Genomic DNA, 45762 nt, shown 5'->3' on the forward strand with positions numbered 1-45762 from the left:
TACATCATGCCGGGTTATCAGGACTACGGCGCCATCCTTTCCCGTCTTGGCAAGCACAAGCTTGGCAAGAGCTGCCTTTATGTAAACAAGCTCGCCGATATCGACCTGGAGGTCCTGGCCGAACTGATCCGCGCAGGCCTGAAGGATCTGAACGCACTCTGGCCGGTACAGCCTGAGTGACTGCCGGGCTTTCATCTTTCCCCAAATACTCGCGCCGCAGGCACGCGCCGTCAGGCGCGTTAACACTGCCGAAACTGGACAATCCGCCGCCCATGTGACAAGGGGCAAGGCAACAGGAGACTCGTGATGACCACCACCCGTTTTGCCCCGTCGCCGACCGGCTATATCCACGTTGGCAACCTGCGCACCGCGCTGATGAACTATCTGATCGCCCGCAAGGCCGGCGGCACCTTCATCCTGCGCATCGACGACACCGACCCGGAGCGGTCCAAGGAAGAATATGTCGATGCGATCAAGCAGGACCTGGAATGGCTGGGCCTGACCTGGGACAAGGTGGAGCGCCAGTCCGAGCGGCTCGACCGGTACGTCGCCGCCGCCGACAAGCTGCGCGAGATCGGCCGCTTCTACGAGGCCTTCGAAACTCCGACCGAACTGGACCTGAAGCGCAAGAAGCAGCTCAACATGGGCAAGCCGCCGGTCTATGACCGCGCCGCTCTGAACCTGTCCGAGGACGAGAAAGCCGCCCTGCGCGCTGAGCGCGGCGATGGCGTCTGGCGCTTCAAGCTGGACCATCAGCGGATCGAGTGGACCGACGGCATACTCGGCGATATCTCCATCGATGCGGCCTCGGTCTCCGACCCGGTGCTGATCCGCGGCGACGGCCAGTTCCTTTACACGCTTGCCTCGGTGGTCGACGACACCGAGATGGGCGTGACCCACGTGGTGCGCGGCTCTGACCATGTGACCAACACCGCCACCCAGATCCAGATCATCGAGGCGCTGGGCGGCTCCGTGCCCTCTTTTGCGCACCATTCGCTGCTGACCGGCCCGCAGGGCGAGGCGCTGTCCAAACGCCTTGGCACGCTTGCCTTGCGCGATCTGCGCGAAGCCGGCGTGCAGCCGATGGCGCTCCTCAGCCTGATGGCCCGCCTGGGCTCTTCCGATCCGGTGGAGCTGCGCAGCGAACTGGCGGAGCTGGTTGAGGGTTTCGACATCAACCGCTTCGGCGCTGCGCCGACCAAGTTCGATGTCGAGGATCTGTATCCGCTGACCGCCCGCTACCTGCAGTCGCTGCCGCTGGAGGCCGTGCAAGGCCATGTGGACGCGCTGGGCGTCCCGGCTGATAAGCAGGCGGCCTTCTGGGACATGGCCAAGGAAAACATCACCACGCTCAAGGACCTCGGCGGCTGGTGGGAGCTGTGCCGTGACGGCGCCGAGCCGCTGGTGGCTGATGAGGACAAGGATTTCATCGCCGAGGCGATGGCGCTGCTGCCCGAAGGCCCCTATGACAGCGAAAGCTGGGGCAAGTGGACCGCCGCGGTGAAGGAGGCCACCGGCCGCAAGGGCAAGGGGCTTTTCATGCCGCTCCGCAAGGCCGTGACCGGCATGGAACGCGGCCCCGACATGTCGGCGCTTCTGGCACTGATGGAAAAGGTCCGGGCGCGCGGCTGATCCGCTCCCCGGCAAGGCATTCCAGAAGGGCGGAGCCGCGGGTTCCGCCCTTTTTCGTCCCGCTTTGCTGAAAAACAGCAGAAGCGCTCCCGCCCGCCGGAGCTGCATCAAAGATGCAACCCCTGCCGTTGGGCCGGGCGCCGCGCAGACGCGCGGCGCAGCACCGCGCCCCGGCGCGGTGCCATGCCCAACTGAGCATGGTGCAGCTTGCCTGCGCCTGAACAGGCGGGAGGGCGCCGTTTGCAGGAGAGAAAGCCAGTGTAGCCTTAGCCGGCGCTGCCCTTGCCGAGGTCCTTGCGCATCTCCGCAGCTGCCTTGGCCATTTCCGGGTTGGGGTGGTTTTCCAGCTCCTGCAGCGACTTGTGCATCCAGCCCATCACCGAGGGCGAGTCGCTGCCGCAGCGGGCGATCGGCGGGAAAGCGCAGCGCAACAGGTGGCGCGCAGTGACTGGCGGCACTTTCACATTGGGAAACTGAGGCTCCCGGGTGCTGCTGGTTTCATCCGCCGGCATGTTCTCCCACAATAGCCGCCCCAGCCGGCCCATCACCTCCACGGCGGTACCCGGGTCGTTGATGCCCGGCGACAGCGCCCGCTGTGCCGTCTCCGCCAGCAGGGTGAGGCCGAAGGACGGGTCCTGATCGAAGCTGCGCACGTCGCCGATGTCGATCGCCTTGGAGGCTGCCTTGCAGAACGTGTTGTCTCCAGCCGTAGCCCAGGCCACCGGCTGGCCGCGCAGGATGTACTCACCCGGTGCCCGGGTCAGGGTGATCTCGGTGCCGGCCTCCTCCGCAAACTCATTCAGCTGGGCCATCCCGGCAAAGCGCACAAAACCGCTGCGGGCGGCCGGGATTTCCACCGCATCACCCGGAATGCCGCTGCTGTCAGAGCATTGGCCGCCTAGGCAGGGGGTGTTCAAGCGCGCGCGCATGCTGTCGCGGGTCCGGGCTTCGATCAGCCGCAGCGTGTGATCCATGCTGCCAAGCCCTGACAGGTGGTCAATCCAGCGCAGGATTGCGCCGACGATCAGGATCACGACGAAGATGGTGATGCCAAACACCACAAGGGCACCCTCGGGCGTGTAATACCAAGCCCGGAACAGGATCACCCCGCTGAGCGAATAGATGAAACCGCCCACAAATGTCGCCAGCACCCGGTGGGTCACGGTATCCTCCAGCAGCAGCCGGTAGACCCGCGGCGTCGCCATCGAGGCGGCGGTGCGGTAGGCGCTGACCATGACGTTGAGCGAAAAAGTGGTGACGGCCAGCATGCCGGAGGCGAGGATCGTCAGCACCGGCAGCACTGCCTCGCGCCCGAAATCCTCGCTGAGATTGTCGGGCAGCAGCGGCTTGGCCAGCGGCGCCAGCAGCAGCGCCAACAGTGAGAGAACAGAAATCAGAACCACCCTGAACCAGAGCTTGCGGGAAATCCGCCTGAGGTACAGGAGGCTCTGCTCAATCATGCGCCGAGCTTATCCTGCGTGCTCCGGTTCTGTCGATCAGATCGTCGAACAGGGCGCGCTCCGTGCGGCTCAGCCGCTGATGGCGCGGATAACGCGGCGCCGCCCGGTCGTCCAGGACGGGGGCGTCCCAGCCGTCGGTGGTCGCGATGAAGTCCTGCACGCCTTCCTGGCCGAACACCTGCAGATAGCCCTGCAGCACCACGTCCAGATAGCTCAGCAGAATCGGATGCTGCTCGGTGACGCCATTCTGCTTGTCCGCTGCCACCGCATAGACGGAAATCTCCGGCGCCCCGTCCAGCCCGTGCTGCACCTTGTCCGATGCGGGCAGCCGCTCATAGGCGAACTCGCGTTCGTCCAGCGCCGCCCAGTCGGCCCCGGGCACCTCGGCAATCAGCCCGCTGATCGTGCTGGCGTCACAAGGCACCGCCGACAGAAACGCCACCTCGCGCAGGTCCGTATGCACCCAGGCGCGCCGCCAGCCGCGCAGCCGGGCAGGCTGTGCGCCGCCATAGCCATGCGTTGCCGTGTTCACCAGGCTGCCGTAGCCAAAGAAGTATGGAGCCGTCATCCGCTGCACCTTTCTGCCGCAATTCCGGTTATTGATGTATGTCAAACCGCTTTTTGGCGCCGTGTGCAATAAGCGATGCACCATAGCTGCGGGAGCAACCCATGCGGATTACCAAAAGGACCAACATTGCGGTGCGGCTGCTGATGTATTGCGCCGCCCATGAAGACCGCTTGGTGACCAAGGCCGAGATCGCCGAATGCTGCAACATCTCGGAAAACCACCTGGCGCAGGTGATCAACCAGCTGAGCCAGCTTGGCTACCTGGCGACCCAGCGCGGCCGCAACGGCGGCATGAACCTGGGCAAGCCCGCGGCAGAGATCCGGATCGGCGACGTTTTCCGGGATGTCGAAGGCAACCTGCCGATGGTGGAGTGCTTTGCCGACGCGGACAACACCTGCCCGCTGTCCGATGCCTGCCGCCTCAAGGTGGCGCTGGCGGACGCAGCGCAGGCCTTCTATGCCTCGCTGGACGATATCTCGCTCGAATCCCTGGTCTGCGACAACCATGACCTGATGCGCCTGCTGCAGCCGGTTTCCTGCGGCGCCCGCTGAGGCCGCCGCAGTTTTGATCATTCGCGGGCCCGCAGGATGCGGGCCGGTTTTGCTGCCAGCGGCCGCAGGGCAAAGGCCAGCCCGGCCAGCAGCGTTGTCAGCACTCCGCCTGAAATGACCATCAGTGCATTCGGCCAGATCACCGCATAGCTGGTCTCGAACACATAGGCATTGATCGCCCAGGCCCCGGCAATGCCGGCAGCCAAGGCAACCATTCCTGCCGCCGCGCCCAAGAGGGCCGAGCGCAGGGCAAAGCTTGCCAGGATCTGCTTGCGCGGCGCGCCCAGCGTTTTCAGCAGCGCCGCCTCATACCGGCGCGCGGGCTCGCCGGCAGCCGCGGTTCCCAGCAGCACCAGGAAACCGGTCAGCAGCGTTGCCGCGGCGCCATAGGCGGTGGCGGCGGCCAGCTGGCGCAGGATGTCCGACACCCGGTCGATGGCATCGCGCATGCGGATGGCGGTGATATTCGGCATCTCCCGCGCCAGATCGCGCAGGATTGCAGCCTCGGCCTGCTCCTCGGCATAGACGGTGGCGATGAAGCTGTGCGGCGCGCCGGCCAGGGCCGACTCGTTCAGCACCATGACAAACCCCATCCCCGCAGTGGAGAAATCCACATTGCGGAAGCTGGTGATGGTGCCGGTGATATCGCGCCCCAGGATGTTGAGGGTCAGCGTATCGCCCAGGCTGAGCCCCATTTCCTCCGCTTCCTCGGCGGCAAAGCTGATCTGCGGCGCGCCGGTATAGTCCTCCGGCCACCACTTGCCGGCGGTGACCTCGGTGCTCTCCGGCTGGGCCGCCGCATAGGTAATGCCGCGGTCGCCGCGCACCACCCAGTGATCGCCTGCAACCTCGGTGGCGGGCTGGCCGTTGATGCGGGTCAGCACCCCGCGCAGCATCGGCGCGTTTTCCACCCGGGTCACGGCGGGATCGTTGTTCACCCGCTCCAGGAAAGCGGGCATCTGGCTGCGCTGGATGTCGACAAAGAAGTAACTCGGCGCCACATCCGGCAGGTTGCCGGCAATCGCCCGGCGCATGTTGCCGTCGATCTGGCCGATGGCCGCCAGCACGGTAAGGCCCAGCCCCAGCGCCAGCACCGCGGGCACGGCGCCGTCCCGTGCGCTGCCGATCGAGGACAGCGCCCAGCGGAGGGCAGGGCGCCCGCGCGACGCCGCGGTGCTGCGGCGGGCCAGCAAACCGATACCAAGTGCTGCAACCAGCAGCACCAGCAGCGCGCCCATCAGCCCGCCCGCGGTCCACAGCGTCAGCTGCGCCGAGCCGCTGAACCAGGCTGCCAGCCCCACCAGCGCCGCCAGCGCCAGCGCGGTCGCCAGCAAATAGCGCGGCGCGGGCAGCCGGGTGCGGCTGGCAAAGGCATCGCGGAACAGCGAGGCCGCGCGGATGCGTTCGGCCCGCGCCAGCGGCCAGAGGGCAAAGATGAAGGCGGTCAGCACGCCATAGATCGCGGCCTCCGCCAGGGCGGACGGGTAGAGGGAGAACACCGCCGGAAAAGGCAGCTGCGCCGCAATCAGCGGCCCCAGCAGCAGCGGCCCCAGCCCGCCCAGCACCAAGCCGATGCCAACCCCGATCAGCGTCAGCGCGCCGATCTGCAGAAAGTAGGTGAGGAAAATCGTCTGCCGCTCCGCCCCCAACGTGCGCAGGGTGGCAATGGTGGCGGTCTTGGTCGCCAGATAGGCACGCACCGCGGCAGAGACGCCAACACCGCCCACCGCCAGGCCGGACAGGCCCACCAGCACGAGGAACCCGCCCAGCCGCTCGACAAAGGTGGTGATCCCCGGCGCGCCGTTCCGGGCATCCCGCCAGCGCATGCCGGTGGTCTCGAACAGCCCCTCGGCCTCTGCCTGCAGCGAGTTCAGATCACTGCCCGCAGGCAGCTCCATCCGGTATTTGGTGTCAAACAGCGTACCCGGTTCCAGCAGGCCGGACCCGGCCAGATCCTCAGTCCTGACCATGGTGCGCGGCCCCAGCTCAAAACCGGAGGCCGCGGCATCAGGTTCCAGAGCGATCATCGCTGTCAGTGTGAAGTCCTGGGTGCCCAGCCGGAAGCTGTCGCCCGGCTGCAAGCCCAGACGGTCGGCCAGCACCCGGTCCATCACCGCACCGGGCAAGCCCTCCGCGCCCGCCAGTGCCCTTTCCAGCGGCATGTCAGGGGCCAGCTTCATTTCCCCCTTCAAGGGGTAGAGACCGTCCACAGCCTTCACCTGCGTCAGCCCGCGTTCCTCGCCCACCGTGGCCATCGAGCGGAATTCGGCAATCCCGGAATAGCGGGCCGCGGTCCGCTCCACCCAGGCAAGCTCATCCTCATTGGCAAACCGGTAGGTGAAATTCAGCTCCGCATCGCCGCCCAGGATCGTGGCGCCCTCGCGCTCCAGCCCGGTTTCGATGGAGGCGCGGATCGAGCCAATGGCGGCGATCACCCCAACCCCCAGCGCCAGGCACGCCAGGAAAATGCGGAAGCCCTTCAGGCCGCCGCGCAGCTCCCGCAGGGCAAAGCGCCAGGCAAGGCGGAGGGCAGCGGCATTCATTCCGCCGCCTCGCGCGCCGCGTCCCCGTCGATGCGGCCGTCGCGCAGCCGGACTACCCGGTCGCAGCGTGCTGCCAGTTCCGGCGCATGGGTGACCATGACCAGCGTCGCGCCATAGCGGTCGCGCAAGCCAAACAGCAGGTCCATCACCGCTTCGCCATTGGCCTCATCCAGGTTGCCGGTCGGCTCATCCGCCAGCAGGATCGCAGGCCGCGGCGCCAGGGCGCGGGCCAGCGCTACCCGCTGCTGCTCGCCGCCCGACATCTGCGCCGGGAAGTGGCCGGCCCGGTGGCCAAGGCCCACGGCCTCCAATTCTGCCTGGGCGCGGTCAAAGGCATCCTTGACGCCCGCCAGCTCCAACGGCGTCGCCACATTCTCCAGCGCGGTCATGGTGGGGATCAGGTGAAAGCTCTGGAACACCACCCCCATGTTGTTGCGCCGGAACCGCGCCAGCGCGTCCTCATCCATCGCGGTCAGATCCGCGCCCAAGGCAGCCACCTTGCCGCCGGTCGCCTGCTCCAGCCCGCCCATCAGCATCAGCAGCGACGACTTGCCGGATCCGGACGGCCCCACCAGCCCCAAGGTCTCGCCCTGCCGCACGTCCAGCGAGATTGCGTGCAAAATCTCCACCGGGCCGGTATTGCTATTGAGGGTCAAAGACGCATCTAAGAGATGAAGAACGGGGCTGCTTTTCTCGGTCATCGGGCCTGCCTGTTGGATCCACCTTTCGGATATGGAGTGTTTGCGGCGATGCGCAAGATACTGGCACTGTTGAGTTTGCTGCTTTTTACGGGTGCTGCCTGGGCCGCACCGCTGCGGATCACCGCGCTGGGGGACAGCCTGGTGCAGGGCTACGGGCTGCCGCAGGGCCAGGGGCTGGTGCCGCAGCTGGAGCGCTGGCTGAACGAAAACGGCGCCGAAGTTGTCCTGCAAAACGCCGGTGTCTCCGGTGACACCACTGCAGGCGGGGCCGAGCGCGCCGAGTGGACGCTGTCGGACAATCCTGACGGGCTGATCGTGCTTCTGGGCGGCAATGACCTGCTGCGCGGGCTGGATCCGGAGGAGGCGCGCGCCAACCTGACCCGCATCCTGGAGGCGGCAGAAGCCAAGGGCATCGAAACCTTGCTGGTCGGCATGAAGGCGCCGGGAAACTACGGGCCCGAGTACAAGGAGGCATTTGACGCGATCTATCCGGAGCTGGCGTCGCAGTTCGGCGCAGTGCTGCATCCGGATGCCTTTGCGGGCATGGCTGCGGAAGCGGGCGGAGACCCGGCGGCAGCGCAAGCTTTCATGCAGGATGACGGTATCCACCCCAACGCCCGCGGCGTTGCGCTGAATGCTGCGGCCATCGGGCCGGCGGCCCTGCAGCTGATCGAGGCGATCGGCAAGTGAAAACAGCCCCGTCAGTCAGGGCTGTTTGAAACTCTCAAAGCAGATCGGAAGATCCGGATCAGGAGACCAGCGCGATATCCACAGCGGATTCACGGCCGTCGCGGCCTGCGCGCAGCTCGTAGGTCACTTTCTGATTGTCCGCCAGGCCGGTCAGCCCGGAACGTTCAACCGCGGAAATGTGGACAAAAATGTCCTTGCCGCCATCATCGGGTGCAATAAAGCCATAGCCTTTGGTGGTGTTGAACCATTTGACGGTGCCTGTGGCCATCGTCGTGTACTCCTAAGTCGTCTTCAGTTCTCTGCCCGCGTCATGCGGCAGTCCGGCAAGGTTTGCAGATGATCATGACCGCGCCAGGTGAGGTACAGTGATGGCATTCGCGTAACATCGCCGTGACAGAATTGGGGGCGAATCCCCTTTGGTGCAAGAAAAATGAGGTGTGACGCAGGGTTTCGCGGCAATATCCCGCAGGCCGGCGCCTAAAGCACCGTCACAACCGTGCCGAGCGGCACCCGTTCGTACAGGTCCACTACATGCTCGTTCAGCATTCGGATACAGCCGTTTGACACCGAATGGCCGATGGTCTGCGGCTGGTTGGTGCCGTGGATCCGGAAATAGGTGTCGACGCCGTTCTGGAACAGGTACAGCGCCCGGGCGCCCAGCGGATTGTCCGGCCCGCCCGGCTGGATGTATTCGTTGTCGATGAATTTGGCATAGGCCTTGGGGTCGCGCTCGATCATCTCGTCGGTGGGGCGCCAGGTGGGCCAGACCTTCTTGCGTTCGATCACCGCCTGGCCGGTGAACTCCAGCCCGGCCTTGCCGACGCCGACGCCATAGCGGATCGCCTTGCGCTTGTCGGTCACCAAATAGAGATAATAGGACCGCGGCAGCACCAGGATCTGGCCCGGGGCAAAACCCTTTTTGATCCGGACTTCCTGTGGTGCAGGGTCAAAAACCACCGGGTCCTTTTTCCGGGCCAGGGCAGGCAGCGGCAGCAAAGAGGCCGCGGCAGCCGCAGTGCCCGTGCTCAGAATCTTCCGGCGTGAAAACATGGCCATACCCCCGAACGTCTGGTGCATCTCATTTCATCTTCCGGCGGGAACCGCGTCCGGTCAACGGGTTTCCCGCGCAGGCCGCACAAGTGTTGCAGAGACGGGTTACGGCTTTGTGAATGCGGCTGCCGGCGGCCTTGCACAGCGGCTTGGGCTGACTATACGGGGGAAGGACTGCTTGAGGAGCCGATCCCATGGGAGCTAAAACCCTGACCTGCCTGTCCTGTGCCCAGCTGAACCGGGTGCCGGAGGACAAGCTGGGCCGCGGCCCGAAATGCGCAACCTGCGGCGCGGCGCTGCTGCCGGGCAAGCCGGTGGATGTGGATCCCGCGGTCCTGCAGAAAGCCGTCCAGAACGATGATCTGCCGCTGGTGGCGGACTTCTGGGCGCCCTGGTGCGGACCCTGCCGGTCCATGGCGCCGGAGTTTGCCAAGGCGGCCAGGACGCTGGGCGTCCAGGCACGGCTGGTCAAGCTCGATACCCAGGCCCACCCGTCCACAGGCGCCCGCTACCGGATCCGCGGCATTCCCACCCTGGTGGCCTTTGAGCGCGGCAAGGAAAAGAAGCGCCAGGCAGGCGCCATGCGGCAGGGGCAGATTGTGGGCTGGGTCCGCAGCTGAGGCGCGGTGCGCCTGCTTCCCGGTAGGGCCGTAAACGGTCAGAACAGGCGCTGTACCAGCCCGCGCGGTTTATGCGGCGTGCGGCTGGTCTTTGCGCTGTACTCACTGCCGCCGCTTTCCCGGCGGCTGCTGCGCCAATACAGAGCGGCGACCACGGTCACCGCAAGGAGTGCGGCGGCAAAGGGGTAAAGCAGGGCTGCGAGCCAAACGGGCCAGCCGCCAAGGAAGATAGCTGCGAGCATCAGGCCCAAGCCTGCGATCGCACCTATGACTGATCCTACCCATGCCATGCTTTGTCCCCAATGCGTCTTGGTCCCCCGATTAGAGTAGAAATCCAAGCTTCAGGAAACAACTGTGCAAAAGGCTAGGGCAGATGCCTTATAGGTGGAGATTTACGCGTTCAGCTATGCCTTTGGTGGTAAAACTGCGGTTCTGGCGCCTTTTGCCGCCACGCAGTTTCAGGCCGCGGCTGTCTTTGACCTCCGGGACTCCGCCCGGGTGTCAGCCATGGCGGCAGTGCCCCGCCAGGCCAGCGTGACGACCGCCAGAATTGCCACCGCGGTGCCGGCCGCCGGATACATCAGCAGGCTGAGCCAGACCGGCAGCCCCAGCGCTGCATACCCAAGCACCGCGGCGCACAGCCCTGCAATCATTCCAAGGAAAATGCCTGCCCAAGCCATCACGCCTCCTGTTCTGCTGCGCCGGCCGGATCCTCCTGACCCGGTTGCAACCGGTTGCCTCCGGAACATCCTGCAGGGGAATGTGTTCAAAATGCGTAAACATTGCGAAAAGCTTTTGCCGCGCCAGCGCCGGAGACCGGGCCATTTTCGCGGCCATACGCCCCGCGGCGCTGGCAGCGGCCTATTTCGAGGTCAGCGCCTGGCCGTCCTTGGCCTTGGGCATCTTGCCCTTGCCCTGCTGCAGCACATGGGCCAGTTCATGCGCCAGAAACGCCGTGTCCTTGGCAAAGGCGGGCTTCATCACAAAGATGTCGTTGCCCACGGTGAAGGCGCGGGCCTTCAGCTCCTTGCAGACGTCCTTGGCATTGCCGCCGCTGTGCACCCGCACCTTGCCCAGATTGCCGCCGAAATGCGCCTCCAGCCCCTTGCGAAGGTCTCCGGGCAGCTTCTTTTCCGTGGTGCCCTCCGGTGCGGTCTTGAGCTTCTTGCGCTTGGCCTTTTTGCCCTTGGTCGCCTCAACCTCTGCCTTCACCTCTTCCGGTTTCAAAGCCATGCGGGATCCTTTCCAACGCTTTAATCAACCAAGGGCGCGCCGGGCGCCTGAGGTGAGGGTAGCGCAGGTTGGCGGAAAGGCGAAATGGGGAAGGGCGGCTAGCTTTTGCCCCATTGGGGGCGTGTCACGAAGTGGCACGGCCCGCGCCAGACCTTCCCGTCATGCCGGAGGCATGCTTTCAGCATGGCGAAGGCGCATTCGCGCCCTCCCAAGGTCAGGCTCGGGCCTTGTGTTGCGCAGCGTAGTTCGCCAGCAAGGTCGTTCTCGAAACAGGCTAGCGAATTATTCCAGCGGCAGGTACAGGCCGTCAATTCAATCAGCTATGCAGAATTCTTCCGGATGGCTTTCAATATATTTTACCATTTGAAGTGCCAGGCTGTGCACAATGGTTTCAGCTTCCAGGCGTTGCCCCGCTGCGGAGCGGAGCATTGTGTCTTTCATTTCGGTGCTGGCGCGTCTCATTGCTGAACGAAAGGCACTATTGCGCGCGTCCCCCGGGACCGTATCAAGGTGCCTCAGAATAGGGGCAATATCCTTAGCCACGCGCTCCACATCGTCAGCTAGTTCTTTTTGGTTGAGCTTCCTTAAGCAGGAGACAACGTCAGCTGACATGTAACCTGCATTCCCCATGAATTGCAGGAATCCTCCGTTCAAGATCTGGGCGCGGAAGTACTCCAAGCAGAAAAAGATCATTTGCCCTTCGGTCATCAGCCCCTTGGAAACCAGTTCCCTAAGCGTGTCCAGTTTGAAGGCTTCCAGTGCGGCCCAGACTTCTTCTGAGGCAGATTCCCCGAGAAGCCTGTCGTAGTAATCTTCGATCCTCAGGTCGAGGTCAGTTTCGGGAGACAGAAAATCTGCCTCCCGGATTGTTGGCTTCGGCAGGGTCAATTGGTTTCCTGCCAAAAGCCGTTTCAGCCAGTTCACCGCGCAAACTTCTTGTGCTTCAGGCGCTTGGGCTCCAGCGCGTCGGGACCCAGACGGCGCTTCTTGTCCTCTTCGTAGTCTTCGAAGTTGCCCTCGAACCACTCCACATGCGCATCGCCCTCAAAGGCCAGGATGTGGGTACAGATCCGGTCGAGGAAGAAACGGTCGTGCGAGATCACCACGGCGCAGCCGGCGAAATCGACCAGCGCGTCTTCCAATGCCCGCAGGGTTTCCACGTCCAAATCGTTGGTCGGTTCGTCGAGCAGCAGCACGTTGCCGCCCTCTTTCAGCAGCCGCGCCATGTGCACCCGGTTGCGCTCACCACCTGAGAGCAGCGACAGTTTCTTCTGCTGGTCGCCGCCCTTGAAGTTGAAGGAGGAGCAATAGGCGCGGGAATTGACCTGCGCGTCGCCCAGCTCGATGATCTCGGCGCCGCCGGAGATTGCTTCCCACACGGTGTCGTTGTCGTTCAGATCGTCGCGCGACTGGTCGACATAGGACAGCTTCACGGTGTCGCCGTACTCAACAGAGCCCTCGTCGGGCTGCTCCTGGCCGGTCAGCATCTTGAACAGGGTCGATTTACCGGCGCCGTTGGGGCCGATCACGCCGACAATGCCGCCCGGCGGCAGCGAGAAGTTCAGGCCTTCGATCAGCTGCTTGTCGCCATAGTGCTTGGCGAGGCCGTTGACCTCGATCACCTTGGAACCAAGGCGCGGGCCGCTGGGGATGACGATCTGGGCGCGGCCGACCTTCTCGCGTTCGGACTGCGACGCCATCTCGTTATAGGCGGCAATACGCGCCTTGGACTTGGCCTGGCGGGCTTTCTGGCCCTGGCGCATCCACTCCAGCTCGCGCTCCAGCGTCTTCTGCTTGGCCTTGTCCTCGCGGGCTTCCTGCTCCAGCCGCTTGGCCTTCTGCTCCAGCCAGGCGGAATAATTGCCCTCGTAGGGAATGCCGCGGCCGCGGTCGAGTTCCAGGATCCAGCCGGTGATGTCATCCAGGAAGTAGCGGTCGTGGGTGACACACAGGATGGTGCCCTTGTAGTCGATCAGGTGCTGCTGCAGCCAGGCGATGGTCTCGGCGTCGAGGTGGTTGGTCGGTTCGTCGAGCAGCAGCATGTCGGGCGCTTCCAGCAGCAGCTTGCACAGCGCCACGCGGCGGCGCTCACCACCCGAGAGGTTGGCGGGCATCGCATCGTCCGGCGGGCAGCGCAGCGCCTCCATCGACACGTCCACCTGGCTGTCCAGGTCCCACAGGTTCTGGGCGTCGATCTCGTCCTGCAGCTTGGCCATCTCCTCGGCGGTCTCGTCCGAGTAGTTCATCGCCAGCTCGTTGTAGCGGTCCAGGATGTCCTTCTTGGCCTGCACGCCCAGCATGACGTTTTCGCGCACGGTCAGGTTTTCGTCCAGCTGCGGTTCCTGCGGCAGGTAGCCGACCTTGGCGCCTTCTGCAGCCCAGGCCTCGCCGGTGAAATCCTTGTCGAGGCCGGCCATGATCTTCATCAGGGTGGACTTACCGGCGCCGTTGACGCCGACCACACCGATCTTCACACCGGGCAGGAAGGAGAGGTGGATATTTTCAAAACATTTCTTGCCACCCGGGTAGGTCTTGGAGACACCCTGCATGTGGTAGACGTACTGGTAGGAGGCCATCTGATTGCTCCGTTAAGGGGGAAATTTGCTGGCTGGTGTGATAGCCGAAGGGCGCAGGCGGGGCAATGAGGGATGCAGTGCTTCGCGGAGCGTGTCCGGACCGCAGAAAGGGGGGGGGCGCAGCCCGCCCTTGCCCGACTCACCCCTTCGGGCGCAGACTGAAAGGCACCAGAAACACGAGGGCGCCCCGGATTGCCGTTTGCCGCGCCCAGACCTGAAGATGCCGCCGGAAAACGGGCCGCACCGGCCTTATGGCGGCGCAGACCTGAGCCAGAGCGGCCGGGGGGCCTTCACAGCACAGGAGGACCCCACGATGATCGCCTCACGCCTGAAACATCATCTCGAGGCACAGGGCCTGCCGTTCGGCACCGTCCGCCACCCCTATACCGCAACTGCGGCAGAATGCGCGGAATCGGCGCATGTGCCGGGGGATCACCTGGCCAAGTCAGTGCTCATCCACATGGAAGAAGGCCCGGTTCTGGCCGTGGTGCCGTCCAACCAGACGGTTGACCTGCACGCGCTGCAAACGATGATGGACCGCCGCCTCGGTCTGGCGCCGGAACATGAACTGAACCAGGTCTTTGACGACTGCGACCCGGGCGCGGCGCCTTGCGTTGGCGCGGCTTATCATGTGCCCACCGTGATCGACGACAGCCTGACCGGGCTCGACAAGGTCTGGTTCGAGGCCGGCGACCACAAGACGCTGATCGAAATGAAGGGTGACGATTTCGACACCCTGATGAAGGACGCCAAGCACGGCTCCTTCTGCACGGTCCACTGACGCGCGCGTCAGCGGCCCGTACTTCTGAGCAATCGGCCAGCTGCCCCGATCACCGGGGCGGCGCCTGCCGGTGCGTCAGAAATCGAACAGATCTTCCAGGAAGTTCTTCTTGCTCTTTTTCTTGTACGGCTTGCTGTAGCGCGGGTCGTGATGGCCGCCGCGGTCCTCATGGCGCTGCGGCGGCGGTGCGGCCTGCGCGGGCTGGACGGAGCGCTCGATGATCTTGTCCAATTCGCCCCGGTCCAGCCAGACGCCCCGGCACTGCGGGCAATAATCGATCTCCACCCCGGCGCGGTCGGCCATGACCAGAGTGGTTCCGTCAATCGGGCACTGCATCTGCTTCTCCTTGCTCAACTCCTGCACTTCACGTGGGCAGTGCAGCTGCGCTGCGCAAGACAAAGCCAGCGCAAAAAACACGGATTTTGCGGGTTTCCGCCCATTTCAGGAAAGCTGACGCGTGGTAAGCTGCCTTCAAATCAAGGAGGCAAAGATGAGCAGCAAAACCATTCAGGCGGGGCTCCTGACCCTGATCCTTGCGGCGGCCCCGGCCTATGCCAGGGGCGGTGAAGGCGGCGGCGGCGGCGGTGATAGCGGCGGCGGCCAGAGCAGCGGGCTGAGCTCGCGGGCCACGCGGGCGGTTGTCACCACGTTGACCCGCGGCTTCGACCGCTGCAGCGAGCTGCCGCAAGTCTACAAATTCGACTGTTTCCGCCACACCTACAAGCTGGCCGCGCAGAAGCTGGACAGCAACCAGGCCTATGCGGAAGCAGCCAAGGCGCTGGTGCTGGTTGAGGAAACCCTGACGCAGGCCGTGAAACAGAACCTCGACCCGGCGCAAAAACCTGTGCGCAAGGGGCTGAATTTCTACCGGGCGGTGAAGCCTGCCGCGGTGCCGCAGATCAAGCGGCAGACGGAACGGGCGATGCAGCAGGCCGAAACGATCCTGCTGCGGTCGCCTGCGAACAAACAGGTTCATTACGCCCGCATTGCCGAAGCGGTGAACTCCAACAAGGTGCTGCTGCGCTCCGCGATGCTGCCCGGCGCCGCGATCCGGCTGGCCTGGCAGTTCCTGAAAAAGGCGGTTCCGGCCTGATCCCCGGGTCCCGCCTCAGCGCACCACGTGCACCGCGCAGGACGCGTGGCGCACGACATGGCCCGACGTCGACCCCCACAGCAGGTCCTGCATCGACGGACGGTGCGAGGCGAGGATGATCAGATCAGGCTTGTTCTGCTCCGCCCAGTCCAGGATGGTGCGGCCGGAATGGCCCTCCACCAGCACACCTTCGGCATTGGGCAGGGTCTGCGCCAGCCCGTCCAGTTCCGCCTGCAGTGCCTTGCGGGTGTCATCCAGGAAATCCGCCGGGATATAGGAGATCGCATAGGCCGGAACCTGTTCGATCACATGCAGCAGCGTGACCTTGGCCCCCGGTGCTGACAGCAGCCGCGCCACTTTCAGCGGTCCGGTCACATCCCGTTCCGGATCAAAGGAAATCGGCACCAGAACATTATGATACATAGGTTGCCTCCATTGTTTGAAACCTGCTCCAGAGTAGCCGCGCCCGCGGCTGCCTGCCTTGACCCGGGTCAAGGCGGGCACTGACCTGCGCAATGGGGCCGGGGGTCAGGAGCCAAAGACCTCCGCCACGTCGTACATCACCGGCTCAAAGCTGCGGCACAGCTCATTGATCTTTCGGTTGCGCTCGCGCATTTCCGGGCTGCGCAGCATCGCCATGAAATCCTCGCGGCGGCGCCATTGCGAATAATTGGCGATGCGGGTCTGGGCGTCATTCACATGCAAGCCGGCCGAAATGAAGCCGGGCTGTTTGGAGATGAACTCGGAATAGGCGTCCTCCAGCGCCTCCAGCAGGTCCTGGCAGGTCCCTGGCGTCATCTCGAAGGTGGTGATAACGGTCTGGATATCAGCGGTTTTTGCTATTTTTGGCATTGGCTCCTCCGTTCACTCCCCCCAGCCTACGCCTGTTCGCGCTGAAAGCGCACGCGTTTTTTGGTGTATGCACTTATATGGATCTTTCACACCAGTTAACACAACTTTAACCATAAGTCGAAACCGTTTGCGCACGCCAACCTGAGGCCTTGGGATGAAACCTGCCTTTGCCGCTGCTCTTGCCCTGGCGCTGGCCCAGCCGGCGGCTGGCGGGGCGTGGCTGGAACACCCCGGGCAGGGCTTTGCATCGGCCAGCGCCACCTACCGGCACACTGGCAGCACCACAGAGCACGAACTGGGCTATTACGGCGCTTACGGGATAAGCCCCAAGCTCACCCTCGGTGTCGATCTGAGCCAGACCGCGGATGTGTCCGGCCACGCGCTGGTCTTTGCGCGGCTGCCGCTGCGCAAGGGCGACCGCTACCGGCTTGCTGTTGAGGCTGGGGCAGGCGGCAATCATGTCCGCGGTCTCTGGCAGCTGATGCAGAAAACCACCCTATCCTACGGGCGCAGTATCAAAACCGGCCGCGGCAGCGGCTGGCTGGCGATTGACGCCGCTTATGAACTGCGCAACAGCGGCCAGGAAGCGATCTGGAAGCTGGACACCACAATCGGCCTGAACCGCCCCGGCAAGGCGGCGCCGATGCTGCAGGCCGAGGCCTCCAAGCCGGACGGCGGCCAGTTTTCCTATACGGTTACACCTGCGCTGCGCTACCCGCTGAAGCATCGGCGGGAGCTGTTGATCGGGCTGGAATACCGCCAGGCGGGCCAGCGCAGCCTTGGCCTGAAACTGGGCCTGTGGCAGAAGTTCTGAACCCTGCTCCGGAACCTGGAAGGTGCCCATGGCCAGCCCGATCCGCCCCACCGATGACGACGCCCGGAAACTGGCGCAAGGCCTGATGGCGCAGGCGCGCTTTGCCGCGCTGGGCGTGCTGCTGGAGGAGGGCGCACCGCTGGTCACCCGGGTTGCCTTTGCCCTGGACCCGCAGGGCGGCCCGGTCAGCCTGATCTCGGAACTGGCCCAGCACACCCAGGCGCTGCACCGGAACCCTGCCTGCTCGCTGCTGGTGGGGGAGCCGGGCGGCAAGGGCGACCCGCTCACCCATCCCCGGCTCAGCCTGATCTGCCAGGCGGAGTTTCTCAGCCGCCGGAGCCCGGAGCATGAGCCGCTGGCCGCGCATTACCTGCGCAGCCAGCCCAAGGCAAAGCTGTACCTGCAATTTGCCGACTTCGCCTTTGTCCGGTTCCGGGTGACGGCAGCGCATCTGAATGGCGGTTTCGGCAAGGCCTTTCATCTGGGCGCCGCCGATCTGCAGCCGCCGGGCCGGCCCTAGCCGTCCATTCTCAGCAGCACCTGCACCTCGCCCTTGACCGCCTCCTGCCAGCGCAGATGGATCTCGTCCTGGTTCGCGCCCTGCTGGGTATTGCAATAAGGCATGCTGTAGCGGTTGCTGTTGCCGCTTGTCCGGACCGGCCCCAGCGGCACCACGCTGTCGGCAAAACGCGCGTAGCCTTGAAACGGCAGCTTTCCATTTGCCCTGACGGCCCAGGACGAGGACGCCGACGACTGGTTGTGCCGTATCCGCAAGGGGTTGGCGGAATGGGTGCTGACGTTGTGGTACATGTTGCCCTCAAAGACCACGTTGAAGGAGCGGGTGAAATCCAGATCCGAAAAGCTGGTGTCGACCCGCTCGACCCGGTCGATACTGCCATTGAGCGAGCGGAACTTGTTGCCGGTCACGGACAGCCCGTTCAGGTAATGGCCGCTGCCGTAGGGTTTGACCACGATATAGCTGAACCAGGGCGCCACGTTGCCGGACAGGAACACATTGGCGGTCACCGACAGCGCACTGAAGGAAAAGCCGCTGGTGAAGTCCGGCGTCGGGTCCCGCTCGTTGGTCCACTCGATGAAGCAATTGTCGATGTAATTGTCCGACACGGTTGAGGTGCAGTTGTTGGACGTCAGCACCAGCCCCGCCGTGCGCACGCCATTCGCCACGCTGTCGCCCTGGAAGAAGTGGTTGCCGGTCACCGTGTTGTAGCTGCCCGACAGAATGGCAAAATGGCGGAACCTGGTGGCCCGGTTGCCGCGCAGCTTGGCGTCGTTGGCGTTCACGTTCAGGCCGATGCTGACCCGGTCTTCCACGTCCAGTGCATCCTCATCCGACAGGAACTGGCAATTGTCGACCAGCATGCCCTGGCAGCCGGTTCCGATCGAGGTGATGCCGCGGTCCTTGGGGCGGGAGATGAAGCAGCTGTCGATAGCAAACACCGAGCCGGAGGGCGCCAGGCGCAGGGCGCTGCAGCGGCCGTTGCACTGCAATTCGATGTCCTGCACCCCGATTTTGCTGAGCGAGCTGAAGCCGCTGAAGTCCACCAGGTACTTGAAATCGCGGAAGGTGAAAGTCTGGGTACCCTCGGCATCATAAAGCGCGGCGCTGAGGGTCAGCTCGCCGGCGCCGGTGTTCTTGGATCTCACATAGACCTCGCGGCCGGCCCCGGCGCCCTCGACCAATGAGCCGACCTTGATGTTGGCGATATTGGCGACATTGGTCAGCTTCTTGGACTCCGAAGCGCTGTAGGTCGCCTGCGAGGTTACCACACCGGTGTCCCAGGCGGCGCTGCTGGCGGCTTCCAGCTGGCCGTTGCGGATGATCCGGCGGGTGGCGTAGGAGGTCTTGTTCGGCACTGCCGCCTGCATGTCGATTGGCGCGGTGACGGTGATCTTGCGGCCCATCAGGTCCAGCGATTCATGATCCGCATTGTTGAGCAGCGCCTGAAACGCCTTCTTGAAGCCCAGTTCCTCATCGCCAAAGGCCGCCGCATAGGAGGGAAAATCGAAGTTCTTTGTCAGCAGCAGCATCTGATTGGCGGGCATCGACACGGTGCCTTCGAAAACCGCTTCATTATTCAGCGAGACGGTGCTGCCAAGGTAGAACTCACCTGCGGGCACCAGCACCCGCCGCCCGTCCGCCGCCGCATCGGCGGCCTCGAAAGCCGTGGTGCAATCAGTGCTGCCATCGCCGACCGCGCCATAATCGGTCACGTCCACCAGGCTCAGCATATCGCGCAGGAAGGCGCTGGTGATGTCGGTGATCTCGATGTCGTCGATCCGCACGACACCGCCATTGACCCCGGTCAGATCCAGTCCGAAGTGGCCATAAGCCGCGGTGCGGCCCCAGGGCATGTCCACCCCGCCGCGGCTGCCGCTGCCGACAATGCCGGTGACCTCGACCACCTCGCCATAGGTGGTCAGCGCAACCTGCGGGGCGGCTTCGGTGACCCCGTTGATATGGCTGCCGCCGCTTGCCGCGGCCCAGCCCGCTATCCGCACTGACGGCAGCGCACCGCTGACCGCCTTGATGCGCGCCTTGATCTGCAAATAGCAGCCCGGCTCCAGCGGCGTCTGGCCCATGAAGCGCAGTTTCTGGGTGTTTTCGGTTTTCTGCAGCTCCAGGCAGCCGCCGAAATCCGCATCCGCGGCCACAAAAACGGCGTTGGCAGCACCGTCATAGGTGTCGGACCCGGGGGTGCCGTCGCCGCTGGACCAGACGTTCAGCCCGTCTGCAAATGCAGGCGGCATCAGCGCCAGCCCTTCGGTGATTACCTTGTTCATGGGAGTACCCTTTCCTGCTGCGCATGTCGCGTTCGGGGAACAGGGTGTAGTCTTGCGGCGTTAACATTGCCCGAGAGGGGCGTACGCTGCCACCGGCTCAGCTGCTTTCCGCCTCGCCTGTCAGAAGGTGCACTGCATTGATTTTCCAGTCACTTCCGGCTTTAACCATTTGGTAATCCAGCAAGTGCACGCGGCCTTGCGCGTCGGTGATCATCACCCGCTGCCACAGGCTGCCCGCCACCTCGCGCAGGTCCAGATAGCGCACTTCGGCCGGGCGCCAGACCATCGGGTAGCCCTGCCGCACCATCTGGCCGAACCGTTCCGGCGTGCCGAAAATTCTGCGGATCGAAGGGGAGGCATAGGTGAAGGCGGTTTCCGCATCCTCGCGGAGGAAGGCCGAGATCTGATCGCCGATCACCTTGGTGACCGGCGCCTTCTGAGCTGCGGCCGGGAGGGCCAGAAGAAAAACACTTACCCCCGCAAAAAGAACACCGCGCATCTGTTCCCCCCGGCTCGCCAGACTCCAGTTAGGGTGAAGTGACGTTGCGTCAAAAACTTTTTTTGCCGGGCGGGGCGCCTGACCCGAAGGGTCCGGGGCAGGGCATGAAAAAGGGGCGCGGAACCCGCACCCCTTCAGTGTCCTTTTTGCGGCGGCTTATGCCAGCTCGCCTGCCAGTGCCTTTTCGATCAGGGCGATGGTGTCCTCGACGCCGTACAGCGCAATGAAGCCGCCGAAACGCGGGCCTTGCGAGGCACCCAGCAGCACCTCGTAGATGGCCGAGAACCAGGCGCGCAGCGGCTCAAACCCGTGGATCTTGCCGATGGCAAAGACCACCGACTGCAGGAATTCCTCATCCGCGAAATCCGCCTCGGGCAGCGGATCGTCGTTGCCGGCGAACTCGTTCTTCTTGGCGATCGCGGCCAGTGCCGCTTCCGGCGACTTCAGCGCGTCCGCCAGATCCTGCAGCGCCGCGCGCTCCTGATCGGTGGGCAGGCGGAATTCCTTGGCCGGTTTCACGAAGTCGTTGAAGTAACGCACCGCAAAGCCCGCGGCCTGATCCATGCCCGGATGGGTCTCCGGCGTTGCGTTGGGGGCGTATTTGTTGATGAAGCCCCACATGGTTTCCTTGTCCTCGGCGCTGGAAGCGGAGGCGAGGTTCAAGAGCATCGAGAACGGCACCACCATGTCCGACTGCGGCACGTCACCGCCGTGGATGTGCCACACCGGGTTGTTCAGCTGCGCCTTCAGGTCCTGCCCGTGGTAGGCGCGCAGCTGCTGGTGGTATTCATCCACCGCCTTGGGGATCACATCGAAATGCATCCGCTTGGCGGTCTTGGGCTTCTGGTACATGAAGTAGGCCAGCGACTCTGTCGAGGCATAGGTCAGCCATTCGTCGATCGAGACGCCGTTGCCGGAGGATTTGGAGATCTTCTGGCCGTTTTCATCGAGGAAAAGTTCATAGGTGAAATGCTCCGGCGCACGCTGGCCCAGCACCCGGCAGATGCCGTCATAGATCGGCGTGTTGGTGGAGTGGTCCTTGCCGTACATCTCGAAATCGACTTCCAGCGCCGCCCAGCGGGCGCCGAAATCGGGCTTCCACTGCAGCTTCACGTTGCCGCCGGTCACCGGCAGGGTCCATTCCTTGCCGTCCTCGTCGTCGAAGGTGACCGTGTAGGTTTCGGCGCAGACCTTCTTCATCGGCACGTACAGAACGCGGCCGGTTTCCGGGTGGATCGGCAGGAAGATCGAATAGGTCTGGCGGCGCTCCTCGCGCAGGGACTTCAGCATGATTGCCATGATGTCGTCGTATTTCTCGACGGCGCGCTTCAGGATCTCGTCGAACTGGCCGGACTGGTAGAATTCGGTGGCAGAGTAGAACTCATACTCGAACCCGAAGGTGTCCAGGAACCGGCGCAGCATGGCGTTGTTGTGGTGGCCAAAGCTCTCGTGCGTGCCAAACGGGTCCGGCACCGAGGTCAGCGGCTTCTGCAGGTGTTCCGCCAGCGCCTCCTGGTTGGGGACGTTGCCGGGGACCTTGCGCATCCCGTCGAGGTCGTCGGAGAAGCAGATCAGCCGCGTCGGGATGTCCGAGATGGTCTCGAACGCCTTCTTGATCATGGTGGTGCGGGCGACCTCGCCGAAAGTGCCGATGTGCGGCAGGCCCGACGGGCCATAGCCGGTTTCAAAGAGGACATAGCCCTTTTCCGGCGCGCCCTTGGCATAACGTTTGAGAACCCGGCGGGCTTCTTCAAACGGCCAGGCTTTGCTCTTCAGAGCTTCTTCGCGCACATCAGACATCATGTTCTCCATCGGCGGCGGTTGCGTCAGTTTTCGGGGTGCCGCGTGATCTGTCCGGATACCCTATGCATCCGGCCATTCCCTCTATTGTGCCGATGCAGCATGAGTCAATAATGCCAGCCCTGCCGGAGCCGGGATTTGCGGCGTTGCGCCGCGCAAAAAACAGCGTCCGGGCACAGCCTGTTGTTGAACCTCCCCGCGGGCGTACCTATCCTGTGCAGGTCAGTATTGCGCAAATAAGGATTTCGTCCATGAGTGAGCAAACCCCGCATCCGATGACCCCGCAGGACTGCCTTGTGGCCCTGATGGTGGCGGTCTCGGCCTCGGACGAAAACATCCGCACCGCGGAGCTGGTCAAGATCCAGTCGGCGGTGAACATGCTGCCGGTGTTTGCCGATTACGACATCGACCGGGTGAGCCGGGTGTCCCGCACCGTGTTCGACCTGTTCGAGCAGGAGGACGGTCTGGAGGCGCTGTTCGGCCTGATCCGCGGCGACCTGCCGGAGCGGCTGTTTGAAACCGCCTATGCGCTGGCTTGCGATGTGGCCGCCGCCGATGGCATCCTGGGCGAGACCGAGCTCGAGTTCCTGGCAGAGGTCCGGTACGAGCTGAACATCGACCGGCTGCACGCCGCCGCGATCGAACGCGGCGCGCGCGCCCGTCACATGGTCTGACCGCCGGCCGCGGCCTGAAAAAGAACGGCTTTGCCCGGGGCAGGGGCCCGGGCAACACTATCGCTCAGCTGTAGGCGCCGGCTGAATAGGTGAGCTCATAGCTGTGGCTGTAGAGCTCGAAGATGATCCCGAACGGGTCCTCCACATAGACCATGCGGTAAGGCTTCTCGCCGGGGAAATACTCCCGCACCGGCATCCGCTGCTTACCGCCGGCCGCGACGATCTTTTCCAGAAGCCCTTCGACGTCCGGGTCCTGAACGGCAAAGTGAAAGGTGCCGTGCTTGCGGTACTGAAAGTTGTCCTCTGGCGCTTCGTTGCCGTCAAACTCGAACAGTTCGATGCCGATGCCATCCGCGGTGGACAGATGCGCAATGCGCAAGCGGTTCCATCCGGGGCCGAACACATCGGTGCACATCTGCCCGATGGCGCTGCCGTCCTCGATAACTTCGCTGGGCTGCATCAGCACGTAGAACCCCATGACGTCCGCATAGAACTTCACGGCCGCCTCAAGGTCCGGCACCGACAGGCCGATGTGGGAGAAAGTTCTGGGTGTGGTGGGCATTTCTGGTCTCCTCATGCTTGGGATGGATGATAGGTAGACACGCACCCGCCCCTTGTGAAATTATCATTTTGTATGGAAATGATAATGAAACGGCATGATTGATGCTGAACGCCACCTGGCTCGAAACCTTCACGACACTGGCTGAAACCGGGCACTTCACGCGCGCGGCTCAGCGTCTGAACATGACCCAGCCGGGCGTCTCGCAGCACCTGCGCAAGCTTGAGGCCCAGCTGGGCCAGAAGCTGATCGCGCAGGACGGCAAGAGTTTTTCGCTGACCCCGGCGGGGGAGGCGGTGCGGGCGCTGGGGCAGGCCCGGCGGGACGAGGAGCGGCGCTTGAGGGAGGCCATCGCCACCGACAGCCCGGATGCCGGAGAGGTGCGGATTGCATGCTCCGGCAGCTTTGCGACGCTGCTCTACCCCCGCATTCTGGTGGTGCTGGAGGCCGCGCCGGACCTCACGGTGCATCTGGAGGCGGCCCCGCAAGCCGCCATCAAACGCGGCCTCCTGGGCGGCGATTTCGACCTCGGCATTCTGGACCACGACCCGGGCCACCCCCGGCTCGAGGCGGAGCACTTGGGGGAGGAGGAGCTCTGCCTTGTGCTGCCAAGCCGCGATGCGGGCGCAGAGGTGACGTTCGAGGCTCTGGAAGCACGCGGCCTTGTCGCCCATCCGGACGGCTTCGCCTACGCGGATGAGCTGCTGTCACTGAATTTCCCGGATGCGTATCAGGGCGCTGACCGGCTGCGCGTGCGGACCTATGTCAACCAGATCGGGCAGATCCTGAACCCGGTCGCGCGCGGCATCGGCTATACGCTGCTGCCGCGCAGCGGGGTCGAGGCCTATGCCCGGCGCGACATGCTGGCGGTGATCCCGCTGCCCAAGCCGCGGCGTCACGGGCTGTGGCTCACCTTCCGCAAGGGCCGCCCGCTGAGCGCCAGGCTCCGGCGCATCCGCCGCCTGGCGCAAGAGGTTGCGGCGGAGGTGGCGGGCTTCTCCCGCACCGGCTAAAGCTTTCCGGAGCCCTCACGCTCCGGCATGCGCCGCCCTGAGCTGGGACAGACTCCGCTTTTGCAGTCCCTGGTCATCGAAATTTCCGGGGTCGAGCCATTCGGCATAGGCCGCCTCCAGCCGCGGCCAGTCACCGTCCAGCACCGCATACCAAGCGGTGTCGCGGTTGCGGCCCTTGTAGACGACGGCCTGGCGGAACAGCCCCTCATAGGTGAAGCCCAGCCGCTCTGCCGCCCGGCAGGAGGGGGCGTTCAGGGCGTCGCATTTCCATTCGTAGCGGCGGTAGCCCAGATTGTTGAACACCCGCGCCATCATCAGGAACATCGCCTCTGTCGCGGCAGGCGTCTGCTGCAGCGACGGAGCATAGGTGATGCCGCCGACCTCAATCACCCCGTGCTCCGGCTTGATCCGCATGTAGCTGGCGATGCCTTCGGCCCTGCCGCTGGCGCCGTTGACGATTGCGAAATACGGCTGCGCGTCGACGCCGCTGGCACCCTGGACCCAGGTGCGAAGCTCCTGTTCCGTGCCGAAGGGGGCCCAGGGGATGTAGGTCCAGATTGCGCCGCTCTTGTCCTGGCTGAAGGCGGCAAACAGATCCGCAGTGTGGCGCGCGTCGTCCAGCGGCTCCACCCGGCAGTAGCGGCCCGTCATGCCGGTGTGGCCGGGAAGGCGCGCGCCCTGCCAATCCGGCAGCGGGGCGCCGATGGGCTGGCCGTGTTCATTGATGAGATCCGTCATAAGGGCCTCCTTTGCAAAGCCGTTCCGCGGTGTCCCTGCACCGCGGCCTTGCCCGGATCTGCCATGCCGCTGGTCTGGGCGGAACGTCCAGTCCCGGACAATTGACCCAGACCAATCCGGCGGGCCCGCAGCGGCGTTCAGCTGCCGTAAACGGCGCCCCAGCGCTCGATCAGCTGCTGCTGCAGCTGCTTGGCACGCCGGTTCCAGCCGCGGGCGCCCTTGGGCCGTTCGCGGTGCGCGCGGGGAATGCGGGCGCGCGTCTTCAGGTCCGCGGTGAAGATGGTGAAGGCCAGCTCGGTCCCGTCCGCAGCGGTCATGAAGCCGCCGAGGCCCGAAACAAAGTTCAGCGTGCCGGTCTTGGCAGCGACCTTGATCGGGTGGCCCTTGACCGGGCGGCCCTTGGCGTCGCGCATCTGGAACGCTTTCAGAAGCGGTTTCAGCTGGCCGCCCTTATAGGCCGCCACCAGCGCGCCGGTGAGATCCGCCGGGGTCATCCGGGAGTCTTCGCCCAGACCGGAGTGATCCACCAGCCGGGTGCCGGACATGCCGTATTTCTCCGCCGCCCAGCGGCTCATCTCGGCGGCAGAGGCCAGGAGCGAGGCCGGCCGCCCGGCGCGTGCGGCGGTGGCGGCCATGCCGATCATCTCGGCCATCAGGTTGTTGGAGTATTTCAGCGTCGCCTTCAGCATCACCTCCATCGGCGGGCTGTGATGCTGTGCCAGCAGCTGGGCCTGCGGCAGCGATTTGGCGGCTATTGCCTTGGGCAGGACAATGCCGTTGGACCGCGCCAGGGTGCGGAACACATCGCCCGCATAGGCGCCCGGGTTGCGCACCGGCAGCCAGCGGGCGCCGCCCTTGCCCAAGGCCTTGCTGGCAACGGTCCACTGGTCGGTTCCGGCCTTCTCGGCATAGGTGTAGACCGGCACCGCGCGGGAGGCGATCGTCATCTTCGAGGTGGCGACCTCGGGGCGGTATTTCTCGGTGCGGGCATCCATGGTGACGGCCCAGCCGCTGGAGGCACGCTTCCACTCGAAATGCACCCGGTTGAAATTCAGCGCAATGCCGGACACCGCAGGCGAATAGCCCACATGGTCAGGCTGCTCCGGGTCGATGCTGCGCACCTCGGGCAGCGCGCCGTCCCAGACCAGGAACTTGCCCCGCACCTCGCGCACGCCGGCGTTTTTCATCGCCTTGGCCAGCAGCGCCAGGTGATCGGTGTTCAGCATAGGATCGCCGCCGCCGGCCAGGATCAGGTCGCCATTGACCACGCCGCCCGCGACGCCGCCGGTGGCAAGGACGCGGGTTTCGAACCGGTGATCCGCCCCCAGCACATCCAGCGCGTAAAGCGCTGTCAGCGCCTTGGCGACGCTGGCGGGCGGCAGCGCCTCGCCGCCGCCGGAGGCTTCCAGCAGCTCGCCGGATTTCACATCCGCCACCGCGCAGACCGCATGGCCCGGCAGCTTGGCCCGCAACAGCAGCGCCCTGAGCCCGTCGGACCCGGACGCCAGAGAGCTGACCTGACGCGCAACAGGGCGCAGGGAAACCGCAGGCGCATTGGCCAGTGCAGAAGAGCCCGCCAATGCGGCAAGCCCGGAAAGAAGGAATGTCCGGCGTGAAGTCATCTTGATCTTTTTTAAGGTGAGGACCCGTTCTTCTTCAATCCCCGATGCCGGCTGATCCGCCGCAAGGTCCGGGGTTTTGCCCGCTGGCAAGTCCTGCTACCGCTGGCAGCCATGTTTCAGGCAGTCATCCTCATGTTTGCGGCCATGTCAATGATCCCCGCAGGCGACTTGTGCGGGAAGCTGCTGACCGGCAGCGGGCTGGCGACGCCGGCCTTTGTCGCCTGGTCTCGGTTTTCGATCGGCACCGCGCTGATCCTGCCCTTTGTGCCGCGCCGGGCGTTTACGCTGCTGGGCGATTGGCGGCTGTGGCTGCGGGCCGGGCTGCTGACCGGCGGCATCTTCTCGATCCAGCTGGCGCTGATGACCGAGCCGCTGGCCAATGTCTTTGCCGCTTTCTTCATCGGCCCGGTGGTCAGCTACGTGCTGTCGGTGCTGCTGTTGCGCGAGCAGGCGACGGTGCTGCGCAGCCTGCTGATGGCCGTGGGCTTCATCGGCGTGCTGATGGTGGTGCGGCCGGGCCTTGGCGGCTCGGTCAACTTGCTGTGGGCGGTGCTGGCGGGCTGTTTCTATGGCGGGTTCCTGACCAGCTCGCGCTGGCTGGCGCATGTCGGCACGCCGCTGGAGCTGAGCCTGACCCAGCTGCTGCTGTCGGCCCTCCTGATGCTGCCTCTGGGCGTTGCCAGCCTGCCGGAGTTCTCGCCCTCCACTGCGGCGCTGACGGTGGGGAGTGCTGCGTTTTCGATGACGGGCAATCTCTTGCTGCTGTTCGCCTATGGCCGGGTGCAGGCGGTGAAGCTGGCGCCGATGGTCTATTTCCAGCTGGTGGCCGCGGTCGGCCTGGGCTGGGCGGTGTTCAGCCAGCTGCCGGATACCTGGACCTGGGCAGGGCTTGCGGTGGTCCTGAGCGCCGGGCTGGCCTCAGCCATGCTCCGCCGCTGACCATTCGCCGCGGGCGCGGATTTCGGTGGAGCTGACATCCACCATCGGCACATTGACAAAGCACCAGGCGGGGGCGGTGGCCCGCGCCAGCAGGTGGCTTTCGCAGCCCTTCAGCATGGCGTGGCGGTAGATCCGTGCGGCAGGCGAAAACCGCGCCGAGATCCGGTCATTCGGCCGCGCCAGCACCCCCACCGGTACGGTGTCCAGGATCTGCTGCCAGTCCTTCCAGCGATGGAAATGGGTGAGGTTGTCCGCCCCCATCAGCCAGACAAAGCGCACGCCCGGATGACGGCGGCGCAGGTGGCGCAGGGTCTGGGCGGTATAGCGGGTGCCGAGGTCCGCCTCGATGCCGCTGACATGGATCCGCGGGTGCTGGATCAGGCCGCGGCTGGCGCTGATCCGCCGCTCCAGCGCTGCGGGCTGGCGCGCTTTCAGCGGGTTGCCTGGGGAGACCAGCCAGAACAGGTGATCCAGCCCGAAGCGTTTCAGCGCCGCATGGGAAATCGCCGCATGGCCGCGGTGCGGCGGGTCAAAGGACCCTCCCAGCAGCCCGACGCTCTGGCCCGGGCGGATATGCGGCAGCTTGCAAACCATGAAGAGCTTGATGCGCATAGTTTTCCGGGGAGTTCAATTGCCGGTCTGCCGCCAGGCGTGTTCCGCGCGAGGCTGATTGCCTGAATCCGCCCGGCGTAGTAAAATTTTCTTGCGCGGGCGGTTTGGCCAGCGCGCTGTATTTGATTGCGAGTTTACCATGGTTACCAAACTTTCCGCCTCGGTCGGGCGCAAGGGCAAGAACCTGCCCGAAGATGTCAAAGCCGTGCAGCAGCTGCTGAATGCCTTTGCGGCAAACGCCGGTTTCAAGAAACTCAAGGTCGATGGCACCCCGACGCCGGTGCTGGAAAAGACGATCGGCCAGTTCCAGCAGGAGATCTGCGGCTTCAAGCCAGATTTCCGCATCGATCCCGGCAAGAACACGATCAAGAAGCTGAACGCGGGCCCGGCCAAGGCCAAGGCGGAGCAGAAGGCCAAGGAAAAGCAGGACGAAAAGGCCAAGGAGGAGGCCAAGGCCCAGGCGGTGAAGGCCGCCAAGGATGCGGTGATGAAGGAGGCCAAGTCCAAATCGCTCGACCAGAGCGGCTGGGCCGCGCTGCTGAGCGAGATCGAGGATTATGCCACCTCGCTTTATGACAGCTATTTTGCCAAGGGCGAGAAGAAGGGCGAGGACCCGGCAAAAGCCGCCAAGCAGGCCGCGGAGAAGGTCGCTAAGGACGCCAAGAAGAAGGCGGCAGAGAATGTCATCAAGACCATCGACACCGGCGGGTTGTGCAAGCCGGGGCGGCTGACCGGCAAGACCCAAGGGGTGCAGAAGAAGATCCTGGATGTGCTGTTCGAGGTGTCCTCATACTATGGCGAGACCATCCATGTGGTTTCCGGCCTGCGCGACAAGAAAGGCCAGGCCAGCGCCATGTACAACGGCTGGAACAGCCACCTGAAGCGCGGCAAGATTTATTCCTACCTGCGCAGCCACGAGGATTTCCGGGTCGAGCTGGACGGGTTTGTCCAGTCGGGGGACAAGAAGGGGTTCATCGCCTGCATGTTCAAGAAGGCCGAGTGGAAATACATCTCGCGCCATTTGTCGGGACAGGCGGTGGATGTGACCACGCGGACGGATCAGAAGATCATCGATGCGCTGGCCACCTGCCTGCGCTACCTGGCGGAGCGCAACAGCGAAGGCATCAAGTGCCACCATTTCGACAACCGCAAACTGATCTACCCGGTGCCGGACAGCGTGAAGAAGAAGTGGAAGCTGTGAGGGGTTGGCGGATGCGGCTGTGTGGTTGGCCGGGTTTGGATGCGGGGTGTAAATGAAAAGGGGTTTCGCTGCGAAACCTATTTGTTTAACAGTGCGTTAATCTTTGTTTTTGAGCTTCTTTTGTGAAGTAGTTGCTCTGATGGCGGCGATTTCTGTTCTCAGGATCAGAGTTGCCTTTGATTGCTTGATGTTTGACTGCTTCATGCTTTAGTTGTGAGGTTGAAATGGATGTATTTGCTGAAACAGGTTTGAATTTGAATGTCTGAAAGAATAAAGACACTTGTTGCTAAGCGCGCTATCTTCTCGTCGGAGTTTGGCGCGACCCTACAAGACTTGCTAACGGCAATCTTCCAGAAAGAACCGACAGCGCTAAAACGAGTAGCAAAGGTCGATCTTCTGAAGTCGCTAGTATTCGCTAAAATTGAGGATTGTGGTGAAGAGGTCGGTGTACTGGTTCATGTTTTTGAGTTCGAAAACGGGACAACGGGGTCAATCAACTTTGCGAGCACTCGTACGACAGCGGGTATCGAAGAGGTCGACCCACCTGCTGAGCAAGAGTTTCTCATCAGCGACATGGCCTTGCTCGTGAAAGGTAATTCCATTATAGCTAGCGGCATGGCGAACAAAAACAGAACATTCGCGCGTTGCTTGTCGGAGGTATGTGAACGTCTCGGATTGATAGACAGCGGGGTAGCGCTGAACGTTGCCGATGTGCCGAACAAAGTTACGCTGGAAGAACTTCGCGATGTCGGGGTGTCTAAGATCGAGTTTGGCGTAACTGGGTATTTGAACTCGCTTCCTGAGTTCAAGTCGAAAACTGCCAAGGTAATCAAAACAATTCTCACTCAGCCCAAGCGCGAAGATCAGCTTAGAAAAAGAGCGAACACAGTTGGCAGAATGACATTGAGTAGAGGGCGCTTCAAAAAAGATGAAATTCACAAGGATGAGTGGCTGACATTGGTCGGCGCGCAGCTTGTGGAATCAGATGCAGAAGAGAGTTATTCAATATTCTTAGAGAACGGGAAGCAGCTTACCAATTCTAACCTAAAGTTGCAGAAAAAGGTTAAGGTTCGTCGCTATGCCAACACAGTACACTTTGGACAACTTGATCGGGAGCTAAAGAGCTTTCAACGCGAACTTGTTGCGGACGGCTTCATTCTATGAGGTGGGAAAACCAGTGTTGCGTCTAGCTTGGATAGTAATTTCAGTCGTTCTATCTGCGTTATGTGCTTGGCAAGTTTGGCTGCACCCAAAGAGCATTTGGGCTATTGTCGATATTTCAGCAAGCGTATTGGCGATTTTTGTCGGCGTTTCGGTCGCACTTTTCACCGTTTTGGCGTCACGACCAGCCTTAAGTGGTGTGAACCTGGTGGATGAAGAAGAGAGAGAACGGATTCGTTGTCTTGTAGATGAGGATGACGGTTACCTAATTGGCCAGCAGTATTTTCTGTTTGTGATTTATTTGATCACTATTGGCTTGGCTTTGTTGATTAAGTTCCTTTCATATGGCGTAACAAAGCCTGAGGAAATTGATCTTTTTCTGAAGGTTGCTTCTTCAGCTTTTGGTTTATTTGTTTGCTTGTCTTTCATGCTTTCCGTATTTCTCCCTTCGGTCGCGACACGTTTGGTGAAGCAGCGGCGTGCGCTCGGTTAGTCTCACGAAAACTTCTTCTGCGACTTGCCCCGATACGCCCGTGTCCCGGCCTTGCCCGCCGTTGACCGGCCCCGCGACTTGACCGCCGCTTCCGACGCCGCCTCCACCGCCGATTGCCGCGCAAGCGGGTCGTCGGAGATGGCGAGGTCCACCGCTTCCAGCCGCTTGATCTCGTCGCGCAGGCGGGCGGCTTCTTCGAACTCCAGGTTCTCCGCCGCCTTGCGCATGTCGTCGCGCAGGCCGTTCAGATGCGCCTCCAGGTTGGCGCCGTGCATCGGTTTGCCGATCTGGGCGGTGACGCGGTTCATGTCGACATCGCCCTCGTAGAGGCCGGCCAGAACGTCCTCGACGTTTTTCTTGACCGTCTCAGGCGTGATGCCGTGCTCCTCGTTATAGGCGATCTGCTTTTCGCGGCGGCGGTTGGTCTCGCCGATCGCGCGCTCCATCGAGCCTGTGATCTTGTCGGCGTACATGATGACGCGGCCGTCGGCGTTGCGGGCGGCGCGGCCGATGGTCTGGATGAGGGAGGTCTCGGAGCGCAGGAAGCCCTCCTTGTCGGCGTCCAGAATGGCGACGAGGCCGCATTCGGGGATGTCGAGCCCCTCGCGCAGGAGGTTGATGCCGATCAGCACGTCGAAAGCGCCAAGGCGCAGGTCGCGCAGGATCTCGATCCGCTCCAGCGTGTCGATGTCGGAGTGCATGTAGCGGACCTTGATGCCCTGTTCGTGCAGGTATTCCGTCAGGTCCTCGGCCATGCGTTTGGTCAGCGTGGTGACCAGGGTACGGAAGCCGTTGGCGGTGACTTTGCGGATTTCGTCCAGCAGGTCGTCGACCTGCATATCGACCGGGCGGATTTCGACCTCCGGGTCCAAAAGGCCGGTAGGGCGGATGACCTGTTCGGCAAAGACGCCGCCGGATTGTTCGATCTCCCAGGCTGCGGGGGTGGCGGAGACAAAGACCGACTGCGGGCGCATGGCGTCCCATTCCTCGAACTTCAGCGGGCGGTTGTCCATGCAGGACGGCAGGCGGAAGCCGTGTTCGGCCAGGGTGAACTTGCGCCGGTGGTCGCCCTTGTACATGCCGCCGATCTGCGGCACGGAGACGTGGGATTCATCGGCAAACACGATGGCGTTGTCGGGGATGAATTCGAACAGGGTCGGGGGCGGCTCGCCCGGGGCGCGGCCCGTCAGGTAGCGGGAGTAGTTTTCAATGCCGTTGCAGTGGCCGGTTGCCTCCAGCATTTCCAAGTCGAAGTTGGTGCGCTGCTCCAGCCGCTGCGCTTCCAGCAGTTTGCCGTCGTTCACCAGCTGGTCGAGGCGCTGTTTCAGCTCCGCCTTGATTGAGACCACGGCCTGGTTGAGGGTCGGTTTCGGCGTCACGTAGTGGGAGTTCGCATAGACGCGGATCTGGTCAAACGTGCCGGTCTTTTCGCCGGTAAGCGGGTCGAATTCGGTGATCGCCTCCAGCTCCTCGCCGAAGAAGGAGAGTTTCCAGGCGCGGTCCTCCAGGTGGGCCGGGAAGATTTCCAGTGTGTCGCCGCGGACCCGGAAGGAGCCGCGCTGGAAGGCCTGGTCGTTGCGCTTGTACTGCTGGGCGACCAGATCGGCCATGATCTGGCGCTGGTCGTACATTTCCCCGGCTTTCAGGTCCTGGGTCATCGCCGAGTAGGTCTCGACCGAGCCGATGCCGTAGATGCAGCTGACGGAGGCGATGATGATCACGTCGTCGCGTTCGAGCAGGGCCCGGGTGGCCGAGTGGCGCATCCGGTCGATCTGCTCGTTGATCTGGCTTTCCTTCTCAATATACGTGTCCGAGCGCGGCACATAGGCCTCTGGCTGGTAGTAGTCGTAGAAGGAGACGAAGTATTCGACCGAGTTCTCCGGGAAGAAGCCCTTGAATTCGCCGTATAATTGCGCCGCCAGCGTCTTGTTGGGGGCGAGGATGATGGCCGGGCGCTGGGTTTCCTCGATCACCTTGGCCATGGTGAAGGTCTTGCCGGTGCCGGTGGCGCCCAGAAGCACCTGGTTGCGCTCGCCCTCCAAGACGCCCTGCGACAGTTCCCTGATCGCGGTGGGCTGGTCGCCGGCCGGATCGAAGGTGGTGTTCATGACAAACCGTTTGCCGCCCTCCAGCTTGGGCCGCTGCTGCGGCGCCCGCTGCGTCATCATCGGCATGGACTTGTCGGAATGGGCGTAGGGCATTGGGCGACTCCGTTGGTGGGCGGCGCTGATTTTGGTCTGTTTTTGTTCTTGTTCAAGGGGGCGGGCGGGTATTCGCCGGATTGATGCCGGTTTTTGTCAGTTGCGGGCGGGGCGGAGGAGCTTGCCGAGCAGCTCCGCCAGCCGCCGTGCCTCGCCCGGGCTGAGGCGGTCGCCGATGGCCTTCTGCATGGCGTCCGAGTAGACCTCCCAGATGCGGGCCCGCACCGCGGCGCCTTCGGGTGTGAGCACCAGCACCTGGCCGCGGCCGTCTCCGTCGCAGGTTTGGCGCTGCAGGTATCCGGCCTTGGCCAGACGGTCTGCCAGGCGTGAGACGCCGTATTGCGGCAGCAGCAGTTTTTCCCGCAGCTCAAACGGTCTGAGCCCGGCCTCGCCCGCGCGCTCCAGTTCCAGCAGCAGGTCGTACCAGTCCAGCCCCGGCAGGCCGGCCTGTTTCAGTGCGGTTTCCACGCTGTCCAGAATGGTCTTGTGGGTGCGCGCCAGCGGCAGCCAGACGTCAAAAGGGTCGGGGGAGGGTTTCTGCATGGGGCGAATTTAGATGCAGGTGCATTGACATGCAAGGGTGGGCTGCGCATCTTATGAAGATGCAACTGCATCTATATGAGGTTCCCATGAGCGACTTGCATCTGATCAGCCACCACCTGTGCCCCTATGTGCAGCGCGCGGTGATCGTGCTGAGCGAGAAAGGCATCCCCCATCGCCGCACCTATGTCGACCTGGCGGACAAGCCGGACTGGTTCCGGGCGCTGTCGCCCCTGGGCCGGGTACCGGTGCTGGAGACCGGCGGGCGGGTCTTGTTCGAAAGCCAGGTGATTGCGGAATACCTGGATGAGAGCACACCCGGCTCCCTGCACCCCGCCAATCCGCTGGAACGGGCGCGGCACCGGGCCTGGATCGAATTCGGCTCGGAGACGCTGGCGGTCATTGGCACACTGTACAATGCGCCGGATGAGGCGGCGTTTGCCGCGGCTGCGGACACCCTGCGCCTGCGGCTGAACCGGATCGAGCCGGAAGTGGCGGGGCCGTTCTTTGGCGGAGACAGCTTCCATATGGTGGACGGGGTTTGGGGCACTATCTTCCGTTATTTCGATACGTTCGATGCCATAGGGGACTTTGGACTGATGCCGGACACTGGGCCTATAACCAAGTGGCGCGCGGCGGTTGCGGCCCGCCCGTCGGTGCGGCAGGCGCCGCCGGAGGGGTATCCGGCGCGGCTGATGGCCTTTCTAGCAGCGCGGCCATCGCATCTGGGGAGCCTGGCGCGGGCGGCCTGTGGCGGCGCTGCAAAACCCGGATAACCCTGTTCGAAATGCCACCTTGCCGCAGAACCGCATCCGGCGCATAAAAGCGCTGGATTTGAGACTCAAGCGGGAGACAGCCCATGCAAGCGCGGATTTACCGGCCAGCACGCAATGCCATGACCTCGGGCATGGCGAAGACGCGGAGGTGGGTCCTGGAGTTTGCGCCGGCCAGCGCCCGCGAGGTGGATCCGCTGATGGGCTGGACCTCCTCCAGCGATACCCAGAGCCAGGTCAAGCTGCGCTTTGACAGCAAGGAAGCGGCGCTGGAATACGCCAAGGATCATGGCATCGAGGCGCAGGTGGTCGAGCCCAAACAGCGCAAGGCCAACATCCGCCCGGGCGGCTATGGCGACAATTTCGCCACCAACCGCCGCGGTCCCTGGACCCACTAAGCCTTTACTGCGAATCCGGTTTGGGCGGTGCTGCAGGCCAAAGCCTGCGCTAAGGTGCTGCCTTCGAACCCGGTCCCTGGCGAAGCCCCTCCCGGCTGTTGCGCAGGGTGACGTTAATTTGCATAGCCTGCAGCGGACTTGGGGTGGCCCGTCAGAAGACCGGCATGGCAGCGGCGCGCGGGTTCCTTGCTTGCCTGGCTGAAAGGTGAGGCCGCAACCCGTTGCAGTCCCAGGCCGCGGCATCAGCTGCCGACTGCCATTCAGGGCCTGCCGTTTGTGTCTTAATGCGGCGGCGGCGTGCAAACGCGGCGCCTCTCAGGCCGCCGGCTGCCCCTTCACTTTTTCATTCAAGCCGTTAGCGTGCTAGCCATGGTCAGACAGCTCCTCCCCGTTTCCGCGTTGCTCCTTGGCTCAGGCCTTCTGCTGTTTGCGGGCGGCATCCACGGCCTGATCCTGCCCTTGCGCGGCGGTGCCGAGGGTTTTTCCGCCAATGCGCTCGGCCTGCTGGGCACCGGCTGGGCGTTTGGCTATGTGGCGGGCTGCCTGATCGCGCCGCGGCTGGTGGGGGCGGTGGGGCACATCCGCACCTTCGGGGTGATGTGCGCGCTTGCGGCGGTGTCCATTCTTTTGCAGGCCCTGATTGTGCAGGCCTGGGCCTGGATTCCGGTCCGGGCGATCTCGGGCTTCTGTTTCGCGGGCGCGGCGATGATCGTCGAATCCTGGCTGAACGAACGGGCGCAGCCCAGCACGCGCGGCACGATCTTCGGTGTCTATTCCATGGTGAACCTCATCGCGGTCACCGCCGGCCAGATGGTGATCCCGCTGGGCGATGAAACGGGGTTCATGTTCTTTGCCATTGGCGCAATTGTGTACTGCCTGGCGCTGATCCCCACCGGGCTGTCGACCTCGGCCTCGCCAGCGCCGCTGACTTCGGTGAAGCTTGATCTTCCGGCCTTGTGGCGCAACTCGCCTGTTGCCGTTGCTGCGGTGTTCCTGGTCGGCATCTCCAACGCGTCCTTTGCCACGCTGTCCGCGGTTTACGCCGACCGGGTCGGGCTTTCGCTCACCACGATTGCGCTGTTTGCCAGCCTGCCGGTGCTTGCGGGCGCGCTTGCGCAGGTGCCGATCGGCTTTGCCAGCGACCGCATGGACCGCCGCAAAGTGCTGATCGGGATTGCGGTCGTGGCCCTAGCAGCGGACCTGGCCTTTTTGCTGCTGATGCCGCAGGAGCGGCTTTTGAACCTGGCCCTGGCGGGCGTGTTCGGGGCTGCGATTTTTGCGATGTATCCGGTGATTGTTGCGCACGCGAATGACCATGCTCCGCCGGGTACCTCGATTCAGGTCTCGGGCGGTCTGCTGATGGTCTTCGGGCTGGGCTCGATTGCTGGGCCGCTGATCGCCGGCCTCGCGATGGCGGAACTGGGGCCGCGCGGCCTGTTCCTGACGACGGTTGTGGCGCATCTTTTGATGATTGGCTTCACAGTCTGGCGGATCCTGGTCAAGGCGGCGGTGCCGGAAGCAGAGAAAACGGCGTTCCGGATCAATGTTTCGGCCCGTGTGGCAACCCCGGAGACGGCTGCCCTTGCCGCGGGCCGGAAGGAGGCAAAGCCATTCGACTTGCCGGAGGACGGCGGGGCGGCGGCTGGCGGGGCAAGTACTGCTACGCAACGCCGGCCGGAATGACCCTGACACCGCCGCTTGCCGGAGCATCCGGTCCTGTTCTAGGGATAAGAGGGCATTCCGGGGGAAAACGTCTTGTCTGAAATCGCGTTTCTGCTGAACGGTGACGAACCGGGCCGCGCTACCCTTCTCCTTGCGCACGGTGCGGGGGCGGCGATGGACACGCCCTTCATGACCACCATAGCGGAGGCCCTTGCCGCCCGGGGACTGCGGGTTGCCCGGTTCGAATTCGCCTATATGGCCGGCCGCCGCAGCGGCGGGCCGAAACGGCCGCCTCCGAAGGTTGAGCTGCTGCAGGACGAATTCCGCAGTGCTGTCGAGGCGCTCGCATGCAGCGGCCCGCTGTTCCTTGGCGGCAAGTCCATGGGCGGCCGGGTTGCCAGCATGATTGCCGATGATCTCTGGGGGCAGAAGCGGATCCGCGGGTTGGTCTGCCTCGGGTACCCGTTCCACCCGGCCGGCAAACCCGAAAAGCTCCGGACCGGGCATCTGGCCGGGCTGAAAACCCCGGCGCTAATCTGCCAAGGCACCCGCGACCCGTTCGGCACCCGGGAGGAGGCCGCGTCCTATGCCCTGTCTGATACGGTCGCATTCTGCTGGCTGGACGACGGCGACCATGATCTGAAACCGCGCAAGAAAGTGACCGGGCTGACGCAAGAGCAGCACTTGCAGTCTGCAGCAGACGAGATTGCCCGCTGGATCAAGGCAGCGGTTTGAGCCCCTTGCACTGACACGCTGGTAAGCGCCCTGTCACAGCCCGCCAAACAGCGCGGCCTGCTGTTTGCGCATCGCCGAGATCTCTGCCTGGACCCAGTCCCGCAGGGCCTGGTACCCCTCGGTCGCGGCATTGGCCGGCGTGGTGACCAGCCAATAGCGGGCCCGCGATTTCACCGGCGGGCCGGCGGCCTCCAGAAAGCCGGCTTCCAGGTCGTGCTCCACCAGCAGGCTGCGCCCCAGCGCAATACCCATGCCGCTGATGGCAGCCTGGATGGCCAGGTCGGCACGGGCAAAGGCATTGATGGACCGCTCAAACCCGATGTCCCAGCCGCGGCCGGCAAAATAGGCCTGCCAGCTGAACCCGGTGCCGTCGCTTTCGCCGAAGCGGTCGACCAGCAGGCGCGCTCCGGGCCGCTGGCAATAGTCCTGCAAGGATTGCCGCCCCAGATACCCCGGGCGGCAGACCGGCAGCAGCACGGCCTGCAGCAACGGCTCCGAATGCAGGCCCGGATAGGGCCCCAAGCCATAGCGGATCGCGGCCTTGGCCTCGCCCGCGTGCAGGTCGGCCAGCCGGTCATCGACGTCCACCAGCAGATCCAGCCCGCTGTCCTGCGCGCGCTGCAGGGCGGGCACGATCCATTTCATTGCCACGGACGACGATACCGACAGCCGCAGGCTGCGGCTGGTCTTGAGGTCCTGCAGCCGGGTGAGCGCGGCTTTCCAGACCCCGCCGCTTTGCTGCGCCGCCTCACAGACGATGCGCCCGGCCTCCGTCGGTGTGATCCGGCGGGTGGTGCGGTCGAACAGCGGTACCCCAAGGGCCTCCTCCAGTGCCTTGATCCGGTGGCTGACCGCGGATTGCTCAACCCCCAGCCGCTCTGCGGCCCGGGTGAAGTTCTGTTCTTCTGCAATGGCCTCCAGCAAGGGGGCGCTCTGCAGCAGTTTTGGGAGAAGGCTGTCAGCATGTTTCATGAACATGGATCATAGTTATATCAGTATATCTGCAGCAAGCCTCGCGTCATGCTGACTATAGTTCATGAAAAGGAGTTCGCAGCATGACCCGGAGCACCACATCTGTCACCGCCCGCATCGTCAACGGGTTTGTCACCCTTCGCGACACCGGCGACCCGGAACTGCTGGACGCCGGCCGCGACGGGCTGAGCGATGCGGACCTGTCGCGGGTCAGTCATGGAGGTGGCGGGCATGTGCAGGCAACCGGCGGCAATCCGGCCGGTGTTGTGCTGGATGCCGATGGCCTCAGCGACGTGCAGATGCTTGAGATTGCTCGAAAGGTTGGCCTGTCGGAGACAGCCTTTGTCTCTCGTTCCAAGACCGAAGGGTTCAAGCTGGACTTCTTCACTCCAACCCGGCGCATCGCCCATTGCGGCCACGCGACCATCGCAACCTTCAGCTATCTTGCCGAACTCGGCCGGGTGGGGGAGGGTGAAACCTCCAAGGAAACCGTCGATGGGCCGCGCAAGATCATCATCCGGGACGGTGCGGCCTTTATGGAGCAGCTGGCGCCGCGCTATGAGGCGGCCTCCGATTGGGCGGACCGCGGTGTCCGGCACGAGGACGTGCTGGCCGCGCTTGGCCTGGACGAGGACAGCCTGGATCCGCGGTTTGCGCCGGTGCTTGCAAATACCGGCAACAGTTTTGTTCTGGTTGCGGTCAGGGACGCTGCAGCGCTGGCGGCCATCCAGCCCCGGCAGCTGCAGATAGAGGCCATCAGCGAGGCGCTGGACCTTATCGGGTTCTATGTCTTTACAATTGATCCCGCCGCAACTTCCGCCGATGCCACGGCGCGCATGTTCGCGCCGCGCTATGGCATTGCTGAGGAGTCGGCAACCGGCATGGCCGCCGGGCCGCTGGCCTGCGCTCTTTATGACCTTCTTGGCCTCCGCAAACCCAGGCTGCTGATCGAACAGGGCCACTGCATGGTGCCGGCGTCGCCCAGTGAAATCACCGTTGAGCTGGATCTGGAGGCAGGACGGATCACCGGCCTGATGGCAGGAGGGTTTGGCGCTGTGATGAAGGAAATGGAGATCGGTCTGCAGGACCGGGGTTGAGGCCCCAGGGGATGCCCCTCAGCTATGACGCGCTGGTTTCTCGGGACCGTTGCCCCGCGCAGCGGTCCGGTTCCAAAGCGGCTAAGCGGTGAGGAATTTTCTTTCCCTGATAGTGACTGCGCAGTAGGGTTCGTGCCAGGCTGGTGCGGACTGCGCCGGATGCCCCCGATGATCTCTGGCAAAATGTTGAGGCAAAATGGCGAATGTAGAGCACCGCAGCAGCCCGGCCGGCGCCGGCACACCTGCCTCCGGTTTCGAAATCTGCCCGGCAAGCCCGGCAGAGCCGGAGGCCGCCGCGATGATCCGGCGGCATCTTTCGCAAATGGCGGCGCAGTCGCCCGAGGAGAGCTGTCATGCGCTGGACGGCAGCGGACTGGAAGGGCCGGAAGTGCAGTTCTTCCTGTTGCGCCAGGGCGGCAGGGCCATTGCCATGGGAGCGCTGAAAACATTGGGCGGTGGCGCGCGCGAGCTGAAATCGATGCATACCTTGGCAGAAGCCCGCGGCAGCGGGGCAGGGCGGGCGATGCTGGATTTCCTGCTGGCGCTGGCCCGCCGCGAAAACGCCTCTGGCATTTATCTGGAAACCGGGTCCACGGATGATTTCCTGCCGTCGCGCAATCTGTATGAATCCTTGGGCTTTGTGCAATGCGGGCCGTTTGCGGACTACGGCGAGGACCCCTGGTCCGTCTTTATGCACCTGGACCTGCGCGCCGCGGCTTGACCCCCGGCCCGAGCCTGTCATAACTGGCGCCACGCGGTCCCTTAGCTCAACTGGATAGAGCAGCTGACTTCTAATCAGCAGGTTGAGGGTTCGAGTCCTTCAGGGATCGCCATTTCTTGTCATATATCTTCAGCCTCTTGCGCTTTGTTTGCGGGGGCACGGCAAAGAGTTGCGCGAAGTTCGTCGCCTCTGGCCTGAGTGCGTCTAACTGGCGCTTTGTGGTCCTGAAGGTTCGGCATGGCAGTGCGGTTGTTCCCAGCCGGGCAAAATGCCTGCCTCTAGCAGCAGCCTTGACCGACCATTTAGCCAGTATTGGGCGCGTCTGGTATGTGTCCCAAAATTTCACATTTTGAACAACGGAGGCAGAAATAGCCGGCGCGTGAAGGCCCGGCAGTGCTGTCTGGCAGTGTCGAAAGGCTGATTGGCGAAGTTTTCAGTTTCAGTTTCTTAAATTATTTTCAACATTCGCTTTTCAGGATGAGAAGCCGGTTCTAGTCTGCGGGTGACGGCCTCAAGGACATGCCAAAATAACAAAAAACACGGACGCCATATGACAGAGCAGCGTGTCACTCGAAGATATCTCCGGCTGCGCAGCGGCATCGCCCTGGCGATCCTGCTGTTGGCCGCAGTGGCCGCCTTTTGCGTTACCCTCACAGGGCACAGCAGTGTGGAACGGCGGGCGGAAAACACCAGGGTGCTGGACAAGATCCTGGTCTCTCTGGCTGAGCTGTCGCTGGCGTTTGATGAATTGAAGGACGATCCGGACAGCCAGAAGGCGCTGATTGCGCGCGGGCGCATCCGGCGCAGCGCCGGGCCCGCAGCTGACTCGCTTGCCGCACTCACCGGCCCTGGTGCGCTGGCGGCATTTTCCCCGCAAGCGCAGGAGGTCCTGTCCCAGCCAACGCTGAACCCGGTTTCCGAACTCGAGGACATCATTTTTTTGGCCGGAGTTCTGACAGCCCCCGAGGGTAACCGGCCAGCCGCTGCCGATGCCAAGGCCGCGGCCCTGGCATCCAATCTGTCCCGGCGGCTGCTGCCGGTGCTGATGGAGGCGAAGGAGGACGAGGTCCGGACCGGCCGGATCGCTGCGGAAACGCAGCTGATCTATGCGCTGGCGGCTGTGCTGATCGGGGCCATAGGCGTCTTTGTCGCCGCACGGTTTGTGCATATGCCGATGGAGCGCTTCATCATCAGCGCGCAGTCGGAAATCGAGGCGAGCCGCCGCAAGGCGGAGGCCGCGTCAGAGGCGAAGTCAGTGTTTCTGGCGACGATGAGCCACGAGATCCGCACCCCGCTGAACGGCGTGCTGGGCTTGGCGGAACTGCTGAACGATAGCGAGCTTGATGACAAGCAGCGCCACATGGTCCGCATGATGATCATCAGCGGCAATTCCCTGCTGAGCATCATCAACGACGTTCTGGACCTGTCCAAGGCCGAGGCCGGCAAGCTGGAAATGGAGGCCGAGGCCTTCAATGTCCGGGCGCTGTGCCTGGAGGTCATTGACTTGTTCTCCGCACGGGCCCAGAGCGCGAATATAGACCTGCAACTGCGGGAAAGCACCGGGGTGAGCAATTGGCATGTGCTGGGATACGGCACCGCGGTGCGTCAGATTGTTGTCAACCTCATCAGCAACGCGTTGAAATTCACCGAGAACGGTTCGGTCGACGTCAATCTGCAGGAATTGCCGTCAGCGCACGACGGCACACGGGTGATCCGGATTTCCGTCAAAGACACCGGAATCGGGGTTCCGCCGGAAGCCCAGCAGCGGATCTTTGAGCAATTCGCGCAAGCCGATGCGACCACGACCACGCGGTTCGGCGGAACCGGGCTGGGCCTTGCCATTGTCAATAACCTCACCGAGGCGATCAGCGGCACCATTTCACTGCAAAGCGCGGAGGGGGAAGGGTCCGAATTCACCGTGGAGTTCCCGGTCGAAGACGTTCCGCCCCCCGCGGAGGTGCCTCAGCCCGGACCGGTCGCGGCCATCTTCAGCAAAAAGGTCCTTGTCGCTGACGACAACCGGGTCAACCAGATGGTCGCGGGCAAGATGCTGGAGCGGTTGGGGTGTACCGTCATGACCGCAGGCGACGGTGTTGAAGCTGTCGGGCTGGCGCGCAGCTGGGGCCCCGATCTGGTGCTGATGGATGTGCGGATGCCTGAAATGGACGGGCTCGATGCCACCCGGGCGATCCGGGCGAAGGAGCGGGAGCTGGGCCTGCCGCCGGTGCCGGTCATCGGCTTGTCAGCCAATGCGATGAGCGAGCAGCGTTCCGAAGGCCTGGCTGCGGGGATGAATGATTACCTCGCGAAGCCGGTCAACAAAGCGGCGCTTGCCGCCGCCTTGACCCGTCTGTGGCCAGAAGAGGCCGGCAAAACAATTGAAGGAAGTTCGAAATGCGCCTGACGACGATGACCGCCGCAGCTCTGTCCGCTGTGTCTGCGATGGCTGTCCCGGCCGCGGCGGATCCCGGACGGGTCTCGCTATACAACTGGAGCGGCTACATCGCCCCGGAAACCGTCGAGCGTTTCCAGGACACGACTGGCACCAGTCTTCTCCTGGATACCTATGGCGAAGCCGATGAGGCCGAAGCGCGGCTGCTTGCCCGCGGCACCGGTTACGACGTGGCAGTGGTGGCCTCGGAAACCGTCGCCCGCCTGGCGGAGGCAGGCGCCATCCAGCAGATCAGCCTCTCCGGCATTCCGAACGGGGCTGCCATCGATCAGCAGCTGATGCAGCTGTACCTGGACTCCATGCCGCAAGCGGAAGGCTACGCCTTGCCGTATCTCTGGGGCACCACCGGCATCGCCTATGACCGCAGCGCAGTACTGGAGCGCCTGCCGGACGCACCGCTTGACAGCTGGGCGCTGGTGTTCGACCCCGCCAATGCCAGCAAGCTCGCAGACTGCGGCATAACGGTCGTCGATTCCGTTGAGGAGGTTGTGGCTGCCGCGCTTGCCTATCTTGGCCTGGACCCGCAATCGCGGTCGGAGCAGGATCTGGAGGCCGCATTCGGCGTTCTTGCCGCTATCGCGCCCTATGTCCGCTCGTTTGATGTGGATCAGTATGACGCCCTGCTGGGCGGCGAGGTCTGCCTGGCGGTCACCTGGAGCACGGACGGGCTGGCGCCGTTGCTGGAGCAGGGAACGGAGCGCTATCACTACGTGATGCCCCGGGAGGGCACCAATCTGTGGGCTGATCTTTTTGTCATTCCAAGCGATGCCGGCGATCTTGAAGCGGCAAACCGGCTGGTGGATTTCATGCTCCAGCCCGAGTCAATGGCACAGGCGACGCTGTTCACCAATGCCACCAACAGCGTTCCGGCCTCGCGCGCTGAGATCGACGACCCAAATTACGAGATTCCTGCGCTTACGCTGCCGCCGGAAGCCCGCAGCGGGCTCTATCTCGTCACCCCCCGCAGCGGCGAGGAGAAACGTTACCTGGATCGCCGCTGGAGACTGCTTCAGATCGGGCTGTAGAATCTCACCGGGTGGCGTCACTTTGAAAGGCAGTCTTGGCTGTCAGGGGGTGAAAATCCGCACTGCTTTCTCCTCTTTGCCGTGACTGTCTTGCCACGGGCTTGGAGTGACTGCGGCTGTGGGCGAAGGCCTGCATCGGGTCGTTCGGCAATCCGCCAATGCCGGCCGGCCATGTCGGCAAGCTGCAGAAAATCGCGTCCGGCTGTCTCCTGCAAGGTCTCCGGAGCCTCGGCACCGCGGACCGCCCGGGTGCCCGGGTGATCTCATAGGCGATCCTGACTTGCCGGAAGACCCGCAGGGCGGCCTTGGCATCGCCATTGCCGCCTTCGGCCAGCAGAATCTTCAGGTCCCCGCGGCGGGGCGATGCGTTACCGCCATTCTCCAGCTTATCCACCTTCCTTCTGAACTTCCGGCGGCTTGGGCCAAGTGAGGCGGAACTCGCAGCCTGCGCCGGGAGGCGACACAACCGAGATCGTGCCGCCGGCCTGCTCCACATGTTTCTTGACGATTGAGAGGCCGATGCCGCTGCCTTCGACCTCATCGCGCGACTTCAGAGTCTGGAACATCTTGAAAACCTGCTCGTGAAATTCAGGATTTATGCCGGGGCCGTCATCGGCCACTGAAAACACGTAGTGATCCCCGGCGTCCTCCACCGTCACATCGACCACGCCGGCGCCGCGATCGTTGTGCTTGATCGCATTGGACACCAGGTTCGCGAAAATCTGCTTGAGCGGCATGTTCGGCAACTGGATGCTGCCGAAGCCGGGGCCGATGTTTATGGTGAAGCCCTCTGGCTGATCGACCAGCATCAGAACCTCCTGCATCAGCTTGTTGCCTGGCATGTACTGCTGGTATCTGCTGTCAGTTTTACGCCCTGCCCGCGAGTATTCGTGAAGATCGTCCAGCAGCCGTTCCATCCGCGAAACCCGGGTGCGGAGCAGTTGCAAATTTTCCCGGCTGTCATCATCCAAGCTGTCCGCCAGATCTTCCTCCAGCCAGCGGGAGGCGTTCCCAATCACCCGCAGCGGCGCCCGCAAATCGTGGGAGGCGACATAGGCGAAATTGTCCAGATCCCGGTTTGAGCGGGCGAGCTCCTTCATGAAGCGCTCCCGTTCCGCCTCAGCCCGCTTCTCTTCGGAAATGTCGCGGAGGATACCGCTGAACAGACGGTTGCGGCCGACCCGGACTTCACTGACCGACAGTTCAAGCGGAAAGGCATGGCCGTCTTTGTGCCGCCCTTGAACTTCCCGGCGGCCGCCAGTGAAGTCCATCTGCCCGGTCCCGGGAGTATCGCCGCTGTTGCTGTCATTTGCAGAGCGGCCGGCGCCTGGGATGAGGAGCCTGATGCTTTTGCCGATGGCCTCTCTGGCGGAATAGCCGAATATTTTACAGCATGTGCGATTGTAGCTGAGAATAATGCCTTGGGTATCTATGGTAATCAAACCTTCGATGCTGTTGTCCTGAATGGCAGCCAGCTCATTCTGTTTCCGCTCGAGCGAAATCTGGATGGATTTCTGACGGTGGACAACGAATGCAAAGGCCCACAGGGCGATCACTGTCAGAATCCTGTTGGTCAGCACAATCCATTCATCGACCCCGGCACGGGGAAACAGCAGGTATCCAAGAACAGTCAGCACGGATCCGGCCGCGGCATATGTGTAGGCTTTGACCGGCTTGTCCTCCCAGATGCTGCAAAGAACAACGGCGGTGTAAATCAGGCCGGCCGCCACCCCGAGCGGGGTCAGATAGTCGAACACAAAGCCTGCGCCGACAAGCAGGGCTGCGGCGGGATGCGCCTGGGACTTGAGGCGGTTCCGCCAGAGCGGGGGCTGTTTTGCTTCGAAGTGCCTGGCAAGTGTCATGACCGGTGCCTCCCGTTTTCCCGGGTGTGGGGCCAGCGGTCAAACCG

The 45762-nt window shown here is 63.5% G+C and carries 48 protein-coding genes and 1 tRNA gene (1 of these 49 only partly in view); 24 read left to right on the forward strand and 25 right to left on the reverse strand.

Going from position 1 to position 45762, the window contains the following annotated elements:
* Both ACFMBG_RS08360 and gltX read left to right on the forward strand, forming a co-directional pair.
* Positions 1-180 carry the end of a DUF1801 domain-containing protein gene (locus tag ACFMBG_RS08360; RefSeq protein WP_421054252.1) on the forward strand. It extends 249 nt beyond the left edge of the window, so only the last 180 of its 429 coding nucleotides appear in the window; its start codon lies beyond the left edge, outside the window; its stop codon occupies positions 178-180.
* Positions 181-306: 126 nt separating this feature from the next.
* Complete coding sequence (gene gltX / locus ACFMBG_RS08365) at positions 307-1632, forward strand: glutamate--tRNA ligase (protein ID WP_421054253.1); 1326 nt, start codon at positions 307-309, stop codon at positions 1630-1632.
* A 266-nt stretch (positions 1633-1898) separates the two neighbouring features.
* On the opposite strand, the gene ACFMBG_RS08370 is transcribed toward gltX, so the two are convergent.
* Positions 1899-3092 carry a DUF2254 domain-containing protein gene (locus tag ACFMBG_RS08370; RefSeq protein ID WP_421054254.1) on the reverse strand — a complete coding sequence of 398 codons (1194 nt, stop codon included), beginning with the start codon at positions 3090-3092 and terminating at the stop codon, positions 1899-1901.
* Complete coding sequence (locus ACFMBG_RS08375) at positions 3085-3660, reverse strand: gamma-glutamylcyclotransferase family protein (protein ID WP_421054255.1); 576 nt, start codon at positions 3658-3660, stop codon at positions 3085-3087. The genes ACFMBG_RS08370 and ACFMBG_RS08375 overlap by 8 nt, the downstream gene beginning before the upstream one ends.
* 101 nt (positions 3661-3761) lie before the next feature.
* Here ACFMBG_RS08375 and ACFMBG_RS08380 point away from each other — a divergent pair, with 101 nt between their 5' ends.
* Positions 3762-4211, forward strand: coding sequence for an RrF2 family transcriptional regulator (locus ACFMBG_RS08380; RefSeq protein WP_174147302.1), 450 nt, complete (start codon positions 3762-3764; stop codon positions 4209-4211).
* 17 nt (positions 4212-4228) lie between these two features.
* Here the strand turns inward: ACFMBG_RS08380 and ACFMBG_RS08385 are convergent, their stop codons facing one another.
* A complete protein-coding gene (locus tag ACFMBG_RS08385) occupies positions 4229-6754 on the reverse strand; it encodes an ABC transporter permease (RefSeq protein ID WP_421054256.1) in 2526 nt (841 codons plus the stop codon).
* Complete coding sequence (locus ACFMBG_RS08390) at positions 6751-7455, reverse strand: ABC transporter ATP-binding protein (protein ID WP_421054257.1); 705 nt, start codon at positions 7453-7455, stop codon at positions 6751-6753. The genes ACFMBG_RS08385 and ACFMBG_RS08390 overlap by 4 nt, the downstream gene beginning before the upstream one ends.
* Before the next feature lie 48 nt (positions 7456-7503).
* On the opposite strand from ACFMBG_RS08390, the gene ACFMBG_RS08395 reads away from it, so the two are divergent.
* Positions 7504-8145: an arylesterase gene (locus ACFMBG_RS08395; protein ID WP_421054258.1), complete on the forward strand. Its 642-nt coding sequence runs from the start codon at positions 7504-7506 to the stop codon at positions 8143-8145.
* Between the two features lie 58 nt (positions 8146-8203).
* Here the strand turns inward: ACFMBG_RS08395 and ACFMBG_RS08400 are convergent, their stop codons facing one another.
* On the reverse strand, positions 8204-8413 hold the full coding sequence (locus tag ACFMBG_RS08400; protein WP_264212472.1) for a cold-shock protein: 210 nt from the start codon (positions 8411-8413) through the stop codon (positions 8204-8206).
* Between the two features lie 209 nt (positions 8414-8622).
* Positions 8623-9195 (reverse strand): L,D-transpeptidase, encoded by a 573-nt coding sequence (locus ACFMBG_RS08405; RefSeq protein ID WP_421054259.1) that lies wholly within the window; start codon positions 9193-9195, stop codon positions 8623-8625.
* A gap of 194 nt (positions 9196-9389) precedes the next feature.
* Here ACFMBG_RS08405 and trxC point away from each other — a divergent pair, with 194 nt between their 5' ends.
* Positions 9390-9815 carry a thioredoxin TrxC gene (gene trxC, locus ACFMBG_RS08410; RefSeq protein ID WP_421054260.1) on the forward strand — a complete coding sequence of 142 codons (426 nt, stop codon included), beginning with the start codon at positions 9390-9392 and terminating at the stop codon, positions 9813-9815.
* 38 nt (positions 9816-9853) lie between these two features.
* On the opposite strand, the gene ACFMBG_RS08415 is transcribed toward trxC, so the two are convergent.
* The 5 genes from ACFMBG_RS08415 to ettA all read right to left on the reverse strand — a co-directional run bounded on the left by ACFMBG_RS08415 (position 9854) and on the right by ettA (position 13624).
* Positions 9854-10057, reverse strand: coding sequence for a hypothetical protein (locus tag ACFMBG_RS08415; protein WP_421054261.1), 204 nt, complete (start codon positions 10055-10057; stop codon positions 9854-9856).
* A 216-nt stretch (positions 10058-10273) separates the two neighbouring features.
* Positions 10274-10495, reverse strand: coding sequence for a hypothetical protein (locus tag ACFMBG_RS08420; protein WP_421054262.1), 222 nt, complete (start codon positions 10493-10495; stop codon positions 10274-10276).
* Positions 10496-10676: 181 nt separating this feature from the next.
* Positions 10677-11048, reverse strand: coding sequence for an eCIS core domain-containing protein (locus tag ACFMBG_RS08425; RefSeq protein WP_421054263.1), 372 nt, complete (start codon positions 11046-11048; stop codon positions 10677-10679).
* Between the two features lie 312 nt (positions 11049-11360).
* Entirely contained in the window at positions 11361-11972 is a 612-nt protein-coding gene (locus ACFMBG_RS08430; RefSeq protein ID WP_421054264.1) for a DMP19 family protein, read from the reverse strand.
* A complete protein-coding gene (gene ettA / locus ACFMBG_RS08435; RefSeq protein ID WP_421054265.1) occupies positions 11969-13624 on the reverse strand; it encodes an energy-dependent translational throttle protein EttA in 1656 nt (551 codons plus the stop codon). Before ettA ends, ACFMBG_RS08430 begins: the two co-directional genes overlap by 4 nt.
* Positions 13625-13937: 313 nt before the next feature.
* On the opposite strand from ettA, the gene ACFMBG_RS08440 reads away from it, so the two are divergent.
* Positions 13938-14405 carry an aminoacyl-tRNA deacylase gene (locus tag ACFMBG_RS08440; RefSeq protein WP_421054266.1) on the forward strand — a complete coding sequence of 156 codons (468 nt, stop codon included), beginning with the start codon at positions 13938-13940 and terminating at the stop codon, positions 14403-14405.
* A 75-nt stretch (positions 14406-14480) separates the two neighbouring features.
* Here the strand turns inward: ACFMBG_RS08440 and ACFMBG_RS08445 are convergent, their stop codons facing one another.
* On the reverse strand, positions 14481-14741 hold the full coding sequence (locus tag ACFMBG_RS08445) for a TFIIB-type zinc ribbon-containing protein (RefSeq protein WP_421054267.1): 261 nt from the start codon (positions 14739-14741) through the stop codon (positions 14481-14483).
* A gap of 154 nt (positions 14742-14895) precedes the next feature.
* Here ACFMBG_RS08445 and ACFMBG_RS08450 point away from each other — a divergent pair, with 154 nt between their 5' ends.
* Complete coding sequence (locus ACFMBG_RS08450; RefSeq protein WP_421054268.1) at positions 14896-15498, forward strand: hypothetical protein; 603 nt, start codon at positions 14896-14898, stop codon at positions 15496-15498.
* Positions 15499-15513: 15 nt separating this feature from the next.
* Here ACFMBG_RS08450 and ACFMBG_RS08455 read toward each other — a convergent pair whose 3' ends face one another.
* Positions 15514-15921: a universal stress protein gene (locus ACFMBG_RS08455; protein ID WP_421054269.1), complete on the reverse strand. Its 408-nt coding sequence runs from the start codon at positions 15919-15921 to the stop codon at positions 15514-15516.
* A 105-nt stretch (positions 15922-16026) separates the two neighbouring features.
* Positions 16027-16350, reverse strand: coding sequence for an antibiotic biosynthesis monooxygenase family protein (locus ACFMBG_RS08460; protein WP_421054270.1), 324 nt, complete (start codon positions 16348-16350; stop codon positions 16027-16029).
* A 154-nt stretch (positions 16351-16504) separates the two neighbouring features.
* Here ACFMBG_RS08460 and ACFMBG_RS08465 point away from each other — a divergent pair, with 154 nt between their 5' ends.
* Both ACFMBG_RS08465 and ACFMBG_RS08470 read left to right on the forward strand, forming a co-directional pair.
* Positions 16505-17164: a hypothetical protein gene (locus ACFMBG_RS08465; protein ID WP_421054271.1), complete on the forward strand. Its 660-nt coding sequence runs from the start codon at positions 16505-16507 to the stop codon at positions 17162-17164.
* A 28-nt stretch (positions 17165-17192) separates the two neighbouring features.
* Positions 17193-17684, forward strand: a complete 492-nt coding sequence (locus ACFMBG_RS08470; RefSeq protein WP_421054272.1) for a HugZ family pyridoxamine 5'-phosphate oxidase — start codon at positions 17193-17195, stop codon at positions 17682-17684.
* Here ACFMBG_RS08470 and ACFMBG_RS08475 read toward each other — a convergent pair.
* The 3 genes from ACFMBG_RS08475 to ACFMBG_RS08485 all read right to left on the reverse strand — a co-directional run bounded on the left by ACFMBG_RS08475 (position 17681) and on the right by ACFMBG_RS08485 (position 22265).
* A complete protein-coding gene (locus ACFMBG_RS08475) occupies positions 17681-19966 on the reverse strand; it encodes a right-handed parallel beta-helix repeat-containing protein (RefSeq protein WP_421054273.1) in 2286 nt (761 codons plus the stop codon). The genes ACFMBG_RS08470 and ACFMBG_RS08475 overlap by 4 nt on opposite strands.
* Positions 19967-20063: 97 nt before the next feature.
* A complete protein-coding gene (locus ACFMBG_RS08480; protein WP_421054274.1) occupies positions 20064-20465 on the reverse strand; it encodes a DUF4864 domain-containing protein in 402 nt (133 codons plus the stop codon).
* A gap of 156 nt (positions 20466-20621) precedes the next feature.
* Positions 20622-22265 carry a lysine--tRNA ligase gene (locus ACFMBG_RS08485; protein WP_421054275.1) on the reverse strand — a complete coding sequence of 548 codons (1644 nt, stop codon included), beginning with the start codon at positions 22263-22265 and terminating at the stop codon, positions 20622-20624.
* Between the two features lie 251 nt (positions 22266-22516).
* Between ACFMBG_RS08485 and ACFMBG_RS08490 the strand changes: the two genes are divergently transcribed.
* Complete coding sequence (locus tag ACFMBG_RS08490) at positions 22517-22939, forward strand: tellurite resistance TerB family protein (protein ID WP_264212485.1); 423 nt, start codon at positions 22517-22519, stop codon at positions 22937-22939.
* 64 nt (positions 22940-23003) lie between these two features.
* On the opposite strand, the gene ACFMBG_RS08495 is transcribed toward ACFMBG_RS08490, so the two are convergent.
* Positions 23004-23501: a lactoylglutathione lyase family protein gene (locus tag ACFMBG_RS08495; RefSeq protein WP_421054276.1), complete on the reverse strand. Its 498-nt coding sequence runs from the start codon at positions 23499-23501 to the stop codon at positions 23004-23006.
* 101 nt (positions 23502-23602) lie between these two features.
* Between ACFMBG_RS08495 and ACFMBG_RS08500 the strand changes: the two genes are divergently transcribed.
* The gene (locus ACFMBG_RS08500; protein WP_421054277.1) at positions 23603-24511 is read left to right on the forward strand and encodes a LysR family transcriptional regulator; all 909 of its coding nucleotides are present in this window, start codon (positions 23603-23605) and stop codon (positions 24509-24511) included.
* Positions 24512-24526: 15 nt separating this feature from the next.
* Here the strand turns inward: ACFMBG_RS08500 and ACFMBG_RS08505 are convergent, their stop codons facing one another.
* Positions 24527-25249, reverse strand: a complete 723-nt coding sequence (locus ACFMBG_RS08505; protein ID WP_421054278.1) for a GNAT family N-acetyltransferase — start codon at positions 25247-25249, stop codon at positions 24527-24529.
* 137 nt (positions 25250-25386) lie between these two features.
* Positions 25387-26871: a D-alanyl-D-alanine carboxypeptidase/D-alanyl-D-alanine endopeptidase gene (dacB, locus tag ACFMBG_RS08510; protein WP_421054279.1), complete on the reverse strand. Its 1485-nt coding sequence runs from the start codon at positions 26869-26871 to the stop codon at positions 25387-25389.
* Between the two features lie 111 nt (positions 26872-26982).
* On the opposite strand from dacB, the gene ACFMBG_RS08515 reads away from it, so the two are divergent.
* Complete coding sequence (locus ACFMBG_RS08515) at positions 26983-27810, forward strand: DMT family transporter (protein WP_421054280.1); 828 nt, start codon at positions 26983-26985, stop codon at positions 27808-27810.
* Here the strand turns inward: ACFMBG_RS08515 and ACFMBG_RS08520 are convergent.
* Positions 27790-28422 carry a nicotinate-nucleotide adenylyltransferase gene (locus ACFMBG_RS08520; RefSeq protein WP_421054281.1) on the reverse strand — a complete coding sequence of 211 codons (633 nt, stop codon included), beginning with the start codon at positions 28420-28422 and terminating at the stop codon, positions 27790-27792. The genes ACFMBG_RS08515 and ACFMBG_RS08520 overlap by 21 nt on opposite strands.
* 139 nt (positions 28423-28561) lie before the next feature.
* Here ACFMBG_RS08520 and ACFMBG_RS08525 point away from each other — a divergent pair, with 139 nt between their 5' ends.
* The 3 genes from ACFMBG_RS08525 (at position 28562) to ACFMBG_RS08535 (ending at position 31277) form a co-directional block, all read left to right on the forward strand.
* On the forward strand, positions 28562-29623 hold the full coding sequence (locus tag ACFMBG_RS08525) for a peptidoglycan-binding domain-containing protein (protein WP_421054282.1): 1062 nt from the start codon (positions 28562-28564) through the stop codon (positions 29621-29623).
* 258 nt (positions 29624-29881) lie between these two features.
* A complete protein-coding gene (locus tag ACFMBG_RS08530; RefSeq protein WP_421054283.1) occupies positions 29882-30787 on the forward strand; it encodes a hypothetical protein in 906 nt (301 codons plus the stop codon).
* Positions 30788-30914: 127 nt separating this feature from the next.
* Positions 30915-31277, forward strand: a complete 363-nt coding sequence (locus tag ACFMBG_RS08535) for a hypothetical protein (RefSeq protein ID WP_421054284.1) — start codon at positions 30915-30917, stop codon at positions 31275-31277.
* 2 nt (positions 31278-31279) lie between these two features.
* On the opposite strand, the gene uvrB is transcribed toward ACFMBG_RS08535, so the two are convergent.
* Positions 31280-33478, reverse strand: a complete 2199-nt coding sequence (gene uvrB / locus ACFMBG_RS08540; RefSeq protein WP_421054285.1) for an excinuclease ABC subunit UvrB — start codon at positions 33476-33478, stop codon at positions 31280-31282.
* A gap of 96 nt (positions 33479-33574) precedes the next feature.
* Positions 33575-34021 (reverse strand): MarR family winged helix-turn-helix transcriptional regulator, encoded by a 447-nt coding sequence (locus ACFMBG_RS08545; protein WP_421054286.1) that lies wholly within the window; start codon positions 34019-34021, stop codon positions 33575-33577.
* A gap of 86 nt (positions 34022-34107) precedes the next feature.
* Here ACFMBG_RS08545 and ACFMBG_RS08550 point away from each other — a divergent pair, with 86 nt between their 5' ends.
* From ACFMBG_RS08550 to ACFMBG_RS08565, 4 genes are all read left to right on the forward strand, one after another.
* Positions 34108-34794, forward strand: coding sequence for a glutathione S-transferase family protein (locus tag ACFMBG_RS08550; RefSeq protein ID WP_421054287.1), 687 nt, complete (start codon positions 34108-34110; stop codon positions 34792-34794).
* Positions 34795-34877: 83 nt separating this feature from the next.
* Positions 34878-35189 carry an ETC complex I subunit gene (locus ACFMBG_RS08555; RefSeq protein WP_421054288.1) on the forward strand — a complete coding sequence of 104 codons (312 nt, stop codon included), beginning with the start codon at positions 34878-34880 and terminating at the stop codon, positions 35187-35189.
* A gap of 399 nt (positions 35190-35588) precedes the next feature.
* On the forward strand, positions 35589-36872 hold the full coding sequence (locus tag ACFMBG_RS08560) for an MFS transporter (protein WP_421054289.1): 1284 nt from the start codon (positions 35589-35591) through the stop codon (positions 36870-36872).
* A gap of 72 nt (positions 36873-36944) precedes the next feature.
* Positions 36945-37586 (forward strand): alpha/beta family hydrolase, encoded by a 642-nt coding sequence (locus ACFMBG_RS08565; protein WP_421054290.1) that lies wholly within the window; start codon positions 36945-36947, stop codon positions 37584-37586.
* A gap of 33 nt (positions 37587-37619) precedes the next feature.
* On the opposite strand, the gene ACFMBG_RS08570 is transcribed toward ACFMBG_RS08565, so the two are convergent.
* Positions 37620-38558 (reverse strand): LysR family transcriptional regulator, encoded by a 939-nt coding sequence (locus ACFMBG_RS08570; protein WP_421054291.1) that lies wholly within the window; start codon positions 38556-38558, stop codon positions 37620-37622.
* Positions 38559-38641: 83 nt separating this feature from the next.
* On the opposite strand from ACFMBG_RS08570, the gene ACFMBG_RS08575 reads away from it, so the two are divergent.
* The 5 genes from ACFMBG_RS08575 to ACFMBG_RS08595 all read left to right on the forward strand — a co-directional run bounded on the left by ACFMBG_RS08575 (position 38642) and on the right by ACFMBG_RS08595 (position 43853).
* Entirely contained in the window at positions 38642-39655 is a 1014-nt protein-coding gene (locus ACFMBG_RS08575) for a PhzF family phenazine biosynthesis protein (RefSeq protein WP_421054292.1), read from the forward strand.
* A gap of 196 nt (positions 39656-39851) precedes the next feature.
* On the forward strand, positions 39852-40376 hold the full coding sequence (locus ACFMBG_RS08580; protein ID WP_421054293.1) for a GNAT family N-acetyltransferase: 525 nt from the start codon (positions 39852-39854) through the stop codon (positions 40374-40376).
* A gap of 35 nt (positions 40377-40411) precedes the next feature.
* Positions 40412-40488: transfer RNA gene (locus ACFMBG_RS08585), tRNA-Arg, on the forward strand.
* Between the two features lie 438 nt (positions 40489-40926).
* On the forward strand, positions 40927-42780 hold the full coding sequence (locus tag ACFMBG_RS08590) for an ATP-binding protein (RefSeq protein ID WP_421054294.1): 1854 nt from the start codon (positions 40927-40929) through the stop codon (positions 42778-42780).
* Complete coding sequence (locus ACFMBG_RS08595) at positions 42771-43853, forward strand: extracellular solute-binding protein (RefSeq protein WP_421054295.1); 1083 nt, start codon at positions 42771-42773, stop codon at positions 43851-43853. The genes ACFMBG_RS08590 and ACFMBG_RS08595 overlap by 10 nt, the downstream gene beginning before the upstream one ends.
* A 386-nt stretch (positions 43854-44239) precedes the next feature.
* Here the strand turns inward: ACFMBG_RS08595 and ACFMBG_RS08600 are convergent, their stop codons facing one another.
* Complete coding sequence (locus ACFMBG_RS08600; protein WP_421054296.1) at positions 44240-45610, reverse strand: sensor histidine kinase; 1371 nt, start codon at positions 45608-45610, stop codon at positions 44240-44242.
* Positions 45611-45762: the final 152 nt, after the last annotated feature.

This window comes from Leisingera coralii (genome assembly GCF_049056525.1).
GTDB classification, from domain to species: domain Bacteria; phylum Pseudomonadota; class Alphaproteobacteria; order Rhodobacterales; family Rhodobacteraceae; genus Leisingera; species Leisingera coralii.

What these genes read in the sequence shown, in the direction of transcription:
- gltX (WP_421054253.1), top strand. Translation starts at nt 307, where the DNA reads ATGACCACCACCCGTTTTGCCCCGTCGCCGACCGGCTATATCCACGTT.
- ACFMBG_RS08370 (WP_421054254.1), bottom strand. Translation starts at nt 3,092, where the DNA reads ATGATTGAGCAGAGCCTCCTGTACCTCAGGCGGATTTCCCGCAAGCTC.
- ACFMBG_RS08375 (WP_421054255.1), bottom strand. Translation starts at nt 3,660, where the DNA reads ATGACGGCTCCATACTTCTTTGGCTACGGCAGCCTGGTGAACACGGCA.
- ACFMBG_RS08380 (WP_174147302.1), top strand. Translation starts at nt 3,762, where the DNA reads ATGCGGATTACCAAAAGGACCAACATTGCGGTGCGGCTGCTGATGTAT.
- ACFMBG_RS08385 (WP_421054256.1), bottom strand. Translation starts at nt 6,754, where the DNA reads ATGAATGCCGCTGCCCTCCGCCTTGCCTGGCGCTTTGCCCTGCGGGAG.
- ACFMBG_RS08390 (WP_421054257.1), bottom strand. Translation starts at nt 7,455, where the DNA reads ATGACCGAGAAAAGCAGCCCCGTTCTTCATCTCTTAGATGCGTCTTTG.
- ACFMBG_RS08395 (WP_421054258.1), top strand. Translation starts at nt 7,504, where the DNA reads ATGCGCAAGATACTGGCACTGTTGAGTTTGCTGCTTTTTACGGGTGCT.
- ACFMBG_RS08400 (WP_264212472.1), bottom strand. Translation starts at nt 8,413, where the DNA reads ATGGCCACAGGCACCGTCAAATGGTTCAACACCACCAAAGGCTATGGC.
- ACFMBG_RS08405 (WP_421054259.1), bottom strand. Translation starts at nt 9,195, where the DNA reads ATGTTTTCACGCCGGAAGATTCTGAGCACGGGCACTGCGGCTGCCGCG.
- trxC (WP_421054260.1), top strand. Translation starts at nt 9,390, where the DNA reads ATGGGAGCTAAAACCCTGACCTGCCTGTCCTGTGCCCAGCTGAACCGG.
- ACFMBG_RS08415 (WP_421054261.1), bottom strand. Translation starts at nt 10,057, where the DNA reads ATGCTCGCAGCTATCTTCCTTGGCGGCTGGCCCGTTTGGCTCGCAGCC.
- ACFMBG_RS08420 (WP_421054262.1), bottom strand. Translation starts at nt 10,495, where the DNA reads ATGGCTTGGGCAGGCATTTTCCTTGGAATGATTGCAGGGCTGTGCGCC.
- ACFMBG_RS08425 (WP_421054263.1), bottom strand. Translation starts at nt 11,048, where the DNA reads ATGGCTTTGAAACCGGAAGAGGTGAAGGCAGAGGTTGAGGCGACCAAG.
- ettA (WP_421054265.1), bottom strand. Translation starts at nt 13,624, where the DNA reads ATGGCCTCCTACCAGTACGTCTACCACATGCAGGGTGTCTCCAAGACC.
- ACFMBG_RS08440 (WP_421054266.1), top strand. Translation starts at nt 13,938, where the DNA reads ATGATCGCCTCACGCCTGAAACATCATCTCGAGGCACAGGGCCTGCCG.
- ACFMBG_RS08445 (WP_421054267.1), bottom strand. Translation starts at nt 14,741, where the DNA reads ATGCAGTGCCCGATTGACGGAACCACTCTGGTCATGGCCGACCGCGCC.
- ACFMBG_RS08450 (WP_421054268.1), top strand. Translation starts at nt 14,896, where the DNA reads ATGAGCAGCAAAACCATTCAGGCGGGGCTCCTGACCCTGATCCTTGCG.
- ACFMBG_RS08455 (WP_421054269.1), bottom strand. Translation starts at nt 15,921, where the DNA reads ATGTATCATAATGTTCTGGTGCCGATTTCCTTTGATCCGGAACGGGAT.
- ACFMBG_RS08460 (WP_421054270.1), bottom strand. Translation starts at nt 16,350, where the DNA reads ATGCCAAAAATAGCAAAAACCGCTGATATCCAGACCGTTATCACCACC.
- ACFMBG_RS08465 (WP_421054271.1), top strand. Translation starts at nt 16,505, where the DNA reads ATGAAACCTGCCTTTGCCGCTGCTCTTGCCCTGGCGCTGGCCCAGCCG.
- ACFMBG_RS08470 (WP_421054272.1), top strand. Translation starts at nt 17,193, where the DNA reads ATGGCCAGCCCGATCCGCCCCACCGATGACGACGCCCGGAAACTGGCG.
- ACFMBG_RS08475 (WP_421054273.1), bottom strand. Translation starts at nt 19,966, where the DNA reads ATGAACAAGGTAATCACCGAAGGGCTGGCGCTGATGCCGCCTGCATTT.
- ACFMBG_RS08480 (WP_421054274.1), bottom strand. Translation starts at nt 20,465, where the DNA reads ATGCGCGGTGTTCTTTTTGCGGGGGTAAGTGTTTTTCTTCTGGCCCTC.
- ACFMBG_RS08485 (WP_421054275.1), bottom strand. Translation starts at nt 22,265, where the DNA reads ATGTCTGATGTGCGCGAAGAAGCTCTGAAGAGCAAAGCCTGGCCGTTT.
- ACFMBG_RS08490 (WP_264212485.1), top strand. Translation starts at nt 22,517, where the DNA reads ATGAGTGAGCAAACCCCGCATCCGATGACCCCGCAGGACTGCCTTGTG.
- ACFMBG_RS08495 (WP_421054276.1), bottom strand. Translation starts at nt 23,501, where the DNA reads ATGCCCACCACACCCAGAACTTTCTCCCACATCGGCCTGTCGGTGCCG.
- ACFMBG_RS08500 (WP_421054277.1), top strand. Translation starts at nt 23,603, where the DNA reads ATGCTGAACGCCACCTGGCTCGAAACCTTCACGACACTGGCTGAAACC.
- ACFMBG_RS08505 (WP_421054278.1), bottom strand. Translation starts at nt 25,249, where the DNA reads ATGACGGATCTCATCAATGAACACGGCCAGCCCATCGGCGCCCCGCTG.
- dacB (WP_421054279.1), bottom strand. Translation starts at nt 26,871, where the DNA reads ATGACTTCACGCCGGACATTCCTTCTTTCCGGGCTTGCCGCATTGGCG.
- ACFMBG_RS08515 (WP_421054280.1), top strand. Translation starts at nt 26,983, where the DNA reads ATGTTTCAGGCAGTCATCCTCATGTTTGCGGCCATGTCAATGATCCCC.
- ACFMBG_RS08520 (WP_421054281.1), bottom strand. Translation starts at nt 28,422, where the DNA reads ATGCGCATCAAGCTCTTCATGGTTTGCAAGCTGCCGCATATCCGCCCG.
- ACFMBG_RS08525 (WP_421054282.1), top strand. Translation starts at nt 28,562, where the DNA reads ATGGTTACCAAACTTTCCGCCTCGGTCGGGCGCAAGGGCAAGAACCTG.
- ACFMBG_RS08530 (WP_421054283.1), top strand. Translation starts at nt 29,882, where the DNA reads ATGTCTGAAAGAATAAAGACACTTGTTGCTAAGCGCGCTATCTTCTCG.
- uvrB (WP_421054285.1), bottom strand. Translation starts at nt 33,478, where the DNA reads ATGCCCTACGCCCATTCCGACAAGTCCATGCCGATGATGACGCAGCGG.
- ACFMBG_RS08545 (WP_421054286.1), bottom strand. Translation starts at nt 34,021, where the DNA reads ATGCAGAAACCCTCCCCCGACCCTTTTGACGTCTGGCTGCCGCTGGCG.
- ACFMBG_RS08550 (WP_421054287.1), top strand. Translation starts at nt 34,108, where the DNA reads ATGAGCGACTTGCATCTGATCAGCCACCACCTGTGCCCCTATGTGCAG.
- ACFMBG_RS08555 (WP_421054288.1), top strand. Translation starts at nt 34,878, where the DNA reads ATGCAAGCGCGGATTTACCGGCCAGCACGCAATGCCATGACCTCGGGC.
- ACFMBG_RS08570 (WP_421054291.1), bottom strand. Translation starts at nt 38,558, where the DNA reads ATGAAACATGCTGACAGCCTTCTCCCAAAACTGCTGCAGAGCGCCCCC.
- ACFMBG_RS08575 (WP_421054292.1), top strand. Translation starts at nt 38,642, where the DNA reads ATGACCCGGAGCACCACATCTGTCACCGCCCGCATCGTCAACGGGTTT.
- ACFMBG_RS08580 (WP_421054293.1), top strand. Translation starts at nt 39,852, where the DNA reads ATGGCGAATGTAGAGCACCGCAGCAGCCCGGCCGGCGCCGGCACACCT.
- ACFMBG_RS08590 (WP_421054294.1), top strand. Translation starts at nt 40,927, where the DNA reads ATGACAGAGCAGCGTGTCACTCGAAGATATCTCCGGCTGCGCAGCGGC.
- ACFMBG_RS08595 (WP_421054295.1), top strand. Translation starts at nt 42,771, where the DNA reads ATGCGCCTGACGACGATGACCGCCGCAGCTCTGTCCGCTGTGTCTGCG.